Source organism: Fulvivirga sp. (genome assembly GCF_040220315.1).
Lineage (GTDB): Bacteria > Bacteroidota > Bacteroidia > Cytophagales > Cyclobacteriaceae > Fulvivirga.
On sequence record NZ_JAVJUY010000361.1, the window covers coordinates 1 to 42,974 of the forward strand.

Annotated in this window: 46 protein-coding genes and 1 pseudogene; 33 read left to right on the forward strand and 14 right to left on the reverse strand. The window is 37.4% G+C overall.

Going from position 1 to position 42,974, the window contains the following annotated elements:
• A partial coding sequence (porX, locus tag RLO81_RS18385) for a T9SS response regulator signal transducer PorX (RefSeq protein ID WP_350115200.1) occupies positions 1-1,042 on the reverse strand: 1,042 nt, incomplete at its 3' end.
• Between the two features lie 63 nt (positions 1,043-1,105).
• Between porX and RLO81_RS18390 the strand changes: the two genes are divergently transcribed.
• From RLO81_RS18390 to RLO81_RS18420, 7 genes are all read left to right on the forward strand, one after another.
• On the forward strand, positions 1,106-2,347 hold the full coding sequence (locus RLO81_RS18390) for an HD domain-containing protein (protein ID WP_350115203.1): 1,242 nt from the start codon (positions 1,106-1,108) through the stop codon (positions 2,345-2,347).
• Between the two features lie 19 nt (positions 2,348-2,366).
• A complete protein-coding gene (gene lpxD / locus RLO81_RS18395; RefSeq protein WP_350115205.1) occupies positions 2,367-3,422 on the forward strand; it encodes a UDP-3-O-(3-hydroxymyristoyl)glucosamine N-acyltransferase in 1,056 nt (351 codons plus the stop codon).
• A complete protein-coding gene (locus RLO81_RS18400; protein ID WP_350115208.1) occupies positions 3,419-4,813 on the forward strand; it encodes a bifunctional UDP-3-O-[3-hydroxymyristoyl] N-acetylglucosamine deacetylase/3-hydroxyacyl-ACP dehydratase in 1,395 nt (464 codons plus the stop codon). The genes lpxD and RLO81_RS18400 overlap by 4 nt, the downstream gene beginning before the upstream one ends.
• Positions 4,810-5,589, forward strand: a complete 780-nt coding sequence (gene lpxA / locus RLO81_RS18405; RefSeq protein ID WP_350115211.1) for an acyl-ACP--UDP-N-acetylglucosamine O-acyltransferase — start codon at positions 4,810-4,812, stop codon at positions 5,587-5,589. Before RLO81_RS18400 ends, lpxA begins: the two co-directional genes overlap by 4 nt.
• A gap of 8 nt (positions 5,590-5,597) precedes the next feature.
• Positions 5,598-6,017 (forward strand): ABC transporter ATP-binding protein, encoded by a 420-nt coding sequence (locus RLO81_RS18410; protein WP_350115214.1) that lies wholly within the window; start codon positions 5,598-5,600, stop codon positions 6,015-6,017.
• Positions 6,018-6,221, forward strand: a complete 204-nt coding sequence (locus RLO81_RS18415) for an ABC transporter ATP-binding protein (RefSeq protein ID WP_350115217.1) — start codon at positions 6,018-6,020, stop codon at positions 6,219-6,221.
• A 133-nt stretch (positions 6,222-6,354) separates the two neighbouring features.
• Positions 6,355-6,858 carry a hypothetical protein gene (locus RLO81_RS18420; RefSeq protein WP_350115220.1) on the forward strand — a complete coding sequence of 168 codons (504 nt, stop codon included), beginning with the start codon at positions 6,355-6,357 and terminating at the stop codon, positions 6,856-6,858.
• A gap of 50 nt (positions 6,859-6,908) precedes the next feature.
• Here RLO81_RS18420 and RLO81_RS18425 read toward each other — a convergent pair whose 3' ends face one another.
• Positions 6,909-9,290 carry an endonuclease MutS2 gene (locus RLO81_RS18425; RefSeq protein ID WP_350115223.1) on the reverse strand — a complete coding sequence of 794 codons (2,382 nt, stop codon included), beginning with the start codon at positions 9,288-9,290 and terminating at the stop codon, positions 6,909-6,911.
• Positions 9,290-9,703, reverse strand: a complete 414-nt coding sequence (locus RLO81_RS18430; RefSeq protein ID WP_350115226.1) for a DUF4296 domain-containing protein — start codon at positions 9,701-9,703, stop codon at positions 9,290-9,292. Before RLO81_RS18430 ends, RLO81_RS18425 begins: the two co-directional genes overlap by 1 nt.
• Before the next feature lie 110 nt (positions 9,704-9,813).
• Between RLO81_RS18430 and RLO81_RS18435 the strand changes: the two genes are divergently transcribed.
• From RLO81_RS18435 to RLO81_RS18445, 3 genes are read left to right on the forward strand one after another with little or no spacing between them, the layout of a single operon-like run.
• A complete protein-coding gene (locus tag RLO81_RS18435) occupies positions 9,814-10,692 on the forward strand; it encodes a DUF58 domain-containing protein (RefSeq protein ID WP_350115229.1) in 879 nt (292 codons plus the stop codon).
• The gene (locus tag RLO81_RS18440; protein WP_350115231.1) at positions 10,685-11,575 is read left to right on the forward strand and encodes a hypothetical protein; all 891 of its coding nucleotides are present in this window, start codon (positions 10,685-10,687) and stop codon (positions 11,573-11,575) included. Before RLO81_RS18435 ends, RLO81_RS18440 begins: the two co-directional genes overlap by 8 nt.
• Positions 11,568-12,617: a vWA domain-containing protein gene (locus RLO81_RS18445; protein WP_350115233.1), complete on the forward strand. Its 1,050-nt coding sequence runs from the start codon at positions 11,568-11,570 to the stop codon at positions 12,615-12,617. Before RLO81_RS18440 ends, RLO81_RS18445 begins: the two co-directional genes overlap by 8 nt.
• Before the next feature lie 3 nt (positions 12,618-12,620).
• On the opposite strand, the gene RLO81_RS18450 is transcribed toward RLO81_RS18445, so the two are convergent.
• Together RLO81_RS18450 and RLO81_RS18455 are read right to left on the reverse strand one after the other, a co-directional pair.
• On the reverse strand, positions 12,621-13,259 hold the full coding sequence (locus tag RLO81_RS18450; RefSeq protein ID WP_350115235.1) for a LysE family translocator: 639 nt from the start codon (positions 13,257-13,259) through the stop codon (positions 12,621-12,623).
• Positions 13,232-14,773: a GH3 family acyl-acid amido synthetase gene (locus tag RLO81_RS18455; RefSeq protein ID WP_350115237.1), complete on the reverse strand. Its 1,542-nt coding sequence runs from the start codon at positions 14,771-14,773 to the stop codon at positions 13,232-13,234. The genes RLO81_RS18450 and RLO81_RS18455 overlap by 28 nt, the downstream gene beginning before the upstream one ends.
• Positions 14,774-14,832: 59 nt before the next feature.
• Here RLO81_RS18455 and RLO81_RS18460 point away from each other — a divergent pair, with 59 nt between their 5' ends.
• Both RLO81_RS18460 and RLO81_RS18465 read left to right on the forward strand, forming a co-directional pair.
• Complete coding sequence (locus RLO81_RS18460; protein ID WP_350115239.1) at positions 14,833-15,507, forward strand: YggS family pyridoxal phosphate-dependent enzyme; 675 nt, start codon at positions 14,833-14,835, stop codon at positions 15,505-15,507.
• Positions 15,507-15,887, forward strand: a complete 381-nt coding sequence (locus RLO81_RS18465; protein WP_350115241.1) for a DUF423 domain-containing protein — start codon at positions 15,507-15,509, stop codon at positions 15,885-15,887. Before RLO81_RS18460 ends, RLO81_RS18465 begins: the two co-directional genes overlap by 1 nt.
• Positions 15,888-15,915: 28 nt before the next feature.
• Here the strand turns inward: RLO81_RS18465 and RLO81_RS18470 are convergent, their stop codons facing one another.
• The 3 genes from RLO81_RS18470 to RLO81_RS18480 all read right to left on the reverse strand — a co-directional run bounded on the left by RLO81_RS18470 (position 15,916) and on the right by RLO81_RS18480 (position 18,268).
• Positions 15,916-16,344 carry a DUF1573 domain-containing protein gene (locus tag RLO81_RS18470; protein ID WP_350115244.1) on the reverse strand — a complete coding sequence of 143 codons (429 nt, stop codon included), beginning with the start codon at positions 16,342-16,344 and terminating at the stop codon, positions 15,916-15,918.
• A gap of 77 nt (positions 16,345-16,421) precedes the next feature.
• Positions 16,422-17,825 carry an ATP-dependent DNA helicase gene (locus RLO81_RS18475; protein WP_350115247.1) on the reverse strand — a complete coding sequence of 468 codons (1,404 nt, stop codon included), beginning with the start codon at positions 17,823-17,825 and terminating at the stop codon, positions 16,422-16,424.
• Between the two features lie 2 nt (positions 17,826-17,827).
• The gene (locus RLO81_RS18480; protein WP_350115253.1) at positions 17,828-18,268 is read right to left on the reverse strand and encodes a PaaI family thioesterase; all 441 of its coding nucleotides are present in this window, start codon (positions 18,266-18,268) and stop codon (positions 17,828-17,830) included.
• Positions 18,269-18,348: 80 nt separating this feature from the next.
• Between RLO81_RS18480 and RLO81_RS18485 the strand changes: the two genes are divergently transcribed.
• From RLO81_RS18485 to coaD, 4 genes are all read left to right on the forward strand, one after another.
• Entirely contained in the window at positions 18,349-18,831 is a 483-nt protein-coding gene (locus RLO81_RS18485; RefSeq protein ID WP_350115256.1) for an NUDIX domain-containing protein, read from the forward strand.
• Positions 18,832-18,907: 76 nt separating this feature from the next.
• The gene (locus RLO81_RS18490) at positions 18,908-19,717 is read left to right on the forward strand and encodes a biotin/lipoyl attachment domain-containing protein (RefSeq protein WP_350115259.1); all 810 of its coding nucleotides are present in this window, start codon (positions 18,908-18,910) and stop codon (positions 19,715-19,717) included.
• A 4-nt stretch (positions 19,718-19,721) separates the two neighbouring features.
• Positions 19,722-20,609, forward strand: a complete 888-nt coding sequence (locus tag RLO81_RS18495; protein WP_350115261.1) for a DUF3822 family protein — start codon at positions 19,722-19,724, stop codon at positions 20,607-20,609.
• 10 nt (positions 20,610-20,619) lie between these two features.
• Complete coding sequence (gene coaD / locus RLO81_RS18500; RefSeq protein WP_350115264.1) at positions 20,620-21,078, forward strand: pantetheine-phosphate adenylyltransferase; 459 nt, start codon at positions 20,620-20,622, stop codon at positions 21,076-21,078.
• Here the strand turns inward: coaD and RLO81_RS18505 are convergent.
• Positions 21,063-21,782 carry an NUDIX hydrolase gene (locus RLO81_RS18505; protein WP_350115267.1) on the reverse strand — a complete coding sequence of 240 codons (720 nt, stop codon included), beginning with the start codon at positions 21,780-21,782 and terminating at the stop codon, positions 21,063-21,065. The genes coaD and RLO81_RS18505 overlap by 16 nt on opposite strands.
• A gap of 75 nt (positions 21,783-21,857) precedes the next feature.
• Here RLO81_RS18505 and pyrE point away from each other — a divergent pair, with 75 nt between their 5' ends.
• Positions 21,858-22,511 carry an orotate phosphoribosyltransferase gene (gene pyrE / locus RLO81_RS18510; RefSeq protein ID WP_350115269.1) on the forward strand — a complete coding sequence of 218 codons (654 nt, stop codon included), beginning with the start codon at positions 21,858-21,860 and terminating at the stop codon, positions 22,509-22,511.
• Positions 22,512-22,570: 59 nt separating this feature from the next.
• On the opposite strand, the gene RLO81_RS18515 is transcribed toward pyrE, so the two are convergent.
• The 3 genes from RLO81_RS18515 to RLO81_RS18525 are packed head-to-tail and all read right to left on the reverse strand — an operon-like array spanning position 22,571 to position 25,153.
• Complete coding sequence (locus tag RLO81_RS18515; RefSeq protein WP_350115272.1) at positions 22,571-23,341, reverse strand: TIGR02757 family protein; 771 nt, start codon at positions 23,339-23,341, stop codon at positions 22,571-22,573.
• A complete protein-coding gene (locus RLO81_RS18520) occupies positions 23,341-24,480 on the reverse strand; it encodes a DPBB and LysM peptidoglycan-binding domain-containing protein (RefSeq protein ID WP_350115275.1) in 1,140 nt (379 codons plus the stop codon). The genes RLO81_RS18515 and RLO81_RS18520 overlap by 1 nt, the downstream gene beginning before the upstream one ends.
• A 1-nt stretch (position 24,481) precedes the next feature.
• A complete protein-coding gene (locus RLO81_RS18525) occupies positions 24,482-25,153 on the reverse strand; it encodes a hypothetical protein (RefSeq protein WP_350115278.1) in 672 nt (223 codons plus the stop codon).
• Between the two features lie 36 nt (positions 25,154-25,189).
• Between RLO81_RS18525 and RLO81_RS18530 the strand changes: the two genes are divergently transcribed.
• The 5 genes from RLO81_RS18530 to RLO81_RS18550 are packed head-to-tail and all read left to right on the forward strand — an operon-like array spanning position 25,190 to position 29,655.
• A complete protein-coding gene (locus RLO81_RS18530; RefSeq protein WP_350115280.1) occupies positions 25,190-26,527 on the forward strand; it encodes an NfeD family protein in 1,338 nt (445 codons plus the stop codon).
• The gene (kdsB, locus tag RLO81_RS18535; protein ID WP_350115283.1) at positions 26,527-27,258 is read left to right on the forward strand and encodes a 3-deoxy-manno-octulosonate cytidylyltransferase; all 732 of its coding nucleotides are present in this window, start codon (positions 26,527-26,529) and stop codon (positions 27,256-27,258) included. Before RLO81_RS18530 ends, kdsB begins: the two co-directional genes overlap by 1 nt.
• Before the next feature lie 41 nt (positions 27,259-27,299).
• On the forward strand, positions 27,300-28,394 hold the full coding sequence (locus RLO81_RS18540; RefSeq protein WP_350115286.1) for an acyloxyacyl hydrolase: 1,095 nt from the start codon (positions 27,300-27,302) through the stop codon (positions 28,392-28,394).
• A 20-nt stretch (positions 28,395-28,414) separates the two neighbouring features.
• Positions 28,415-29,125 carry a head GIN domain-containing protein gene (locus RLO81_RS18545; RefSeq protein ID WP_350115289.1) on the forward strand — a complete coding sequence of 237 codons (711 nt, stop codon included), beginning with the start codon at positions 28,415-28,417 and terminating at the stop codon, positions 29,123-29,125.
• Entirely contained in the window at positions 29,125-29,655 is a 531-nt protein-coding gene (locus tag RLO81_RS18550; protein ID WP_350115292.1) for an NADPH-dependent FMN reductase, read from the forward strand. The genes RLO81_RS18545 and RLO81_RS18550 overlap by 1 nt, the downstream gene beginning before the upstream one ends.
• Here RLO81_RS18550 and RLO81_RS18555 read toward each other — a convergent pair.
• Positions 29,642-30,118, reverse strand: a complete 477-nt coding sequence (locus RLO81_RS18555) for a nucleotidyltransferase (RefSeq protein ID WP_350115295.1) — start codon at positions 30,116-30,118, stop codon at positions 29,642-29,644. The genes RLO81_RS18550 and RLO81_RS18555 overlap by 14 nt on opposite strands.
• A 228-nt stretch (positions 30,119-30,346) precedes the next feature.
• Positions 30,347-31,357: a pirin family protein gene (locus RLO81_RS18560; protein WP_350115298.1), complete on the reverse strand. Its 1,011-nt coding sequence runs from the start codon at positions 31,355-31,357 to the stop codon at positions 30,347-30,349.
• Between the two features lie 102 nt (positions 31,358-31,459).
• Here RLO81_RS18560 and RLO81_RS18565 point away from each other — a divergent pair, with 102 nt between their 5' ends.
• The 11 genes and pseudogenes from RLO81_RS18565 to RLO81_RS18615 all read left to right on the forward strand — a co-directional run.
• The gene (locus RLO81_RS18565) at positions 31,460-32,068 is read left to right on the forward strand and encodes a hypothetical protein (protein ID WP_350115301.1); all 609 of its coding nucleotides are present in this window, start codon (positions 31,460-31,462) and stop codon (positions 32,066-32,068) included.
• Between the two features lie 189 nt (positions 32,069-32,257).
• Positions 32,258-34,315: a M3 family metallopeptidase gene (locus RLO81_RS18570; RefSeq protein ID WP_350115304.1), complete on the forward strand. Its 2,058-nt coding sequence runs from the start codon at positions 32,258-32,260 to the stop codon at positions 34,313-34,315.
• 372 nt (positions 34,316-34,687) lie between these two features.
• The gene (locus tag RLO81_RS18575) at positions 34,688-35,767 is read left to right on the forward strand and encodes an alkene reductase (protein ID WP_350115307.1); all 1,080 of its coding nucleotides are present in this window, start codon (positions 34,688-34,690) and stop codon (positions 35,765-35,767) included.
• A 134-nt stretch (positions 35,768-35,901) separates the two neighbouring features.
• The gene (locus RLO81_RS18580) at positions 35,902-37,623 is read left to right on the forward strand and encodes a DUF885 domain-containing protein (protein WP_350115310.1); all 1,722 of its coding nucleotides are present in this window, start codon (positions 35,902-35,904) and stop codon (positions 37,621-37,623) included.
• 9 nt (positions 37,624-37,632) lie between these two features.
• Entirely contained in the window at positions 37,633-38,406 is a 774-nt protein-coding gene (locus RLO81_RS18585; protein WP_350115313.1) for a metallophosphoesterase family protein, read from the forward strand.
• 289 nt (positions 38,407-38,695) lie between these two features.
• Entirely contained in the window at positions 38,696-39,781 is a 1,086-nt protein-coding gene (locus RLO81_RS18590) for a DUF6920 family protein (RefSeq protein ID WP_350115316.1), read from the forward strand.
• Between the two features lie 101 nt (positions 39,782-39,882).
• A complete protein-coding gene (locus tag RLO81_RS18595; protein WP_350115319.1) occupies positions 39,883-41,001 on the forward strand; it encodes a PQQ-dependent sugar dehydrogenase in 1,119 nt (372 codons plus the stop codon).
• Positions 41,002-41,004: 3 nt separating this feature from the next.
• Complete coding sequence (locus RLO81_RS18600) at positions 41,005-41,367, forward strand: DUF2200 domain-containing protein (protein ID WP_350115322.1); 363 nt, start codon at positions 41,005-41,007, stop codon at positions 41,365-41,367.
• A 315-nt stretch (positions 41,368-41,682) separates the two neighbouring features.
• A complete protein-coding gene (locus RLO81_RS18605) occupies positions 41,683-41,973 on the forward strand; it encodes a nucleotidyltransferase family protein (protein WP_205723562.1) in 291 nt (96 codons plus the stop codon).
• The gene (locus RLO81_RS18610) at positions 41,966-42,097 is read left to right on the forward strand and encodes a HepT-like ribonuclease domain-containing protein (protein WP_350115326.1); all 132 of its coding nucleotides are present in this window, start codon (positions 41,966-41,968) and stop codon (positions 42,095-42,097) included. Before RLO81_RS18605 ends, RLO81_RS18610 begins: the two co-directional genes overlap by 8 nt.
• Before the next feature lie 87 nt (positions 42,098-42,184).
• Positions 42,185-42,313, forward strand: a pseudogene (locus RLO81_RS18615) (HepT-like ribonuclease domain-containing protein); the annotation flags it as partial.
• Positions 42,314-42,974: the final 661 nt, after the last annotated feature.

Sequence of the window (42,974 nt, forward strand, 5' to 3'; positions counted from 1 at the left end):
TGAGCAAATTGTTGATGTTATCAACTAACTGTTTGCCTACACTTGTTCGTTTAATCTTGTGGTAACTGAATTTAATAGTACTGTTTAATCTTCTCAGGTGCTTTTCAATAAACTTATCTTCATTATTATTTTTTCCTTCATCGTCATCCTCTCCTACCCAGAGCTCAGGATGTTTCTTTTCCATCTCTGAAGGAAGTAAGCCGGAAAAAATGGCATTTCGGGCATAGGCAGTTGTTGTTGGTAAGATGGAATAGTAACTATCCTCCTCCTCTACGTTAAAATATTCAGTAACAGCAGGTTCAATAATTTTCCATTGATCGTATCTTAAATTATCGATCACTAAAAAAAACACAGAAGAACCTTGCCCCACATGTGGAAGCACTTTGTTTTTAAGTATTTGATGTGATAGCATAGGTTTTTCTACATCAGGGTCATTCAACCACGATTCGTAATTATCACTGATGAACTTAGTAAACTGACTATTGGCTTCTTCTTTTTGCATATTTAGCACTTCATACATGCTCTTATTTTCAGTACTATCAATTTCCAACTCCCAGTAAATCAGTTTCTTATATACATCTGCCCATTCAGCGTAATCCAAATCATCTCCAAAAGACAAACTGATATTTCTAAATTCCTGCTGATAGCTCATATTGGTTTTTTCAGTAATCAGCCGTTTATTATCTAATATTTTTTTTACTGAAAGTAATATCTGACTTGGATTAATAGGCTTGATTAAATAGTCAGCTATTTTGGCGCCTATGGCATCCTCCATAATCGACTCTTCCTCATTTTTGGTAATCATGACCACCGGAAGATTCGGTCGTAGCGATTTAATATGTGACAATGCTTCCAGTCCTGACATACCGGGCATATTTTCATCTAAAAAAACTACGTCATAATGGTTTTGCTCACAATTTTCTACCGCATCTGAACCACTATTAACAGCGGTAATGTCATAACCCTTATTTTCTAAAAAAAGTATGTGAGGCTTGAGCAGATCAATTTCATCATCCGCCCACAAAATATTATATCTTTGCATTAAATCACTTTTGGTTGAAAGAATTTCTTTTCACCCTCAATAACGGAAAAAGAACGCAATAGATTGAATAAAAAGAAAATATTTAATGATCCGGTATATGGATTCATCACCATCAAGAGTGACCTTATTTTTGATATTATCCAGCACCCGATTTTTCAGCGTTTAAGGCGAATCAAACAACTGGGTTTAACAGAACTAATCTATCCGGGAGCTCATCACACGCGGTTTCATCATGCCATTGGTGCCATGCACCTCATGTCGAGGGCACTGGATGCCTTGAGAGGAAAGGGAATTGATATTTCTGATCAGGAATATGAACAGGCACAAATTGCTGTTTTACTTCATGATATTGGCCATGGCCCATTTTCCCATGCCCTGGAGTTTAGCTTGTTAAAAGGCATTAAACACGAAAGTATTTCCTTTTTATTGATGAAGGAGTTAAATAACCATTTTGATAATGGGCTAAACCTTGCACTAAAAATATTTCAGAATACCTATGAACGCCAGTTTTTTCATCAACTTGTTTCAAGTCAATTAGATGTAGACCGACTTGATTACCTCAAACGAGATAGTTTTTTTACTGGCGTTTCAGAAGGAAGCATCGGCTTAGAAAGAATTATTAGTATGCTCAATGTAGTGGACGATAACATTGTTGTGGAAGAAAAAGGCATCTATAGTATTGAAAATTTTCTGAATGCCAGAAGGCTCATGTACTGGCAGGTGTATTTACACAAAACATCAGTTAGTGCGGAGAAAATGTTAATTAATTTAATTCTCAGGGCAAAGGAACTAACCATGGCAGGTAAAGAAGTTCCAGCTTCAAAACCATTACAGCTATTTCTTGCCAATGAATATACCTTGGATGATTTTCAGAGAAATCCTGATTTAATTACTTCATTTGGAGGTTTGGATGACTATGATATATGGGGAGCTATTAAGTTTTGGCAACATGTAGATGACCGTATTTTATCTGAGCTTAGCAGCAGAATCCTGAATCGTGATCTATTCAAGATCAAACTAACAAATGAACCACTCTCTAAAAAAGATCTTGAACTATTAAGGAGTGTTATCGTTGAAACCTATAATTTGAGAAAATCAGAGGCGAGGTATTTCTTTGCCCATGGCGAAGTTACGAATAAGGCCTATGCACCTGAGAGTGCTTCGATTCAAATTTTATCTAAGAAAGGGAAATTACTAAATATTACTGATGCCGCTGAATTACCGAATATCAAAGCAATTAGCAAAATTGTCAAAAAATTCTATCTATGCTTTCCCAAAAATGTATCTTTACCACTTAACAGTTAATTAACATAGAATTAAATAAATGGAGTTTACCGTCAGCCAAATTGCCGAGTTATTAGGCGGAAAAGTAGAGGGGAATGGTGATGATAAAATTAAAATGCTTGGTAAAATACAGGAGGCTAAAGCAGGTGAAATATCCTTTCTTTCCAATCCTAAATACGAGCCACATATTTATGATACCAAAGCTACTGCGGTAATTGTCAGCAAAGGATTTTCTCCTAAAAAGAAGTTAAATACTTCATTAATTCTAGTGGATGATCCCTATTCGAGTTTTACGGTTTTGTTAGAAGAATATCATAAATTCATTACATTTCAAAAATCCGGTGTAGAAGATCCTTCATTTATAGGTGAAAATTCTAAAGTAGGTATAGACGTTTACAGAGGGGCGTTTTCATATATTGGCAGTAATGTTAAAATAGGGGATAATGTAAAGATTTACCCACATGCTTATGTTGGTGATAACGTAGAAATAGGAGATAATACGATTATAAATGCAGGTGTGAAATTATATGCCAACACAAAAATTGGACATCATTGCGTTATTCATTCGGGTTGTGTGATTGGTAGCGATGGATTTGGTTTTGCCCCTCAGGCAGACGGATCTTACAAAACGATTCCGCAAATGGGTAATGTAGTAATTGGTAACTATGTAGATATAGGATCAAATACTGTGATCGACTGTGCTACATTCCATGGTGATTCTACCAAACTTGAAGATGGCGTTAAATTAGACAACCTGGTTCAATTAGCTCACAACGTTAAAGTTGGTAAACATACGGTAATAGCTGCGCAGACAGGCGTGAGTGGTAGCACAACTATTGGTAAATATTGTGTAATCGCTGGTCAGGTTGGTATTATAGGACATGTAAATATTGCTGATAAAACATCTATTGGTGCACAAGCGGGTGTAAGTAAAGATACAGCTTCAGGCTCTAAACTCTGGGGTACACCTGCAATAGATGTAATGAAATATCAGCGTTCCTATGCTGTTTATAAAAATCTTCCCGATTTAAATTTTAGATTGAAGCAACTTGAAGAAAAAGTCCTAAATTTGCCGACATTTCGGGAGAGTGAATGAAAATTAAACAACACACAATCAAAAAATCCGTGACCCTTTCAGGGGTAGGTTTACATACTGGAGTAACCTCTAATATGACATTTGTGCCAGCAAAACCTGGCCACGGTATAAAATTTCAAAGAATTGACCTTGAAGGCAGGCCAACGGTTGATGCTGATGCCGACTTAGTGGTTGACCTTTCTAGAGGTACAACCATTGAACAAAGTGGTGCGAGAGTTAACACCGTTGAACACACTTTGGCTGCATTAGTAGGTCTGGAAATTGATAACGTTCTTATACAATTGGATGGGCCAGAGCCACCAATAATGGACGGTAGTTCAATTCAGTTTGTTAATATTCTTAAAGAGGCAGGCACAGAAGAACAGGATGCTTTAAGAGACTTTTTCGAAGTCCCTGATGGTATTTTTTATCGTGAGCCGGAAAGAGATGTTGAAATAGCAGCACTTCCTTTAGATGATTATAGACTAACCGTAATGGTAGACTATAATTCTCCCGTATTAGGTAGTCAGCATGCTTCATTGACCAACATATCGCAGTTTGAAAAGGAAATAGCCTCATGTAGAACATTTTGTTTTTTGCATGAACTTGAAATGCTACATAAGAATAACCTTATTAAAGGCGGTGATTTAAACAATGCCATTGTTGTTGTTGACAGAATTGTGAAGGATAACGAGTTGGATAGTTTGGCAAAGCTTTTTAACAAACCAAAAGTAGAAGTAAAGAAGGAAGGTATCCTTAATAACGTTGAACTTCGCTATAAAAATGAGCCCGCAAGACATAAATTACTGGACGTTATTGGAGATTTAGCATTGGCCGGAAGACCCTTAAAGGCGCAAATTCTTGCTGCACGACCAGGACACGCTGCCAATGTTGCTTTCGCAAAAAAATTAAAGAAGGCAATGGCAAAGTCTTCAAAGCTAAATGTACCTAAGTACAACCCCAACCTGCCACCGGTATATGATATTAATCAAATAACGAATATACTTCCGCACAGATACCCATTTCTGCTAATAGATAAAATCATTCATTTGGATGATGAGAGTGTATCTGGCGTTAAAAATGTAACGTTAAATGAACCGTTTTTTCAAGGTCATTTTCCTGGAAATCCTGTCATGCCTGGTGTGCTTCAAATTGAGGCCATGGCGCAAATTGGAGGTATATTGGTGCTGAACACAGTACCAGACCCAGAAAATTATTGGACGTACTTCTTAGGAATAGAAGGGTTCAGATTTAGAAAAATGATTCTTCCTGGTGACACTTTGGTAATAAAATGCGACCTTTTGGCTCCAATAAAGCGAGGAATTGCAAAAATGACTGGTCGTGCTTATGTTGGTAATACGCTCGTTTGTGAAGGCACCATGACCGCTAGTATCGTAAGAAAAGATTCATGAATCAACCGTTAGCATATATAGATCCTCAGGCAAAAATTGCCAGAAATGTAGTAATCGAACCCTTTGCAACCATTCATAAAAATGTGGTGATTGAAGAAGGAACCTGGATAGGTCCCAACGTCACCATTTTTGAAGGGGCTCGCATAGGCAAAAATGTCAAAATTTATCCAGGTGCTGTAATTTCAGCCGTGCCACAGGATCTGAAATTTGCGGGCGAAGAAACTACGGCCATAATTGGCGATAATAGTACGATCAGGGAATGTGTAACTATTAATAGAGGCACAGTAGATAAACACAAAACAGAAGTAGGCAAGAACTGTCTAGTTATGGCCTATGTACACCTGGGTCATGATTGCATTGTTGGAAACAATTGTATTTTAGGTAATGCTTCGCAATTGGCCGGGCATGTTGTAGTTGATGATTACGTGATTTTTGGCGGATCATGTGCTGTACAACAGTTTACTAAAATAGGAGCTCACTCCTATATTGGTGGTGGGTCATTGGTAAGAAAAGACGTACCTCCATTCACAAAAGCTGCCAGAGAGCCTTTGACGTATGCGGGTATTAACTCAATAGGTCTAAGAAGAAGAGGCTATACTTCTGAGAAAATAAACGAAATCCAGGAAATTTATAGATACATCTTCTTAAAAGGCCTTAACAACTCTAAAGCACTAGACCTAGTTGAACTTGAATTAGCCCCCTCTAAAGAACGTGACGAAATCATTGATTTTATCAGAACTTCTGATCGAGGAGTAATGAAGGGCTATACTTACTAAAATTCTTCATGGAAATCATCCTGAAAAATTTAGAAAAGAGGTTTAACAGGGAGATTTTATTTAAAGACTTAAATTTCACTTTTAGTAAAGGTCAAAAAACAGCTATTGTTGGTCCTAACGGTAGTGGAAAGTCAACCTTGCTTCAACTTCTTGCAGGCAATCAGCTAGCTTCAAAAGGTGAAATTAGCTATGTTGATGGGGATGCAACTTTGTCAGTTGAAAACATATTCACCCATATTGCCATTGCAGCACCTTACCTGGAATTGATAGAAGAATTTACACTTAAAGAACAAATTGAATTCCATTTCAAATTTAAAACTATTAAAAATGGTGAAACCATCAGTTCAGTTATTGACAAATCTTATTTCACTGAGCATAAGCAAAAACTGATTAAAAATTTTTCATCCGGAATGAAACAACGGCTTTAATTGGCATTGGCTTTCTATTCGGCAACAAAAATATTACTTCTCGATGAGCCCACTACCAATCTGGATAAAAGAGGTTCACAGTGGTTTTACTATGAAATGGAAAAAACAGAAAGCGATAGGTTGCTCATTTTAGCTTCAAATCAGGAAAATGAGTATAATAAATGTGATTCTGTGCTTGATTTATCTGACTTTAAGGATTATTAAGAAATGGTTACTATTTAAAAAATTAGCGTATCTAATTTCAGATAGATATCAAATAATAATATTTATTGTTATTTTAGCATTTCGAATAAAATTGATAATTTCGAAAAATATAGTAAACCACAAATTCGATCTAATGAAAAAATTAAGTTATTTATTAAGTGCAGCAGTATTATCTCTATTATTGGTGAGTGTAGGATGTGATAGTGGTGGGGACGATGGAGTACCTGTAGTTGATCAGGTAGGAACAACATTCTCAGGCACTTGGGCAGTAGATGCAGCTCAAACAGGACAAGTGACTTTCGGTTCACCAAGTCAGGATAGAACTGATGATTACAGTGATTTTGCTTTGACAATAACGTATACTGCAGGATCTGAGGGGGGTACAGCATCAATTGTAGGTGGTCCCTCCGGTGTAAGGCCATTTCTAGGAACAGACTCTTGGACATTTAGCCCTGTTCCTACGGATGCAGCTACAACTCAATTTACTGTAACAAGAGCCAGCGATGGTCTTCAAATTGCAGTAACAAACTTTTCTGCTACGGGTTTAACATTGTCATTCTCTTTAGCAGATGGCGGTTCTACTTCAAGAACTGAAGCTGTTGTGGGTTCTTGGACATTTAATCTGGTTAAACAATAAATAACTTAGAATACTAAATCATAAACAAAAGGCCTCAATTGAGGCCTTTTTTAGTTTAATGTGATTACTGTAATTCCAGCTCCTCCCCTTTCAACATGTTCATCAGCTACATTGGAGATAAAAATTTGAGTTTTACAGTAATTTCTTACAACTTCTCTAAGCACGCCATTTCCTTTCCCATGCAAAACCTTCACTTCGTTTAGCCCAAATAATATTGCATCATCTAAAAACTGATCAAGAACAGTAAGTACTTCTTCTACACGTTTGCCTCTTATATCAAGAGTAGAGTTGAATTCTGAAAATTTACTCGTTAGGTTCATGCCGTGAGCACTTCCGGCACGTTCTTTCTTGATCGACTTTTCTTTACCTTTAGAGATTTTAATAAGCCTGTTCTTCTTTACTTTTGACTTCAATAAACCAATCTGGACTTCAACATCATTACCTTTCATTGAAATGACTGTACCCGTTACCTGTTGATCGAATAATTGAACAGTATCACCAGGTTCTAATTGATCGTTGTTTACTAAAGGTGCCTTTTTAATCTCTTTTGGTTCATCAACCTTTTGCTTAAGGTTTTGAAGTCGTTCTCGTGCTTTCTTAGTTTCAGTTTTCTGAGCTTTATTGGATTTAATATGACGAATAGTTTTTTCTATTTCTCGATTAGTGTCTTTTAACAGTTTCGCAGCCTCTTCTTTTGCTTTATTGATTATATCTTTTTTATTCTTATCAAGTTCTTCTTTTAATGTTTGATATTGGTGTTGAAGACTTGAGGTCTCTTTTTCCCTTTTCTTAAGCTCTTCATCACGCTGCTTTATCTGCTGTTTTTGCTTCTCTAATTGGTTAAGCAACTGATCAACATCAATAGCCTTATCTCCAATTAAATCTTTGGCATAATTGATCACACTTGAATCTAATCCTATCTTTTTAGCAATTTCAAGTGAAAAAGAACTACCCGGCTTACCAACCTCTAACTCAAATAAAGGCTCTAGCTTGTGCATATCAAACCGCATAGCACCGTTGATTATGCCTTTCGTATTTTCCGCGAAATGTTTGATATTACTGTAATGTGTAGTTATCACACCCTTCACTTTTTTGCCATTAAGTTCATTTAAAACTGATTGTGCAATGGCTCCACCAAACTGAGGGTCAGTACCAGTCCCAAACTCATCAATCAGGCATAATGAAGAGGCCGTTCCATTTTTCAAAAATGCCTTCATACTCTTTAAATGACTACTGTAAGTACTTAAGTCATTTTCAATTGACTGCTCGTCTCCAATATCAATCAAAATATCATTGAAAATTCCGAATTCTGAATCCTCTTTCACCGGAACAGGTATGCCCGATTGTAGCATTAATTGTAGCAGACCTATGGTTTTAAGACTCACAGATTTACCTCCTGCATTCGGTCCCGAAATGATAAGGATCCTGTCCTCCTCCGATAGTTGAACATTTAATGGCACAACTTTCTTCCCTTCTTTCATAAATGAAAGTAAGAGTAGCGGGTGGCGTGCATTTCTTAAATGTATTGTTGGAGTGTAATTAATTTTCGGAACTATAGCATCAATTTCATTACTGAATTTTGCCTTAGCTTTTATGAAGTCAAGTTTAGAGATAAATGATAAACCAGACCTGATATCAGTCAAATTCGCTCTTACCTTATTGGTTAATCCGGTGAGTATCTTTATTTTTTCTCTTTTTTCGGCATATTCAAGTTCTCTAATCTCATTATTTCCTTGCAGCACATTAGTAGGTTCAAGGTAAACGGTGTTTCCGGATGCAGATTCATCATGAATAAAACCAGGTAACCTTCTTTTAAACTCAGCCAAAATGGGAATCACCATTCTTCCATCGCGTACTGTAACAGAAGCTCCTTCTGGCACCCAGCCCTCCTTTTCAGATTGCTTAAAAATGGAATAAAGGGATTTTCTTACCTGTCCATATTTAGACTTTAACTCATTACGTATTCTCTGAAGCTCAGGGCTTGCATCGTCTTTTAAATTCCCTTCATCATCAATACATTTTTCAATTTCAACAATAAGTCTTTTATCAAGTTCTATGTTATTGCAGAGTTCAAATAATGCAGGGTAGTTTTCAGAATGTTCAGAAAAGAAGTTTAAAGCTAATTCAAGACTGTGTAAAAATTTACCAATTTGAAATAGCTCATTTTCGCTACAAAAGGTTCCTTCCGTCTTACTTTTCTCCAATGAATCTCGAATATCGGAGAAGCCAAATAGGTTTAAAGATTCTGATGAAAGCAAGATGTTTTGATACTCCTTAGTTTGAGAAAGAAGCTTGCTGATTAAATCATAGTTTGATGAAAACTTAACCTTATCAATAATCGACTTACCTAATTCAGTGCTGCATTTTTCACTTATTAGTGTCCGGATTTTATCAATCCCGAGCTTCTCTTCAATGTCGTGTGGGTAAAGCACTAATTTTCTTGTTTATTTAATTCTATTCTACGAATTGAATCTTCTTTTGCCTGCTTAGCTTCTTCATAGGCTTTAGTCTTCGATTCTCTTAATGCCAGGGAGTCAAGCATCGTCTCATAAATTTTTTCAAGTTTGTCAGGGTGGTCGTAATAGTACGTTAGACTCTTTTTATAAACCGATTCATCAATACCATGTTTATCATAAATGAACTGTTCGTACGTTTTAAAAATCTGTATGGTAGTATCTCTGTTTAATTTCAGTTCAGCAAGCTTTGCCTCAGCCTCATATACATCTAATAAAATAACAATCATTTGTTCGTGGCTGATAATATCTTCGGGCTTTTCATCGGAGTTGCAGCTAAGAAAAAATACAGATATCAATAGGGTAATGGCACAGATTATAGTATTCTTCATTTTAATAATTTTTAACCGTTAGTACCCATCTTAAATCCATTGGGTTTGTTATTTTTCCAAACAAGTATTATTCCACAATTTTGCAATCCAAATACGTTAAAATTACACGTATGAAGAATCTTCTTAACAAGCTGCGAAAGTACGAAATACAAATAAGAAAGGCTATCAACAGCCAAATGCAGGGTGATTTTCACTCTATATTTAAAGGCTCTGGTCTTGAGTTTGACGATGTGCGCGCCTATCAGTACGGAGATGATGTGCGAACGATAGATTGGAATGTGAGCGCCAAAGGGCATGGCGCATTTGTAAAAACCTTTAAAGAAGAGAAAGAACAGACTGTTTTCTTTATTCTTGATGTAAGTGGTTCTCAGGAAATAGGAACAGAAGGGAAGCAAAAAGTAGATATTGGTAAAGAGGTATGTGGTGTACTTGCGTTGGCAGCAGCTAAGGAAGGTAGCCAGGTTGGGTTGGTTTGTTTTTCCGATCAGAAGGAAACCTACATCAAACCTGCTAAAGGGCCGAAGCAAGCTTATGAGATGATACACGAATTAGTGAAATTAAAACCTAAGTCGACTAAAACAGATCTAAGCAAAGCCACTTTATTTTCTTTAAATACCTTAAAAAGAAGAAGTGTGATGATATTTATCTCAGACTTTATCGATGAAGGCTATTTTCACAATTTAAAGGGAATGGCCAAAAAACACGACCTGGTAGCCATAAGAATAACTGACAAACGGGAAACTAACTTGCCAAAATTGGGTATTGTACCTGTATTTGATAAAGAAAGCAAAAAAACAGTTTGGGTTAATACCTCATTTGGTAACTTCAGATATAACGTAAAAACCAATTATGCCAAAAGTGAAGAGGAACTGTTGAAGTTTTCGAAAAAACATCAGATCAACTATGTGTCCATCGATACTGATGAAGACTATGTTCCTAAATTATTAAAACTATTTAAAGTCAGAAATAAATCGTTGAAAAGTGTTTAGAAAGGTATTTTTCTGCTCAATCTTACATTTTATTACTCTCACTACTTTTGCACAAGATGTGCAGATTAAGGGGTATTTTTTAGATGATAGTATCAAAATTGGCGAGCCCTCGCCTTACGTTTTAACTGCAAAATATCACAGTTCAACCGACTTAATATTTCCGGACTCATTATTCAATTATACCCCCTACGAACTTGGTGAGAAGTGGTTTGCGCCTACAAAGACGATTGGCGAACACAGTTATGATAGTGCCTTATATTACATTTTAAGTTTTGAGATTGATAGCACTCAGTATTTGCAACTACCTGTTTTTCAGATTGTTGGACGAGATAGTATTCCACTCTACCCTGCAAAAGATTCTATCGTTTTAAAACATTTAGTCAAAGAAATACCTGATTCCGTAGCCGCAGAAGCAATGCCCCTCATTGAAAATACAAGTTACCGTTATGTACAACTCGCGCTCAATTATCCTTATCTAATAGCTGGTGCAGTACTTTTTATCATATTAATTGTCATTGGCTATTTGGTATTTGGAAAGTCTGTAAAAAGATGGTTAAAACTAAGAAGACTGGAAAAGAAGCATTTAAAATTCATGGAGGATTATAATTCTCTTTTAAGTCAAAATTCACAAAGCCACACTGAACAAATACTTTTAGTATGGAAAAAGTATTTAGAAAAGCTAGAAAAAACACCGTACACAAAAATGACTACCAAAGAATTGTTATTGCACGATCATATTGTGAGAATTGGTGATGAACTTAAGCATATCGATAGAGCAATATACGGTGGCAAGCAAGAGAATATGCAGGAGGTATTTAAGAAACTGCTGACCTTTGCTGAAAATAGATATCATGACAAAGTAAATGAGGTTAAACATGGTTGAACAGACAACTTCACTTCCGTGGTATTCCATTCAAAACTTTTATCCGGGCATATTGCAAGGCTATAGCTGGGAGAATAGCCTGGCTTTGTACGCACTTCTGGGCATACCTCTTTTTTTTATTGTTAGATGGGTATATAGGTATTTCTTTAATCAAAAATTGCCTGTTGCCTTTACCAGAAGTCAGGTTATTTCTAATCCATTAACGATTATAAGGTTACTACCGGATATCATAATGATGCTAATTGTAGCGCTACTTATTGTAGCACTGGCCAGACCTCAAAAAACGAATGAAAAGGTAGTTCAATGGACAGAAGGTATTGATATTATGCTTGTGATTGATATCTCTCAATCCATGCAAATTGAAGATTTCACACCTAATAGATTAGAAGCAGCAAAGCAAGTAGCCAAAGATTTTATCGATGGCCGGCTTCAGGATCGTATTGGCCTTGTAATTTTCTCTGGAGACGCTTACTCGCTTTCTCCTCTAACAACTGACTATGACTTACTCAAAACATACATCGATGACATTAATTTCGATATGATTGAGAACCGTGGTACAGCCATAGGTAGTGCCCTGGCTGTAGCTACTAATAGAATGACAGAAATGGATTCTAAATCTAAAGTGTGTATTCTTTTAAGTGATGGTGACAATACTGCAGGTAATATCGATCCTATTACAGCAGCGAAATTGGCCTCAGCCTATGATATAAAGACCTATACCATAGCAATAGGAAAAGAAGGTAAAGTGCCTTTTGGTAAAGATTTTTTTGGTAGACCTAGAATGGTTGAGAACACCATGGACGAAACCACTTTGCGAGAGATTGCTAAAATTGGCTCAGGTCAATTTTTCAGAGCTTCTGACAATGAAGCCCTGGAGAATGTTTTTAAACAGATTGATCAATATGAGAAGGCAGAAATACAAGAAACTCGCTTTAAAGACACTACTGATTTTTACAGGAATTATATCATGTGGGCGTTAGTATTGTTTCTATTCTGGGTTTTTCTGAAATCAACGTTTATTACAAATATTCTGCAAGACTAGCTTCTACAGATAATAGGTAGCCATACGTATTGAAAAGATTATTAGAATAACCCCCACCAGAACATTCATAATCTGCATCACTCGCGAGGTAATCAATACACTGAGTTTATTAGCGAGAAAGGCTTTTAACAAGTCTGTGAGAAATACCACGGCAATGATAGTAGCAAAAAAGACAAACAAAGTGGTGCCACTATAACCGTATTCTACAGTGGCTAAACTCATAGTGCCAATCCAAAAAATAGGTACAAAAGGGCTAATGGCGTTAATGAGAAGTCCTTTAAAAAAGAAACGGAAAAAACCCTTCACTTCTCTAGCGGCATCAATTTTCGGGTTAAAAGGTTTTCTTGACTTAAGAATACTAGCCACTCCAAAAACTGCCAGTATTATTGAGCCAACATAGGCTATCACAATCTTGTTCTCTTGAAAACCAATTAATTTAGACAAACCAAAGTAAGCAAGTAATATGAGCATGATATCGCCAATACTTACCCCAACTGCTACAATCACTGCTTTTGAAAAACCTTTTTCAAGGCTGGTTTGCAGCAAGGTGAAAAATACAGGGCCGAGCATTACGGCTAAAGTGAGGCCAAAAAAAAGTCCGTTAAGTAAAACCATTAAGAGTTCCTGATATACGTAGTCCATTCCTCCAATAATGGTCCTTTCAATACCCTGGGGAACTTATTTTGCCCACCAACTTTACCTCTCGCTTCCATCCAATCGTAGAATTTTTTCACTGGTAGCACATCTACCACTACATCTTTCAGTGCAGCGGTTCGCTCAACAGCATAGTCATCATTTAATTCTTTTAACTTTTGATCAATGACGTCTCTCAACTTATTCGGATTCACCTCATTATCACTGGCAACGTACCAATGATGAGCGAACAGTGTACCATGTGGGATGCCCGCCACCGTAAATTCAGGAATTTCAATATTAAGTTCGTCAGCTGCCATTTCAATGGCCTTATTCATATTATCTACTGAAAGATGTTCTCCACAAAGACTTAAGAAATGCTTAGTTCTTCCTGTAATTACTATCTCTGATTCTTCTTTAGAAATTACTTTGACGACATCACCTATCATGTACCGCCAGGCTCCGGCATTTGTAGATAGAAGTATAGCATATTCTTTGCCATTTTCAACTTCATCAATCATATACGTTTTTGCATCCGCCTTAAGCTCACCATTCTCATCAAAATTGTGATCTTCAAAAGGAATAAATTCATAAAAAATGCCGTTATTCAGCACCAATCTCATGGCTCTATGATCTGGTTTATATTGAAAAGCAAGAAAGCCTTCTGACGCCAGATATGTCTCTATATAATGAATAGGTTTACCTAAAAGCTTCTCAAAACCTTTACGGTACGGATCAAAAGAAACACCACCATGCACGTATACATTGAGATTTGGCCAAATTTCATGAATATTAGAAAGCTTATAATGCGCTATAATCTTCTCCATTAAGATTTGTATCCAGGCAGGGACACCCACTATAATGTTGATATTCCATTCTGAGGCCTTCATTGTAATTTCATTAAGCTTTTCATCCCAGTTTCTTGTTTTAGATATTTTCTTGCCCGGCTTATAAAAATGTTGAAACCAGAAAGGAAGTTGGGCTGCTTGAATTCCACTTAGATCACCTTCAAAATAACTACCTCTGTTATTCAGGTGAGTACTACCACCAAGCATGAGAATACCGCCTTGAAATACTTCAGGAGGTAAATCATATTTTGAAAGCGTAAGAATTTGCCTAATACTCGTTTTCTGAATGGCCTTTTTCATATCCTTGGTTATAGGAATATACTTTGAGGCCGATTCTGATGTGCCAGAACTGAGTGCAAAGTATTTTACCTTACCAGGCCATGTAACATCCTTTTGTTCATTTTTAGATTTATACCACCATTCATTATACATCTTATTGTAGTTATGAATGGGAATATGTTCTTTAAATGCTTCAAAAAATGCTTTCGTATTATTCGATTTAAACTGATTCAGTATTTCTGAAAACGAATAGTGCTTACCAAACTGAGTTTGACTAGCGGAAATAAGCAATTGTTTTAGTTCCGTTTTTTGCAGATCATAGGGATTGGTATAATCTTGCTCTAAACTCTCTCTGATTCTAATTCCTCTTTTCAACAAAGTACCCAGAATAGGCATAGTGTGTTATTTAAAATTTCTTACTTTGTTCCCAACCTTAGGAACGTTAAAGTTATCAAATGGATATTAAAAATAACATCGAAGAATTAATCAATTCATTGGGCTCTTCAAATTGCAAATTGGTTGCAGTGAGCAAAACAAAGCCTGTTAGTGCAATTAAAGAAGCATATGGTGCAGGCCAGCGCATCTTTGGAGAAAATAAAGCTCAGGAAATGACAGAAAAACAAAGTGAACTCCCTGAGGATATTGAATGGCATATGATTGGCCACCTTCAAAGAAATAAGGTAAAGTACATTGCACCTTATGTTAGTCTTATACACTCTGTAGATAGCCTGAAGCTATTAAAAGAAATTAATAAGCAAGCCAAAAAGAACAACCGGGTTATTAACGTGTTGCTACAAATACATATCGCAGAAGAAGACACTAAATTTGGGTTGGATAAAAATGAGTTATTTGAACTTTTACATTCTTTAGAACTTACCGAATTAAATAATGTTAAGATCATTGGCTTAATGGGTATGGCCACTTTTACTGAAGATAAAGATCAGATTAGAAGGGAATTTAAGTCTCTGGCTCAGTTATTTGAAGAATCCAAACGAGATGTACAAGCAGAAAATGTTGAATTGAGTGAGCTTTCGATGGGCATGAGTGGCGATTATAAAATTGCATTGGAAGAAGGAAGCACTATGATTAGGGTTGGAAGTTCCATATTCGGGGAAAGAAATAATCAATAATGAATAAATCAATAAAAATAGCCGCCATATTAGGCGCTCTTGCAGTGGGAATTGGTGCTTTTGGCGCCCATGGACTTACTAAGTTTCTAACAGAAACCGGGCGGTTAGATACTTTTGAAACTGCCGTAAAATATCACTTCTATCATACTTTAGCACTACTATTAGTTGGTTTATTACAGCAAAACAATACAAGCAAATGGCTTAACTATTCTTCTAATTTATTTCTTGGTGGGGTATTAATTTTCAGTGGTTCACTCTATATTTTGTGCTTGAGTCGGATAACAATATTTGGGGCAATTACACCTATTGGTGGCTTAATGCTTATTGCTGGCTGGGTATCGTTATTTATGGCAGCAATAAAAAAGCCTGACCAAAATTGATCAGGCTCCTTCTTAATATCGTCACCTTTTAATTTCCTTTTTCTTGCACGGCTTTTTCTTCAGCCTTAGGTAATACGTTTGTGATAATTGCTACCTTGCTTGTAGGTGTAATGGCATTAGAAACAACGGTAATTACCTTATGCTGTCTACCCATTTTGCCGGTACTATTAAAAACTACTTTTATTTCGCTTGTTTGTCCGGGAGCAACAGGATCTCTAGGCCAGTTTGGAGCAGTGCAACCACATGTTGTTTGAACGTTTGTAATAATTAATGGCTCTGTGCCCGTATTTTCAAATGCAAAAACATGCTCTACTCTATCTCCCTGATGTATGTCACCAAAATCAAATTGTTCTTCCTGAAAAGTGATCTCTGGGCCTGATGCATTATCATTCGCCTCTTGCGCCACTGCACCATAGATCATAAACACACCGAAAATAAATACTATAAAAGTTTTCATGTTAATAAATTTTACGCTTTTACAAATATAACCGTACCGTTGAACAAACAATAATCTTGCTAGCTTTTAACAAAACGTTAAGACTTATGCTGACTTTTAACGAAAAACTCTCTGTTGAAGTTCACCAGAAACAATTGCTTAGTTGCACGGGTAATGGCAGTATATAACCATCTAATAAAATCCTGGTCAATGGTATTATCCTTCAAATAACCCTGGTCTACAAAAACTATCGGCCATTGGCCACCCTGTGCCTTATGGCAAGTGATAGCATAAGCGAATTTGATTTGTAATGCATTGAGATATGGATCAGTTTTCATTGCCTCTTTTCTATCTTTTTGCTTCATATCTGCATAATCAAGGGCTACACTTTGGTAAAGTGCTTCATTTTGATCTTGCGTTAATGCCGGTGTTTCTGAATGCAGTGTATCAAGTATTACCTTTGCTTCGAATGACCTTAAATCTGGATAATCTGTCAACCTTAATTCTAACGTTGCAAATCTAAATCCATGTATCTCCTCAAATGAAATAATCTTCATTGCTTCCACAAAATCTCCGTTTGCCAGAAATCCGCCTCCGATTTCTTCTGGCCCAAATAAATAATTGTTCCTTACGATCATCAAATATTCCCCGGCTTCTAATTCAGAATCATAAAAGAATATTCTATTTCTAATGTATTGATTATAGGCATTCGCATTTTTATTAGACCGACAAAGGATTGCAGTGTTTTCAACACCTTCATTATCATAAGCATATCGTATCCCATCTTCCAGCCGCTGCCCAGTCATTTTAAAAATATCGGAGAATGAAATATCTATACTTACTTTAGGAGGATTATTTATAAGCTCCTGACGCAAATTCGTGGCATTAAACAATATACCAGATTCAAGTTCCTGGCGCATAACCTCTGTGAGCAACACCTCCACAACGTCTAGTTTATAATCCGTGGAGAGCACGTTTATATCTAATGCCGGGCTTTCAATCTGACCGACAGGAGGAAGCTGAGCGTTATCACCTACCAGTATTAACTTATTACTTGGCTCCGAGAAAACATACTCCATCAAGTCAGTAAGAAGTCCTTTCTTTCCAAACCCAACATCCTCATTGATCATGGAAGACTCATCTACGATAAAAATAGTTTTCTTGGAATAGTTTTTCTGCCTTTTAAACACTGGCCCGGAGGCATCTTTATTAGCCTGTTTATAAATTCTCTTATGAATTGTGAAAGCCATTCTTCCTGAATAGGAAGCCATGACTTTAGCCGCCCTACCTGTTGGCGCCAGCAATACATATTTGTAATTAAATAAAGGCAATACCTGAACAAGTGTACTAATTAATGTAGTTTTTCCTGTACCAGCATATCCTTTAATTACCAAAGCATCTTTTAGATCAATAAGTGTATCTATTGCATCAAAAACCCTGGCTTGTCCAGAAGTAGCCTCAAATGGAAATTTTTGTTTTAATATTTCTGATGGACTTGGCACTACTACTTAAAATCTCCAGGGAATATGGTGATCATACTTGCAGAAGCTTTGGCTATTAGCACCTCTTCATCTCCCGATATACTCCACACTTCTGCTTCACAAAAGTTAATCTTTTTACCCTGTTTCAGTACCCACCCAACTGCACGTAATTCTTCACCAACACCAGGATTGAGATATGAAATTTTTAATTCCCCTGTTACCACATGATGTTCTGGCGGCACTAACGAATAAGCTGCAAATCCTGCCGTTATATCCGCCAAAGTGGCTACCAAACCGCCATGGGCAAACCCTTTTTGTTGCTTATGATACTCTTCAAGTTTTAAACTACCCTCCATCCTACCTGGTTCAATAACATTCAAATCAAACCCAATATGTTTCATGAATTGTTGCCTTTCCAGATGCTGCTTAATAAGGGTTTTATAGTCAGGATTGAAAACTTGCATAGAATAAGAATTTGCACAAATATAATAGAACATTGTAGCGATGTGTTTCTGCATCAAAATATATTGGATAATATTATTGAATGAACGTAGTTGAAAAAACATATGGCAGTACTTTAAGGGTAAGGGTTTGTGGTATTTGTATAAAAAATGAATCGATTGTACTCGTTAAGCACAAAGGCCTCAATGATGAAAATGAATTTTGGTCACCTCCTGGTGGCGGAATGAATTTTGGTGAAAGTGCAGTAAGCGCTTTAAAAAGAGAAATGATAGAAGAAACAGGGCTGGTTTGTGAAGTGAAAGAGTTCCTATTTGTAAATGAATTTTATCGTCATCCTTTACACGCCATTGAGCTGTTTTTTAGTGTAGAATTAGAAAAGGGGGCCATCAAAACCGGCTATGATCCAGAGCATGATGCAAGACAGCAGCTAATACAAGATGTTCGATTTGTGACTTTTCAGGAATTAAACGAATTACCCGATATAAAAAAGCATACTATTTTACATGGTAATTTATCGAAAAATAAACTATTAAATCTTCGGGGCTATTTTAAATTATGGCAATAATTGCGGTAATTAGCGAGTAAAATCATTATGTTTTACTTTTCAAAAGACTTATAATTGCATTCTAAAATAAATACTAATGAACGTCACTAAAATTTTATCTATTGTTTTCTTAGTTGCCAGTTTAGGCATGGGTGCTTTCCTTATTAATAGCGTAAAATCCACCATGGATGAAAGAGCGCTAATATCTGAAAGAGAAGCGGCTATCATTAAAAAATTGCAATTAATTAGAGAAGCTGAAATCGTTTACCAGGAAGTAAACGGTAATTATACAAGCGACTGGGATAAATTAATAGATTTTATCGAAAACGGTAAATTCCCAATTATTCAGAAAAAAGAAAGAGTAGTAACATTAAGTTACGGTGCTGATAGTAGTATTATCACCTACGACACATTGGGTATAATCACAGCTAAAGAAAGAATATTTAAAACAACGCATAACGTAAATGCTGCTAATGATGGTGTTTTCGTAAGATTTGAGGCTGCACCAGGCGATAACGTTGTGAAAGGCTCTCCTGCCTACGTACTTAATCAAAATGGTAAGAACGTTACCCATAAATTCAAAGAATCTGGAAAAGTTAAAAGTAGAAAGCGTTATCAACCAGGTAATAATGTTACGAAAGGCGATCTTTTGATGTCTTTAGAAGAAATAAAATTCGATCTTAATATTGACATAAGTCGATTGGCATATGTTCCAGGTTATGAAGATGTGAAATTCGATATTTACGCTGATGAAATTGAAAGAAGCAATCTTTTTGTAGATGTTATTGAAGTAAAAAACCCAAAACCATTTGATCCTACTCGTAGGGAAGATAATGAGTCTAAAAATAAAAAGCCATTGAGATTTGGTTCAAAAACTGATGTAACTACTTCAGGTAACTGGGAATAATTCATTGAATACGACAACAGCAGGTTATAAGCTTATAAAGAAGATTAAGGATGCGAAGTTTGATGTAGAAAACTTGCATCAATACAACCTGTTGCTTCAAATTGGAGTAAGGGACTTACAAGTTTCTATAATCGACTCTACTAACAATAGAGTGTTACTTCTTGAAGATTATGTTTTAGCGAGTGTTAAAACATACAAAGAACTTCAGCAGATGCTGGCTTCTCTTTTTGAGGAGCACCATTTGCTTATGGCTGGCTTTTGGAAAACAGTTAAAGTCAGTATTAAGAACAGTAAATTTTCCCTGGTCCCTTCCTCGTTATTTGTAAAAGAAGCCGTTGTTGACTACTTGAAGTTAAACTCAAAAATTAATACTGAAACTGAAGAAATACTCTACTACAAACATATTCAGTCTGACGCAATATGTGTTTTTGCGATTAGCAAGGTGATTCACAATTGGTTAATCAAATTGTACCCAAATGCAGAGGTAGGTTTCATACATCAATCAAGTGCTTTAATTGAGGGGGTAATAAACTTTTCTAAAAGCACTAAAAAAGACTCTATCTATTTATATATTGATCGCTTCAAACTCCACATTCTTTCATTAAAAGGTGGCGAACTAGAGTATTACAACCAATTCACTATAAAGCAATTTAATGAATATATTCGTTACATTCTATTGGTGATAAATGGGTTAAGCAAAACGCAGAAAAATACGGAAGTTGTGATGTGGGGGTATATAGGCAAACAATCTCCGCACTACAACGAATTTTATAAGTATATCAAAAATATCTCATTTGGCGATAGACCAGATTATCTAAAGTTTGGCTTTGTTTTCGATGAAATTCAAGACCATCACTTCTTTGATCTATACAGCGTACATTTGTGCTCATGATCGTTATTAAATGAAAAAAGTTGCCATTTTCCCTGGTTCTTTTGACCCCTTTACTAAGGGCCATGAGGATATAGTATTGCGAGGGTTGGAGCTTTTTGATGAAATAATTATTGGTATCGGCCACAATAGCAAAAAACATAATCGCTATTTCGATATTGATAAGATGGTTGGCTACATTGAGAAAACTTTCGAAAACCATACGAATGTAAGCGTTATTGTTTATAATGAGCTTACCGCACAACTAGCCAAAAAACATAACGCTAAGTTTTTATTAAGAGGCTTACGAAATACCACAGATTTTGAATATGAAAATAGTATAGCTCAGGTCAACCGTTTTTTAAATGATGAGCTGGAATCTGTCTTTCTAATCACTTCACCTCAATTTGCTGCAATTAGCTCATCTATTATTCGGGAAGTTCACAAATATAAAGGTGGTGTGGAGGAGTTTCTGCCTTACACATTAGATTGAGTTTTTTCTGCCTCTCCCTTCATTCTTTCCTTTTCTTTCTCTTGAGCAAAATACCTATCAAAAACAAACCTTATTGATTTATAGGAATCGTCAAGTGCGTGAAATACCTCCTTTGGAGTCATCCACCTTACTTCTTCAATATCCTCTTCAATTTGCGGCATCATTTCCTTATCACGCACAATATCCATTAAAAACCAGGTGGTTTTCTTAAGAATTTGCTTCTTTTTCATTGTATAAGTATGCCAGGTGGTGCAAATTTTGTTACGAAGATTCACCTGAATATTGCACTCCTCTTCCACTTCCCGTTGTGCGGCTTGTTTCGGTTTTTCGTCTTTTTCAAATTTACCTTTAGGCAAATCCCATTTTTTAAGACGATAAATCATTAATATCTTATCCTTTTTGCGCACCAAGCCACCGGCTGCTTTGATGATTTTAAATTTCTTCTTCAGAAATGTCTTCACTACATCGTAATGCTCAACCGTGAGGGTTAAAGAAATAAGTCCGCCTATACTGGTTGTATCCAGAACATCTAAAATTTTCTCTATTTCATCAATTTTGGCATTTTTTACCCAAACACGGTGCAAAAGTTTGGCCTTGGTTATGGGTTCAACTTCCGCATTAATTATAGTGTTAAAATCCCGTTTATCAGGTTTATGAAGTGCATCTAAAATCTGAACTGGAATGTCGTTGATGAAGAGATTCATCTATTTTTATTAATGATTATGACTCACAAATGAATGTAAAATTTATTAGCGTGCCAATAGATATTGATTTTTTTAATGAATAATTTCGCAACCATGTCAGATAAGTCAACAGAATTAGAAATTGCCTCGAAACTTCTGGAAATAGGAGCCATTAAATTAAAGCCTCAAGCACCATTTACTTGGGCATCGGGTTGGAAATCACCAATCTATTGCGATAACCGATTATCACTTTCTTTTCCGGAAATAAGAACTTTTATTAAAACTGAACTGGCAAAGGCCATTAAATATAACTACCCTGAAGTGGAATGTATTGCGGGGGTGGCAACGGCTGGCATACCTCAGGGTGCTTTGGTGGCAGAAGAATTAGGATTACCTTTTATTTATGTACGTTCAAAGCCTAAAGGGCATGGAATGGAAAATATGATTGAAGGAAAGGTAACACCGCGGCAAAAAGTGGTTGTTATTGAGGATTTGGTTTCTACAGGCGGAAGTTCTCTTAAAGCATCGGATGATTTGATTGAAGCCGGTTTTAAGGTGCTAGGCATGGCAGCCATTTTTACCTATGGGTTTGACCTTGCTAAACAGAATTTCGAAAGTAAAAATGTGAAACTTGTTTGCCTAAGCAACTATAGCGCGATGTTAGAAAAAGCGTTGGAAACTGGTTATATCAAGCAGGAACAAGTAGATACTTTGCAGGATTGGAGGAAGGATCCTGCTAATTGGGGGTGATATATATCATTCATTCTTATTAGGTTTTTCTCCCCTCTTGAGAGGGGGACTATTTTAATCTAAAACTTCTCCTCCACTCCTAACCCAAACAATGCAAAATCATACTTAACAGGATCTTCCGGATCCAATTCTTTTAATTTCTCTGTTAATTCAACGGCTGTTTGCCAATCGGTTTGTTTTCTGCTTATTAATTCAAGCTTGCGGGCAACTCTATCTACATGTAAATCACACGGACAAACTAATTGTGATGGTTTAATTTTATTCCAAAGTCCAAAATCTACCCCTTTATCGTCTTTTCTTACCATCCATCTCAGGAACATATTGATACGCTTGCAGGCTGAATTTCTGGCAGGAGAAGCTACATGTTTTTTGGTTCTCTCTGGAGCAAAAGGTAAAGCGAAGAATTGTTCCCTGAAATAAGATAGGCCTGCTTCCACATTCCTAGAGTGCTCATCAATACCAATAATAAAAGCACTTTCCAGACTATCGTATTGCTGATATAAATTTTTGAAGTATTCAATAAAATAGAGTGTATCAGTTGCATTAAAGGTTCTGTGCTTGAAATTTTCAAATCGCTTCAAGTCACTATCCTGATGGTTGAGGATAAAATCGTGCGGAGCATTATCCATTAAATGAAAAAGCTCAGTGCATTTATTAATGATGGTAATGCGTTGTCCCCATGCTAAGGTAGCAGCCCAAAATCCGGAAATTTCTATATCTTGCTTTTTAGTGAATCTATGCGGTATAGAAATTGGATCGTTAACAATAAAACCGGGCTGGTTATATTCTTCAACCTTATAATTTAGAAACTCTTTGAGTTCATCCGTCATTACGGAATATATGAAATGGTTACTCTAAAGCGTGGGTCAATTGCACCAAGCCGCTCATAAGCAGTTTTTGAGATTTTAATAACCATATTATCGTTTACACTAGTTTGAGGCAGTGGCCCAATAACACGAACAAACACTTCCTGGTCGTTCATTTCATTCTTTACCTTGATGATCGTACCTATTTTGGCTGATTTGTGTAGCGCCAGATATTTTCGATTATTTGAAGAGCCTTCAATCTGCTCGGCCAAACCGGACTCTATTATTTCTTCAAAGTTAGGAGTGGGCAATGGTTTAACGTTGTACCTAGCGGCATCGATAGGTTCCATTTCTTCTTTCACACCCTTTATTGTAACCTTTACAGGTAGGTCAGCTATGATTGGTTTCTCTATTTCTTTTTGACTTTGAACAACATTATCCTTAACGATCGGTTTTTCAACAAATAACAACTGGCCTATGCTTATCTCATTAGATGTTAATGAATTCCACTCCTTTATTTCTGCTATAGTCACATTATAAGTTCTGGAGATTGAAAACAGCGTTTCCGAAGGCTTCACTTCGTGTTCTTTAGCGATAAAATTACCTTTTGGAACCTCTTCAATTTTACCTTTCTCAATTATAAGCACTTGTCCAATATCCAAATTATTAGATGTAAGTCCATTCCAGATCTTAATATCATCCACTTTCACATCATACATTCTTGAGATTGAAAAAAGTGTCTGCTTTTCTTCAACAAAGTGCTTCACTTCTTCCATTTGAGACTTAACCTCTACTGGTGGCCCTTCCTCTCGCATAGGAGGCTTTACTACAGCTACAGGCTTTGCCTGCTCAACGCTTGGCTCTTCATCTTTGATAATGGCTAAGGTAGCCTCTTGCTGCTCCTCCTTTTTTACTAATATGGGAATTCTCAAAATTTGACCTTTTTCTAGACCAAATTCTGTCGGGGGGTTATGTTTAATGATTTCATAAATAGGAACATCGTACTTTCTTGATAAAGAGTAAAGCGTTTCATTATCACCTACTTTATGCAGGGTATATTCTACCCCGTTTTCAATTTTATGACCCACAGAATCGATTGAAATAGACCCTGCCAAAACAAGATTACCTGTTGCGCAAAAAAATAGAATTAATAAACCACGCATTTTATCCATGTTGATATATAAAAATCTCACAATTATCTTTCACAAATATAAGCTTGTTGTTGTCAACTGAGAATGTATCCTGCCCTATTCCAGTAAGATTTTCTGCCAAGCATATATGGTGAACCGCTTCCTTTGTATCGTTTACGGTGAGCAAAAAGTTAGCCATATTCTTAACGCCAGTATAATATGACAATGATATGTAGTTATTCCACTCAAGATACTCAATTCCGGATTTATTAGGCTCGTGATCTACTATATTACCTATAAACCTGGAGAGAAGAGTATAATGCTCATTTTCTGGAGTATAAAACGATGGCGTAACTAAACTATTTTTTTTGAAAGTAATATTTGTATCACCTGGTAGCAGTTCTTCAGATTTTGTATCAGAATTCCATCTAATTACTGATAAAATAACTGGATTGGCACCTGAATCATACCTTTTAAAGTAGACCACTAATTCGTCTACATCATACAAGGTGGTCCACCAGTCATCCTTTTTGAGCTTTATCTCCTCAACTTTAGCTTCCTTCATATCTAGACTCAAAAACTTCAATTCATCTGAATTTTCAGCTCTTAATTCAAAAGCGAAATAATCACCTGAATTACTTATCCGATATTTCCAGATGGGCATATCGAATTTATGAGAAAAGATGAGGTTGAGTTTTCCTGCCAAGAGTTATTATCATTAATTTAGACAAAAATACATGCTATGAGACAGCGTAAAAGCTTTGCCTTTATTATTTCCTTTTTATTCGCACTTTGCACCTATGCCCAGGAAAAGCAGAAGGTAATGGTGATGGAGTTAAAGGCTGAAATTGACCCGCGCACTAATCGTTACACTGAGTTAGCCTTAGATCATGCAAAAGAAATTGAAGCCGATTATGTGATCATTGAAATGGATACCTACGGAGGTGCTGTTACTGATGCAAAAGACATAGTAGAACGTATTATGGATTTTGACAAACCAATTTGGGTTTTTATCAATAAAGATGCAGCATCTGCAGGTGCACTTATTTCCATTGCCTGCGACAGCATTTATATGGCACCTGGGGCCAATATTGGAGCTGCTACGGTAGTGTTTCAGACAGGAGAAGCCGCACCTGACAAATACCAATCGTATATGCGAAGCACCATGCGCTCCATTGCAGAAGAAAATGGCCGTGATCCGAGAATAGCAGAGGGCATGGTGGATGAAACCATAGAAATTGACAGTATTTCTAAAGCGGGAAATGTAATCACTTTTTCAACGAATGAGGCCATTAAACATGGTTTCTGCGAAGCCAAAGTAAATAGCGTTGAAGATATACTAGAAAGAAATGGTGTAGAAAACTACGAGCGTATAGATTATGAGTTAGGTGCTTCAGAAGAAATTATCGCCTTTTTTTTAAATCCTTTCATCAGTGGAATTCTAATTATGGTAATTGTGGGTGGCATTTGGTTTGAACTTCAAACGCCAGGGGTTGGCTTTCCAATAGGTGCAGCACTTTTAGCTTTGATTCTGTATTTCGTGCCTTACTACCTTAATGGACTTGCCGAAAACTGGGAGATTATTGCCTTTTTTATAGGATTGATCCTCATTGGTTTTGAAGTCTTCGTAATTCCGGGGTTTGGAATAGCGGGAATTTTGGGCATAACCTTCACGCTAGGTTCGCTCATTCTGGTGATGCTTAATAATGATGCCTTTGATTTCACCTTCGTAGATATTGACGATATTGTTATTGCTGCTCTAGTGGCTTCCATCGGAATATTTGGTGGGTTCGCACTGCTTTTCGTTATAGGGGTAAAGTTTACCGATTCAAAATTCTTTGCTCGAGTAGCCCTAACAGATACTATGAATCGAACAGAGGGGTATACCAGTAACTTCAATAAAGAGTCGATGATAGGTAAAGCTGGGACTGCACACACTGTACTGCGGCCAAGCGGAAAAATAATGATTAATGGTGAGCTATATGACGCATATACGCGTGGCGATTATATTGATAAAGGTTCTGAAGTGATTGTGGTAAGTGATGAAGGCACCTCTTTAAAAGTAAAGTTAAAGGACTGATGAAAATTGTTGGAATAATCCCTGCTCGCTATGCCTCCACTCGCTTTCCTGCTAAGGCATTAGCCGATATAGGTGGGAAAACGATGGTACAAAGGGTCTTTGAGCAGGCTTCAAAAGCCAGTTGCTTATCAAAAGTAATTGTAGCTACTGACCATACTGATATAAAAAATGTTGTAAACGGTTTTGGTGGAAATGTGTGTATGACAAATCCTAATCATCAGAGCGGGACAGACAGATGTAATGAAGTACTTTTAAAAGAAGAAGGCTTTGATTACGCCATAAATATTCAAGGAGATGAACCATTTATCGACCCTCAACAAATTGAACTATTAGCTTCATTATTGGATGGCGACACTGAATTGGCAACCTTGGTAAAAAAAATCGATTCAGAAGAAGAATTATTTGATCCCAGTGTTGTAAAATGCGTGAAGGCCATGAATGATGAGGCATTGTATTTTTCGAGGTCGGCTGTGCCTTACGACCGAAATCAAGTGAAATCTGATTGGGTAAAGGCAAACATTCATTTCAAACATATTGGCATTTATGCCTATCGTACAGATATTCTCAAACAAATAGCGGCCCTACCTCCTTCCCCTCTTGAAAAGACAGAATCTTTAGAGCAATTACGTTGGTTGGAAAACGGCTATACAATTAAAGTAGCAGAAACGGAGATTGGCTCCATTGGCATTGACACACCAGAGGATTTAAAGAAGGTCTCCCAATTTTTATAAACACGATTTTCAATGTATTTTCGCAGCCAAATTTTAGGGGCGTGCGCACACTGTTATTCATTTTATTTATTTTAATCACTGGTTTTAACACCTTCTCCCAAAGTGAAGAAGGAGTGAATAAATCTATTGGATTTGAGGCCTTCAGAGGCTTTATTTACGAGCATAAACCGCAGATAAGCCACCTGATTACAGATCATCCGATGGGATTCCGGATTGTGTACAACAGAAAGTCTCACGGTGATGAAGTCTGGCAGCAGCGATACAACTTCCCTGATCGTGGGCTTACCTTCATTTACATGGATTATCGAGATGATCGATTAGGCAAAACACTGGCACTACTACCTCACTTTAACCTTTACCTGAGAGGCAAGAGAGAAGCTAAAAGCCAGTTTCAGTTTAAAGCAGGGTTTGGCGCAGGATATACCACTGAAAAATATAATAAGGTAGACAATAATCAGAATAACGTGATCAGCACAGATTTGACTGGTGCCGTTCTGTTTCAATTCGGTCATGAATATCAACTTAGCGAAAGGCTTTCGCTAAATTCTTCTTTATCAGTAACCCATTTTTCGAATGGTGCCATTAAGAAGCCCAATTCTGGAATAAACATTTTTGCCGCTAATGTTGGGCTTCATTATATGTTTGATTACAGGAAGAAGTCTTTCAACTACATGGAAGAACCTAAACTCGCTAGCCGCCCGATTGGATATTCTGTTATTCTCATTGGTGGTGGACATGAGAGTTTGAAGATTGGCTCAGGTACTAAGCCCTTTTTTGTATTAACGGGTATTGTGGATAAAAAAATAAATCACAAAAGTAGGTTCGGTGCTGGACTAGAATTATTCTACTCCGAATCGTTAAAAGAAGAAATTAAATATGACGAAAATGTAGATCCGGACACAGACTTTAAGCGGGTTGGATTAGTACTGAGCCACGAAATGATGGTAAACGAATTTTCTATTATGACACAGGCCGGTTATTACATTTACGATCCCTACAAAGCATTTCAGCCAGTTTATGTGCGGTTGAAACTAAGAAGATACTTTGGAGACCATATCTTTGGTTCCATTGGGGTTAAGTCCCACGCAGCGAAAGCAGAGGCAATGGAATTTGCCATCGGATATCGAATAAAATGAGAATACTAACTTACTTTATATTGACCCTCCTATTTTTTGGCTGTAACGATGCTGATGCCCCTGATTGCCTGAAATCTAGTGGTAAAGGCGTAACTAAAGTTATTGAAGTTGGTGATTTTGATGCGCTTTTAATAAATAATGAGTTCAATGTAATTTTAACTGAGGGGCCAGCAAGGGATGTAAAGTTAACCATTGGCGAAAACCTTTTTAATGATATTGATTTTACCCTTTCCGGTTCATTATTGGAAATAACAAATCAGGTAAGCTGCAAATGGACCCGCGATTATAATTATCCCTTACTTGAAATAACGCACCCCAACATCAGTTTTATTGAAATTATTGGGGGAAGTATTATTCGTTCGAATGGAACTCTTACTTACCCTAATTTGAGTCTCAAATCGAAGGCCAGCAATGGTATCATTGAGTTATCATTAAATAGTGCGAGCCTTTCTATTGATTCTAACGAGATCACTAACTATCTATTAAGCGGATCTGTTGATGAGCTGTACGTATTATTTTCTTCAGGAGATGGTCGCTTTGAAGGTGCCAATTTGCAGTGTACCAATGCCAGAATAATTCAAAACTCTTCCAACGATATAATTGTTAATGTGACGAATCAATTAACAGGCGAACTCAATTCGACAGGAGATTTAATTTTTGTTGGACAGGTACCTAACGGCATATCAATTGAGGAGAAAGACAGAGGCAGGTTAATAAACGGAGTAAACTAATGGAGAAAATTACTATTGTGTGCGGTACAAACAGAAACGACTCTGTAAGCTACCAGATTGCCAATCTTTATAAGCAACTGCTTAATAATGTGGGCTGCCCAAATGAATTGATTGACCTTTCTGACTTACCCAATGATTTCGCTTTTAGTGCCTTGTACGAAATGGCTGGCAAGAATAAGGACTTCAATCACTTCAGGGAGTTAATGGCTTCTACAAATAAGTTCGTGTTTATAGTGCCTGAATACAATGGCTCTTTTCCTGGTGTACTCAAAACCTTTATTGATGGCCTTAAATTTCCGGATACATTTAAAGGGAAAAAATGTGCATTGGTTGGGGTTTCTTCCGGCATTCAGGGTGCAGGTTTGGCGCTAAGCCACTTAACAGATATCTTCCATTATTGCGGCACAGAAGTATTGTCCCTCAAGCCAAAGCTTTCGCACATTGAGAAAAATTTTGAGAATGGGAAAATTACCAATCCATTATACAAAGCCTTGTTGGATGAGCAGGTTGAGAAGATTATTGGTTTTTAGATTTAATCCTTTGCAATTCTTCGATATCTGCTTTATCTCTAAATCTACCGGCTGCTTTTTTGGCTACGATTAGTTCTCGATAGCTGATTACCTTACATTCCAAATTTTTCTCAAGTTTAAATTTAATTGCATTCTGATAAGCCTCGTCAAACGTAATTCCTTTACAAGCAGTTAGTACATCTATTTGAACTGGCGCTACACCGTAGGTAAAAACATCAAATTTCTTCGTATCAAGAAAATTATCAATATTCTCCATATCACCCATATGCATACCAAAATCAGCATGAACCCTTCTCAATAACAAATGATTAGATTTCGTTGGGTTTACAAATATATCCATATCACCAGTAGAGCGTCTATAACCGTGAATATTGACTGCCATTCCGCCAACTAATACATATTCAACTCCATGTTTGTTCAGGAGTAAAATGTACTCTTTGAAATCATTATTAAATATGCTCATGAAGATCTTTTGCAGGCTGAAATAGGGCGCCTCTCCATCCTCGCAGTTTTAGGATCTAATTGGTGATTCAAACAATTTAACCTCCATGACTCCTCAAGCCTTTGAATTGCCGTTTTTTCATAAGCCCAAAAAAGAATGTCTTCTTCATCTTTATTGGCTGACTTACCAGAAAATGTAGGCTTTCGAATCATCCTCATTGTTTAAAAATAGAATAATTATACAAATTAATCACTTCACCTCTTCCCTACCATCTGCATGGATGGCGAACCTGCCTTTTTCTCTGGCATGAACATGTTCAGCCTCAGGCCAAGGCCAGCCACCAAACTGATCTTTTTGGTAGTCCATCATCGCTTGTTGAATTCCTTCTTGCGAATTCATTACAAATGGGCCGTATTGTACAACAGGTTCATTAATGGGCCTGCCTTGAAGTAGTAATAACCTCGCTGGCTGATCACCATTCTTTAGAACTGCTTCTTTTTCAGAATATAGTTCAACTCCGTTATATGAAGGAATCTCCTTATCATCTACATTTAAACCCTCACCTTCAAAGTAATATATTGTTCTATTGAGTCCTTCACTGGCAGCCGGAATAGTCCATTCGGCATTTGGATTCATGTCAATAATCCAGACGGCAACTTCATTATTGGTATCAGCCGCCCAAGAATTAGGTGGAATTTGCGGCCCTGAATAATCATCGAGATTACCCGCAATTAAGGTTATTTGCGTATGCTTATCAGATTCATCTGCATAGTCTATTTTGTCGATGGTTTCATTCCAAAGCATGCCAAAGTGTGGTTCCACCATTTTACTTTTTGCTGGCAGATTAAGCCAGATTTGAAAAAGTTCTAACGGATTTGGTTTATCTCTTTTTAGCAAAGGAAACATCTCGGAATGCTGCAATCCCTTGCCAGCAGTCATCCATTGTACATCGCCATTTCCAAAACGCGCTGTAGCACCTAAAGAATCTGAATGATCTATGAATCCTTTGGTAACTACAGTTACCGTTTCAAAACCTCTGTGAGGGTGTGGCGGAAAACCCGGCACTTTACTACCGTGATACATGCGCCAGCCATCTTTTATTGTAAAATCCTGACCAATATTTCTGCCTTCCAAAGATGCGTCAGGCCCCATGGCTTCATTCCCTTTAGGATAATTATCTGCATGATGGACACAAAATAAAAATGGATCTGATGTTTCCCATGGGAAATTAAGAGGCTTTATTTTCTTTATTGATGACATGCTTTTGATTTTAGTGTTTGAAGAATAAAACGTGTACAAAGTTAAAAGATTCCTTTTGTATAATTCTACTTGTTTAAATTCTGGCTCTTCCTATCTTAGATTATGGACAATGTCTATGCAAACTTTGTTTATGCCCTGATTGCCGTCATTCTTTATAATATAAAAAGTAATCACGCAAATTACTTGAAGGTTCTTTCTGGACTTTACGTTGTACTGTTTTTAGGTGATATAATTTATCAGGATGTGGATGAAGCAGCTGCTAAGGCCATGTGGTTTTTTGTTAGCTTTAGTATCTTGATCATCTCTATTCTAAGAGTTCGTTCTAAGGAAAAATTTACTCCGTTTGAGATCATTAAAGTACTGGCAGCGATAATCATTCTTACGATGCCGCTCACATTTTATGATATTGCCGGGTTGTGGGGCAAACAGTGGGTGTTAGTCCTACACACTTCCATCGTTCCAATTTTATTTTCTATTTATGTGTACGATCGGTTTATTCTTAAACATGATCAGGTAGGGTCCCGAACGCTAACATTGATTATTATTCAGACGATTATTATCATCGGTCTTCTCGTTTATGCATTCGACAAAAAGACCCAAATGGAATTTAAGAAGATCGAACATAAAGAAGCATTATATAAAAAAGACCTTGAAATTGATCGGCTTCAAAATGACTTGGAAGAGTGCCAGGATGAATTGAGCTCTCACTAGTAGCTCATTTGTTGCAAAAATTCGTTTTAGCGCAAATTGTTAAGTTTATGTTATTGAAGGAATTATTGCTGATTATCATGTAAGAAGTACAAGTAAAGATTGAGAGTTTGTTTAGCATCAATTCTGCTACATATTTTTAATAAAAGCAGTAACTTCTTAAATTCAACACCCATTAAACAAACCCTATTGATGAAAACGTATCACCTTCTAATCATACTTCTTTTAGCTGTTGCTTGTACATCACAAAAGGAAGAAGCCAAACCATCCAATAACCCCTTTGTGACGGAATTAAATGTACCTACAGATTTTGCTGCTGTAACACCTGCACATATAGAAGAATTTGCCGCTTTCACCATCGATCAGACCATTGAGGGGATAGAAAAAATTAAAAATAATGCCGAGCCTACCTTCGAAAATACATTTGTTGAATACGATAGAATTGTAGAAAATATAGGAAAGGCTTCTAATCGTTTCTTTCTTTTGTATTGGACATCTCCAGATTCATTAATTCGAGTTACTGGCTTAGCCAGTTATCAAAAGCTAGATTCTGTAGGCAACCTTTTTGGGCTGGATAAGGAACTGTATTCCAAAATGAAGTCGTTTATGGAAACGGAGGCATATACCACGTTTACGGGGCATAGAAAGCGATTTATCGATCAGGTGATTGAAGATTTTGAGCAATCGGGAATTGCGTTGCCGGAAGATAAGATGCAGGAATACAAAAGATTGAATTCCGAAATCACCAAGTTAACCTCTGACTACTCTACCAATATGAATACCGCAAACCGGTCGATAACCATTGATGAAGAAGGTGCAGAAGGACTGCCAGTGAATTTCAAAAAAACCTATGCCGTTGGGGAAAACTCCTATGAAATACCAGCCATTAATGCCACCAATAGTCAGTTGATGAGTAATGCTGCCAAAGAGGCTACACGCAAGGCTTATTACATGGAGTTTACTAATCGTGGTGCGGAAAAGAATTTGGGAATTCTGAATGAGCTGGTGCAAAAGCGATATGAAATAGGGAAATTGATGGGTTATGATTCTTATGCCGGCTATAATCTTAGTTTTAAGATGGCGGATAATCCTGATAGGGTTTGGGGCTTTATTAATGATCTGGTTGAAAAATCTAAGCCCAAAGCATTAAAAGAAGAACAGATGCTTATTGATTTTAGAAATCAATTAACAGGTGAATCTTCGGATGAAGCAGTCGCATCGTGGAATTACTCCTATTACAAAAACCAATTTCTTAAAACAGAATATAGCGTAGATGAAGAAAAGATCAGGGAATATCTCAATATGGACGACTGCCTGAAAGGTATGATGAAAATTTATCAGCAGCTGCTTGGCTATGAATTTAGAAAAGTTGAAAACCCCTCAGTATGGCACGAGGAAGTTGAAATGTATGAAGTGTATGAGAACGACACATTACGAGGTCAATTTTATTTAGATCTTTATCCAAGGCCCAACAAGGAAAGCTGGTTTTATGGCGTGCCGCTTTCTTCTGGCAGGCAAACTGATGAAGGCTATGAAATACCCGTAAACATGCTATTAGGTAATTTCCCTCGTCCAACTGATGAACTACCTTCCTTAATAAGCCATGGTCAACTGAGCACCTTATTTCATGAATTTGGACATATTATGAATGGGATGGCGTATGAAGGCGAGTTTGCTTACCAGCGTAGAACGAAATCAGACTTTGCAGAGGCCATGTCGCAAATATTTGAGAATTGGATTTGGGATTATGACATGCTAAGCAGTTTTGCCAGGCACTACGAAACAGGTGCAGTCTTTCCTAAAGAAATGTTTGATAAAATGGTTGCAGCTAAGAATGTGACTTCAGGTCTTTCTGCTATTGGCAGTTTAACCCGTTGCACCTACGACATGATGCTGTATGATAAATACAACCCGGAAAATCCTTACGATACTGATAAACTGTGGAGTACTGTTTATGATAAAATAGGGGTAAATGATAGTTATGTGGAAGGAACTCACCCTCAGGCAAACTGGATTCATATTAATACACACCCCGCATATTATTATGGTTATTTGTGGTCGGATGTATTTGCACAGGATATGTTCACTCAATTTGAGAAAAATGGCTTACTAGACCAGAAAACGGGCATACGATACAGAGACATTATTCTGGCAAATGGTATTCAACGACCTGTTTTGGAAGCTGTAGAGGACTTCCTTGGTAGACCGTCTAATAATGATGCGTATATAAAAAGCTTAGGGCTTGAATAAAGAAATAGGAATATAAACATCTGAAAAGACCTTTCACCACCTGTTCTGTGTCCACACAAAACAGTATTAGCCTATGAATAATGACTTTTTCGGTCTGTGAGATACAACCCGAGAATGAGTATGCCAATATTTATCGAGCCTGTCATGCCGACATAAAGAGGCAACTTACTAAGTTGGATTGACTATACTTTTGTAATCGTTGTTCTAACTTAGGAAGGTCCTTCGTGCCTCAGGATGACTTTAAATTGACTCAATTAGTTCTATTATTAGTAATCTTTCCACAGACTGCGATAAATTCATTTAAATAGCTGAACTATTTATCATGAATTTCGTTTTCAATGTTTAAACATTAATTAACTATAAACCAAAACTATGGCTACTCTTTTCGAATCCTTCAATGTGAGCGGATTACACTTGAAAAATAAAATAGTAATGGCTCCAATGACACGATCAAGAGCCACAACAGATCATATTCCCACTCCTATTATGGCCGACTACTATGGCCAGCGTTCAGGTGCCGGACTCATTATCACTGAAGGTACAAGTCCATCACCAAATGGTGTGGGATATCCTCGGATTCCAGGTCTTTACAATCAACAGCAAGTAGATGCCTGGAAAGTTGTCACTGACCGTGTTCATAAAGAAGGAAGTAAAATATTTCTTCAGATTATGCACACAGGCCGTATTTCTCATCCTTTAAACTTACCTGAAGGAGCTGAAGTATTAGCACCGTCTGCAATACCTGCATCAAACACTAAAATGTATACTGATCAGGAAGGTGAAAAAGACTTGCCTACTCCAAAAGTAATGACGGATGAAGATATTGCCTCTGCCATTAATGAATATGTTAATTCTGCTAAACTAGCCGTTGCTGCCGGTTTCGATGGGGTGGAATTACATGCTGCCAACGGTTATTTATTAGAGCAATTTATTAATCCCGGATCAAACCAAAGAACTGATAATTATGGTGGTTCTGTAGAAAATCGTGCTCGCTTTGTTGTAGAAGTTGCAGAACAAACTGTAGAAGCCATTGGCAAAGATAAAGTGGGAATCAGATTATCTCCCGGAGGAGCGTTTAATGACATTATGCCATTTGAAGGGCAAGAAGAAACTTATAAATACCTTGCTGAAGAATTAGGGAAAATTGGTTTAGTATATGTTCATCTGGTAGACCATTCTTCTATGGGCACCCCAGAAGTACCTAAGTCTTTAAAAGAAACTATTAGAGATGCTTTCGGTGGCACTGTTATTATTTCCGGAGGCTATGATAAAGCAAAAGCTGAAAAAGATTTAGCAGATGGGTTAGGACATTTAGTTGCGTTCGGTAGACCATTTATATCTAATCCTGATTTGCCTGAGCGTATGAAGGTTAGTGCAGAATTATCGGATCCTGATTTTTCTACATTCTATACGCCAGGAGAAAAGGGTTACACAGATTATCCTACGTACTAAAAAGTATCTATTATGAGCCTCCTCCGGGAGGCTTTTTTATTAAAAATATTATTTAACCTTTAAATAATACTTTTTATTAATTTTCATTTTATAGAAATAAGTAGCACCTTGTGAGAGCATTAACCCCCTCTCGCATGAAACATCTCATTATTCTAACTACTATATCTCTATTAATCGGTTGTTCTCAAAAGGAGGCAACAGATTCAACTCAGCCAAACATCAATGAAATAGCAGATAAATATATTGAGGTAATGTTCAAGTTCAATCCAGAGTTAGGAACATTTTATGGTGTTGATGTTGATCATTCTCTACTTTCTGATAACACCATAGAGGGAATAAAAAAACAAGAGGCTGTTGAAGATTCTATGTTCAGTATCTTAAACGCAGTAGATGAAGCAACACTTTCAAAGAATGATCTTATTACATATAAACTTTTAAAAGGGTCAATAGAATCATCTATCAATAATAGAATTTGCAAGAATTACTTGTGGGATATTAATCAAATGAATGGCTTTTATACTTGGTTCAGATATATAGCGAACACACAGCCAGTAGGTGATTCATCAAGTAGAAAAGATGCTATTTCAAGATGGAACAAAATTCCGCAATTCATAAAAAACAATCTTGAGAATAATCGTCAAGGATTGGAGACAGGATATGCTCTACCTAAGGTAGTTATAGAGAGAGTTATCGAAGGTCTCGACCAGCTATCAAACCTTCCATTAGAACAAAACCCGTTCTATTTACCGGCTTTGAAGGACACTACCTCTGAGTTTCAGAGTAAGATGAAGGCTATTGTTGAAGAAGATATTATGCCTGTAGTAATCAGTTATAAAGAATTCCTTGAAAAGGATTATTTACCTAACGCAAGACAAAACTTGTCAATAACTAACATTCCTAATGGTGTTGCATGTTATGAAACTTCGCTAAGCGGATATACAACATTGAAAGAAAACCCAGAAACGATATTTCAATGGGGTGAGGAAGCAATCTCAATAAGAGAAAAAGCCATAATTGATATAGGTAATGAAGTATATGGAAAAACTGATATCTCCGATATTAAACAAGCATTTAAAGCAGATTCCTCTAACTATTTTAATTCACGCGAAGAAATACTAGCTACAGCAGAAGCTGCGGTAAAGAGGGCAAAATTGAAAGTGCCAGAATATTTTGGGCTTATTCCACAGGCTGATGTAATTATAGAGCCTATACCTGAGATTGAAGAAAAATCCGCATATTCTAGGTATTTGCCAGCTTCAGATGATGGATCTACTCCAGCAACATATATTCAACAAACATATAAGCCAAAAACTAGAACAAAAGGGAATATTATATCAACTGCTTTCCATGAAACCTATCCAGGGCACCATTTACAAATTGCTATAAGCAGAGAATTGGTTAACTCCCACCCTGTTACAAAGTATATTGGAAATTCAGGTTTCTCTGAAGGATGGGCAAGATATACCGAAACACTTGCAGATGAAATGGGATTGTATGAATCAAAAAAACAAAAACTTGCTATGCTTATGGGCTTACCTACGGGTATGGTAGTTGATCCTGGAATACACTTTAAAAACTGGACAAGAGAAGAGGCAATAGAATATGCTTTAAGCAAGCAAACCTCCATGACTAGAGATGATGCAGAGAGATATGTAGATAGAATTGCGGTATTACCTGGTCAAATGACTACTTATGGTGTTGGTGAAATGTTCTTTTTGAAACTTCGAAAAAGTGCGGAGAAAAAATTTGGTGATCAATTTGATGTGAAAGAGTTTCATGATAGATGTTTAAAAAATGGAACTGTTCAATTAGATTTTGTCACAGAAGAAATTAATAATTGGGTAAATAACAAATAGGTATGATTAATGCAGATTTTATCAACTTTACTATTAACACTACTCTTCTTTGCTCAGTGTCAAACGTCTTTAAAACAGAAAGAGAATAACCCTGCATTTGTACATGATAATAATTCAGGCCCCACTCCTTGGACAAGCACGGACTTTGAATTAGAAGAGGAATATTTCACGTTTGCCATTATTTCTGATTTAACTGGGGGTGAACGTGAAGGCGTTTATAACACAGCCGTTGCCCAATTAAATAGATTGGACCCCACATTTGTACTGAGTGTAGGTGACTTGATTGAAGGCGCAACTGAAGACACATTGCAACTCATTAAAGAATGGGATTCATTTGATAAACGTACCTCTTATTTAAACATGCCCTTTTTTCACCTAGGTGGCAATCATGACCTAACCAACCCGACAATGCGTAAAGTTTGGCAAAACCGATATGGGAATACCTACTACCACTTTGTCTATGAAAACGTGCTTTTTCTAATGCTTGATTCTGAGGATTTTGGAGAAGAACGGATGCTCGAAATTTACCATGCCCGCACTGAAGCAATGAAAATTATTAGAGGAGAAGTGGAAGGTAACTTCGAAGAAACAGAATACTACAATATGTTTGAAAGTAAAGTAGGCGGAATGAGTGTCAAGCAATTTCAATACTTTGAAAATGTATTGAATAAATATCCTAATGTAAAATGGACTTTTGTATTAATGCATAAACCCCTTTGGATGCGTGAAGATGAAAAAGGCTTAGGAAGACTTGAGAAGGTACTTGATGTAGAAACTAGCTAACTATCATATAGAACCCCTATTTACAATCTTCATTTTGTTGCCTTATTATTTTACCCCAAGGAGCGTATTCTTCCAAGTCTGATACTGTAACATATCAGAAAATAGCGGCCAATTATATTACCGCAATGCTCATGGGATTATCCGTACAACCAAAAACTAAATGAAATGTATCGGTATGCCGAATTAGTCCATTTATACGAGTAGAAACATACATTAATCTGATACGTGTCATATAAAAATTTTCCACCACCCACTACTTTTGATCCAGTAATCAATACCTGATTAAGTAATGAAAGCTGCCTTAATAGGTCTTTTAATAATACATGGGCTCATTCACCTCATGGGCTTTATAAAAGCTTTTAACCTGGCCAAAATTGACGCTCTGAATAGCTTCATTTCTAAACCAGTTGGTATAATCTGGCTTACTGTTTGCCTCTTATTCATCCTGACTGCTGTTTTGTATCTAACTGATTATGACAGGTGGTGGGCTCTTGCCATAGTGGCCATCATTTTATCTCAGATACTCATTATTACCGTTTGGAAAGAAGCAAAGTTTGGCTCTATTGCCAACCTGCTCATTTTGATACCTGCAATAGTGGCTTGTGCTACCTTCTACTTCATCAAAATGGTGGCCAACGAACGAGCGCTAATGATCTTACAAAGTCAAACCTCCACAATTTCAGATAGAAAAATTAGTGATTTACCGCCTGTAGTTCAGCTGTGGCTCACTAATTCTGGGGTAACGAATGCAAGAATACCTAATGAAGTGTATGTTACTCAGAGCCTGCAAATGAAATTGGATGAAAGCCAGGAAGATTGGGTTGCTGCTGAGGCTACCCAATTATTTACACCAACTGCACCAGCATTTAACTGGCAAGTAAAATTAAAACCAAACCTTTTTATGCCCATTGTTGGTAGAGACGAATACTTTGAAGGCAAAGGAGGCATGCTCATTAAATTACTGGGGATGTATCCGATAGTTGATGTTGCCGATAACAAAAGAATAAATGAAGCTGCACTACAGCGGTACCTGGCCGAAATCTGTTGGTTTCCTCAAGCAGCCCTGAGTGAATTTATAAGCTGGAAGGCGATTGACAGCCATAGTGCGGAAGCCACCATTCACCATTTTGGCACAATTGCAACAGGCATTTTTCAGTTTGACGATACCGGTAATTTCCGTGCCTTTAAGACTATGCGTTACAAGGGCGTGGAAGAAGGCGATGAAAAAGTAGAGTGGACAGTGAGTGCTATTGAACATCAAACAATAAATGACATTAAAGTACCCACTAAGCTTGAGGCCGAATGGAATTTACCCACAGGCAAATGGAAATGGCTCAAACTTCAGGTAGATTCCGTCTCATATACCTATGAATAATCGGAAATTGATATAAATCAATAAGGCCTTTGTTTAACGCCTCAAACACTTGTCTTTACTTTCGACTTATAATCGTGTAACTTTTAGATTAATTCGAAACTATGAAACGGTTATATATCACATCTACTTTATTGTTTATACTGCTGGCATCATGTTTTTCTTCTGATGAGGATAAATCTGCGTCCGACACTAACGCCCTGGGCATTAACTTACCCGATGGCTTTAAAATAGAAGTATTTGCCGAGGTTGATAATGCCCGTTCGCTGGCCGTTAGTCCGGCAGGGGTAGTGTATGTTGGCAACAGAGCAAGTGACAAAGTATATGCTTTGCGCGATACAAATGGCGACTGGAAGGCTGATGAGAAATTTGTAATCGCATCAGGACTGAACATGCCTAACGGTGTAGCTTTTAAAGATGTCCATTTATATGTGGCTGAAGTGAGTAAAATATGGAAGTACTCAAACATCGAAGCCGATTTAAGCAATCCTCCTGAACCGCAATTAATTACCGATGATTACCCTACGGACGGACATCACGGTTGGAAATACATTGCCTTTGGCCCTGATGGTAAATTGTATATTCCGGTAGGTGCGCCCTGCAACATTTGCGAAAGCGATGAAATTTATGCCACTATCACCCGAATTAATGCCGATGGTAGTAATCGGGAAATTGTAGCTCATGGCATTCGAAATACAGTCGGGTTTGATTGGCACCCAGATACTGGCGAGTTATGGTTTACGGATAACGGGCGCGACAGAATGGGTGATGAATTTCCACCCTGTGAACTCAATAAAATATCCAGCGTAGGCCAGCATTTTGGCTACCCCTATTGCCATGGTGGTGATATTGCCGACCCCGAATTTGGCTCGAAAAGGCATTGTAATGATTTTGTTCGTCCTCAGTACAATTTTAGAGCTCATACAGCCCCACTCGGCATGACCTTCTATACAGGCGATATGTTCCCTGCCGAATACAAGGGCGATATTTTTGTGGCCCAGCATGGTTCGTGGAATCGTTCTTCTAAAATTGGGTATCGGGTAATGCGAGTGAAGGTGGAAGATAACCGCGCAGTGGCTGCAGAGGTGTTTGCCGATGGCTGGCTAAATGATGCCACCCAAAATCAAACCGGTAGGCCGGTGGATGTATTACAAATGTCGGATGGCTCGCTGCTCTTATCTGACGATTATGGAAATAAAGTGTATCGAATTAGTTATAAATAGAAAATGAAAACCACAGAAGCACACAACCAACGAATCGCGCAGATGACCTTCTCTTCGGTGTATCCGCATTATGTTACTAAGGTGGAGAAAAAGGGCAGAACTAAAGAGGAGTTGCACGAGGTAATTGAATGGCTTACAGGCTTCACTAATGAAAAGATTCAGCAACTATTAGAAGAACAAGTGACCTTCGAAACATTCTTTGAACGTGCATCGCTCAACCCCAATACAAAACTTATAACCGGTGTAATCTGCGGCTATCGGGTAGAAGAAATTGACAACCCATTAACCCAAAAAGTTCGCTATCTCGACAAATTAGTAGATGAATTAGCCAAAGGCAGGAAGATGGAGAAGATATTGAGGTCTTAGGAGTCACTCTTTCAATTATTTGTCATTCCGGCCTTGCCTGCCCGACCACTGGCGGGATCCGGAATCCCTTGATTCTCGGCAGTGCCCAAAGCTAGCTCAAGTCTGTGACTTGGGCTTATAAATGAATTTGAGAGTCTGTGACTCGGTTAGTTTTCGGTTAAAGTTATCGGGTTACAAACCCTTGTGATTATTAGATAGGCACAAGTTATAAACTTGTGCTAGTTGAGACTGCCACGTCCTATCGTCCTCTACATTACGTTATTACAAGTTCAAGTGTGTGAAATAAAAACGCTCAGCTTTAATTATATTTGCTCTATGCGTTCAACAGCGGAAATATTGAATCAGCTTAAAGACCTTAAGGTAGGTTTAATGAAAACTTACCCTATAGCTTCTATGGCTCTCTTTGGATCATTCGCTCGCTCTGAACAAACCCCAGAAAGTGATATAGATATTTTGGTTGAACTTAATGGCCAAGTGGGCTCAAAATTCATTGATTTAGCTGAGGAACTGGAATTGTCATTAGGTAAAAAAGTTGATTTAGTATCGAAAAAAGGGATTAAACCTCATTATTTTAAGTCAATACAGTCTGATCTGATCTATGTCTAAAAGAGATAACCACCTTCTTATTCTTGATATGCTCGAATCTGCATCAAGAATTATGACGTATACTGATGGACTGAATTATGATGAGTTTATTAATGATCAAAAAACGCTCGATGCGGTAGTTTGAAACTTTGAAATTTTAGGTGAAGCTTCTAATCGTGTTTTACCCGACTTTCAAATTGAAAACCCTCAAATTCCTTAGAAACAACTAAAAGGGTATAGAAATCGGTTAATTCATGAATATTTTGGTGTTGACTATCAAATTGTATGGGAAATCATCCAAAGCGATTTGGATCATCTAATTGAAGAATTAAGGGAAATTAAAAATTCTGGCTATAAATGATCGGTGTTGCGTAGCTGCGATAAAGCAGCGTAGCGAATGAAGAAGCAATCTTTCTAATCGGGAGACTGCCACACCGCCTACTGGCGGTTCGCAGTGACGATATAAATTTCATTGTCATTCCGGCCATGCCTGCCCGACCACTGGCGGGAGCCGCAATCCCCTTATTCTGGGCAGTGCCTGTGATCTGCAGATAGCTCTTCGCATCTCAGGGACCCTGAATCCCCGCCTAACCGGACGGGCAGGAAGTTCAAGGTGACATTCTAATTTTAATTGTCATTGCGGACTTGATCCGCAATCCCTGCATTCTGGGCAGTGCCTGTGATCTACAGACCGCACTCCGTTTCTAAGAAACACACTTAGCGCAAGTCTATGACTTGGGCTAATAAATGAAATTGAGAGTCTGTGACTCGGTTAGTTTTAGATGAATATTACCGGGTTGCAAACCCTTGAGTTCATTAGAAAGGCACAAGTTGCAAACTTGCGCCAGCGGAGGAATGAAGAAGCAATCTTTCTAATCGGGAGACTGCCACGTCCTATCGTCCTCGCAGTGACGAATTTAATTTTTACTGTCATTGCGGACTCGCCTACCCGACCACTGGCGGGATCCGCAATCCCTGCATTCTGGGCAGTGCCTGTGATCTACAGACCGCACTCCGTTTCT

Coding starts and splice junctions, on each gene's coding strand:
- lpxD (WP_350115205.1), top strand. CDS start 2,367: ATGGAGTTTACCGTCAGCCAAATTGCCGAGTTATTAGGCGGAAAAGTA.
- RLO81_RS18400 (WP_350115208.1), top strand. CDS start 3,419: ATGAAAATTAAACAACACACAATCAAAAAATCCGTGACCCTTTCAGGG.
- lpxA (WP_350115211.1), top strand. CDS start 4,810: ATGAATCAACCGTTAGCATATATAGATCCTCAGGCAAAAATTGCCAGA.
- RLO81_RS18410 (WP_350115214.1), top strand. CDS start 5,598: ATGGAAATCATCCTGAAAAATTTAGAAAAGAGGTTTAACAGGGAGATT.
- RLO81_RS18420 (WP_350115220.1), top strand. CDS start 6,355: ATGAAAAAATTAAGTTATTTATTAAGTGCAGCAGTATTATCTCTATTA.
- RLO81_RS18430 (WP_350115226.1), bottom strand. CDS start 9,703: ATGAAGAATACTATAATCTGTGCCATTACCCTATTGATATCTGTATTT.
- RLO81_RS18435 (WP_350115229.1), top strand. CDS start 9,814: ATGAAGAATCTTCTTAACAAGCTGCGAAAGTACGAAATACAAATAAGA.
- RLO81_RS18445 (WP_350115233.1), top strand. CDS start 11,568: ATGGTTGAACAGACAACTTCACTTCCGTGGTATTCCATTCAAAACTTT.
- RLO81_RS18450 (WP_350115235.1), bottom strand. CDS start 13,259: ATGGACTACGTATATCAGGAACTCTTAATGGTTTTACTTAACGGACTT.
- RLO81_RS18455 (WP_350115237.1), bottom strand. CDS start 14,773: ATGCCTATTCTGGGTACTTTGTTGAAAAGAGGAATTAGAATCAGAGAG.
- RLO81_RS18460 (WP_350115239.1), top strand. CDS start 14,833: ATGGATATTAAAAATAACATCGAAGAATTAATCAATTCATTGGGCTCT.
- RLO81_RS18465 (WP_350115241.1), top strand. CDS start 15,507: ATGAATAAATCAATAAAAATAGCCGCCATATTAGGCGCTCTTGCAGTG.
- RLO81_RS18470 (WP_350115244.1), bottom strand. CDS start 16,344: ATGAAAACTTTTATAGTATTTATTTTCGGTGTGTTTATGATCTATGGT.
- RLO81_RS18480 (WP_350115253.1), bottom strand. CDS start 18,268: ATGCAAGTTTTCAATCCTGACTATAAAACCCTTATTAAGCAGCATCTG.
- RLO81_RS18485 (WP_350115256.1), top strand. CDS start 18,349: ATGAACGTAGTTGAAAAAACATATGGCAGTACTTTAAGGGTAAGGGTT.
- RLO81_RS18490 (WP_350115259.1), top strand. CDS start 18,908: ATGAACGTCACTAAAATTTTATCTATTGTTTTCTTAGTTGCCAGTTTA.
- coaD (WP_350115264.1), top strand. CDS start 20,620: ATGAAAAAAGTTGCCATTTTCCCTGGTTCTTTTGACCCCTTTACTAAG.
- RLO81_RS18505 (WP_350115267.1), bottom strand. CDS start 21,782: ATGAATCTCTTCATCAACGACATTCCAGTTCAGATTTTAGATGCACTT.
- pyrE (WP_350115269.1), top strand. CDS start 21,858: ATGAATAATTTCGCAACCATGTCAGATAAGTCAACAGAATTAGAAATT.
- RLO81_RS18515 (WP_350115272.1), bottom strand. CDS start 23,341: ATGACGGATGAACTCAAAGAGTTTCTAAATTATAAGGTTGAAGAATAT.
- RLO81_RS18520 (WP_350115275.1), bottom strand. CDS start 24,480: ATGCGTGGTTTATTAATTCTATTTTTTTGCGCAACAGGTAATCTTGTT.
- RLO81_RS18530 (WP_350115280.1), top strand. CDS start 25,190: ATGAGACAGCGTAAAAGCTTTGCCTTTATTATTTCCTTTTTATTCGCA.
- kdsB (WP_350115283.1), top strand. CDS start 26,527: ATGAAAATTGTTGGAATAATCCCTGCTCGCTATGCCTCCACTCGCTTT.
- RLO81_RS18550 (WP_350115292.1), top strand. CDS start 29,125: ATGGAGAAAATTACTATTGTGTGCGGTACAAACAGAAACGACTCTGTA.
- RLO81_RS18555 (WP_350115295.1), bottom strand. CDS start 30,118: ATGAGCATATTTAATAATGATTTCAAAGAGTACATTTTACTCCTGAAC.
- RLO81_RS18560 (WP_350115298.1), bottom strand. CDS start 31,357: ATGTCATCAATAAAGAAAATAAAGCCTCTTAATTTCCCATGGGAAACA.
- RLO81_RS18565 (WP_350115301.1), top strand. CDS start 31,460: ATGGACAATGTCTATGCAAACTTTGTTTATGCCCTGATTGCCGTCATT.
- RLO81_RS18570 (WP_350115304.1), top strand. CDS start 32,258: ATGAAAACGTATCACCTTCTAATCATACTTCTTTTAGCTGTTGCTTGT.
- RLO81_RS18575 (WP_350115307.1), top strand. CDS start 34,688: ATGGCTACTCTTTTCGAATCCTTCAATGTGAGCGGATTACACTTGAAA.
- RLO81_RS18580 (WP_350115310.1), top strand. CDS start 35,902: ATGAAACATCTCATTATTCTAACTACTATATCTCTATTAATCGGTTGT.
- RLO81_RS18585 (WP_350115313.1), top strand. CDS start 37,633: ATGCAGATTTTATCAACTTTACTATTAACACTACTCTTCTTTGCTCAG.
- RLO81_RS18590 (WP_350115316.1), top strand. CDS start 38,696: ATGAAAGCTGCCTTAATAGGTCTTTTAATAATACATGGGCTCATTCAC.
- RLO81_RS18595 (WP_350115319.1), top strand. CDS start 39,883: ATGAAACGGTTATATATCACATCTACTTTATTGTTTATACTGCTGGCA.
- RLO81_RS18600 (WP_350115322.1), top strand. CDS start 41,005: ATGAAAACCACAGAAGCACACAACCAACGAATCGCGCAGATGACCTTC.
- RLO81_RS18605 (WP_205723562.1), top strand. CDS start 41,683: ATGCGTTCAACAGCGGAAATATTGAATCAGCTTAAAGACCTTAAGGTA.
- RLO81_RS18610 (WP_350115326.1), top strand. CDS start 41,966: ATGTCTAAAAGAGATAACCACCTTCTTATTCTTGATATGCTCGAATCT.